We start from the raw sequence: 56,074 nt of genomic DNA, 5'->3' as shown, positions 1-56,074 counted from the left end.
TTATTTTGCCCTGTTTTTGCGGGAGTTTTGCCCGAAGTCGCCTCCGCATACGGCGGATTTATAAAAATCACTAATTTTTGCCTTTTAGATTCATCTCTCAAAATCTCTTGCAAGGATTCAGGGAGCTTTGATTTTACTAAAATCTTGCCACTTTTTTTATCGACTTTGTCAAAAAAATCATCATTCAAAAAATCAAATTGAAAAATATGATTTTCTAACAAATTTAGCGCGATAGATTTTTCATTTGTGCGCGATAGCTCTTTGATAATATCCACATCTGCGCTATCAAGCGTGGAGGCATAGATATTGCGCGGATTTTTAAGATTTGCCAAAAGATTGCCCGTCCCCGCCGCACAATCCCAAATATAATATTGCTCTTGCCAATTTTCACCCAAAGATTGCGCCAAATAATCTTGCGCTTTTTGCGTCCAAATTTGTGGCGTAAAAAACGCACCCTTGCGCTCTCGTATGTCTTCTGGCACAAGCAAATCTCTACGATTTATAAATTTATTCCAAAGTTCCTCTTTTGGCGGGCGTTCATAGGTATTCCAAAACGCCGTGTGCGCCTTTTGCGCGTCCTTAAAGCTAAAATGCGTCCAAGTGTCGATGATTTGCGCATTTATTTGAATCTTGTCTAATCGCACTTTGTAAATGTCATTTTCTAGCAAAATGCGGAGATTGTCGATGATTTCGCTTGTAGAATTATTGCGACTTAGCAAATCCGCTAAGAAAAAATCTGCGTCCATAATCGCTGGTTTCACAGCGTCCCAATCAATGCTAATGCTGGGCTTTACGGCGTTTAGCCACTTTATGTAAATATATTTTAGATTGTGCTCTTTGACTTGAATCTTATGAATGCCTAAAAATTCTTGCGTAAAATTTGCCTTTATAAATTCTCTCAAATCCGCGCTATCACGCACAAAATCAAAGCAAATATTTTTGCGCCCCAAAATCTCGCATAAAAGTTTATAAAGTTGCTTAAATTCTTTTGATTCGTGGTTGCTAGGCGTGATATTCCAATTAAAATCATTTTGGCTAAAAATGTGCGCGATTTCGCTAAACTCTACAAATGCGAATTTTTCAGCATCAAATGCGCCCAAAAAATACGGCGGGATAAGCGAATCTTGCAATTTTGCCTTGCCGATGGTTAAAATCAGCTGGATAAAAGATTCGATAATGTCGCTTTTGCCCCGTTTTGCCTCTGCCCAAAGAAAATATTGCGATTCGCGTGTGGCTTGAATCATCGGTGCAATCACAAAATCGACATTATTAAATCGCGCTGTTGCGTTAAAGTCTGCGAAAAACTCCATTGCGACTTTGTTTTTAAGCTCTTCTTCGGTGGTGGTTAAGTCAAACATTGTTGCCCTTTTTGTGCGAATTTTGCGCGAATCTTGCGTGAATCTAAAACCCGCTTTACAATCCGCGAGAATTTATAAAAAATTTTGTGATTGTAGCATAAAATTACGCGCCATTTGCGCTAATTTTCTTTGTAAATTTATTTTGCAAATCATTTAGATTCGCGCCATCTATCAGCGCAAAAAGTGCGTTTGCGACATTTTCAAACACAGGGCGCAAAGTCTTTATTTCGTAATCGCTAAAATCGCCCAGCACAAAGTCAAGCACGGCGTTTTGGCTGTCCTTTTGCGGTTTGCCAATGCCTATGCGAATCCGCAAGTAATCCGCTCCCACTAGCGCGTCAATGGATTTTAGCCCATTATGCCCCGCATCGCCCCCGCCAATCTTAAAGCGCACCGCCCCCAAATTCAAGTCCAAATCATCGTGTAGCACGGCAATATCGGCGATATCGATTTTGTAAAAATCAGCGATTTCTTTAATCGCTTCGCCGGAGGCGTTCATAAAAGTTTGCGGTTTGGCAAAAATGACATTTTCGCATTTTAAAATTTCAGCGTTAAACTTCGCACTCATCGAAAAATCTATCGCACGATTTGGCGATTTCAAATGCGAAAATGGCGTAGAATCTCGCATAAGATTTGCCAAATCTTTAAGCTGTGAGATAAAAAAATCCAACGCCATAAATCCCGCATTGTGGCGGGTTTTAGCGTATTTTGGCGTGGGATTGCCAAGTGCTACGATTAGTTTCATAGATTTGCCTTAAAGATTCGCGCATTTTGCGTAAGATTCACGAGATTCACGCAAAAAATGCGCTAGATTCGCCGAATCTCACCACGAAAACCCCGCCGAATCTCACCAAAAAAAATCCCGCCGAATCTAAAATCACTTCGCCTTAATTACGCCCACCACAGCGACATCTGGCTTATCTAAAATCTTTATATTCGGCACTTCGGGTAAGTCTCGCACGAGCACCGCATCGCCCACATCTAGCGCACTTACATCGACTTTGATATGCTCTACCAAATCCTCCGCCTTGCATTTCACGCTTATGCGCTTTTTACTAAATAGCAACACGCCCTTATTTTTCACGCCAACCGCCGAGCCTTCAAGCCTTATGGGAATTTTATACTTTGCCACAACGCCTTTTTGCGCAAGAAGCAAGTCGATATGCAGTATTTTTGAAGTGACAGGGTCGCTTTGATACTCTTGCACCACGACATTATGGACTTCGCTGCCAATTTTTACATCAAAATTTACGCCCTTTTTTGCCTTAATCGCGCGGATGAAGTCATTTTCTTTGAAAGCGCAGTGGATATTTGTCGCGCCCTTGCCGTAGATATTTGCTATTAGATAGCCATCGTTTCGTAAAGCCCTGTTTGCGGACTTTGAAATACTCTCTCTAATAATCCCTTCTAACATTTCTAATCCTTTTTTGAAAAATAAAAGTGCGAATTATAGCATAGAAAATTTAAAGTTTTATTAGATTCTGCGAATTTATGTGAAGCGCAGAATCTAGCTAAATTTTAGCGCAAAAAGTCCAAAATTCGCAGAATCTAATATATTTTCACGCCAGATTCTGCGATTTATAAAACCCCACACCAAATTCGCAGAATCTAAGCAATCATTTTACTTCTATTCACTTTACTTCTGCCCCCCCCCCGTTTTGGTTTATGAAATTATTTAACGCCGCATTTAGCGATTGATTATCCGCCTTTGCCTTTTTCAAAATCGCCTCCAAAGTCTCCAAAGTTTTGGGCGACACATATTCTAGCAAATCAATAATTTCAGCGTATTTTTCTATATCATTGCAATAAAGTTTTTGCAAAATCTTTTGACTTTTAGATTCGCTAGAAAATAGCTCTTGCTCGTAGATATTGAGTGCTTCTGCGATATATGGGAGCAAATCCGCCTTTAGCTCAATGCTACCATTTAGATAGGCGTAAATGCTTGATTCGCTAGGAATCTCGCCTGTTTTATTGGCGCGGTATCCAAGTGCGATGATGCGATTTGCAAGTTCGCGCTTTGTCATATTTTTTGCCTTTAATGTGGCATTGATTCGCTCTAAAATTGTCATAACTTTGCCTTTTTTGTGATTTGCTATAAAAGTGTGATTATAGAATCTAAAATTAGCGATTAAAGATAATTTAATTATAGTTAAAATATAATTTTGGATTAAAAATTTTCAAAAAAGGACAATTTTATGGATTTGATTGAATTTGAACGAAAGTGGATTGAAAGATTTTCGCAAATTATCCCTATTAAAACTCTTCGCTATAAGATTAAAAATAAATTTTTTAGCGCATTAGAAGTATCGCTATCATCGGCTAAAAACGACATTTTGGAGCAATACGCAGAGCTAATCACGCCTACAAATGATAGAGAAAAACAAAAGCGAATCTTAAAGCAAAGCGTGCGTTTGGTAGAGATAGAAATCGCGTCATTTTGCAATCGTAAATGCTGGTTTTGCCCTAATTCGTTTGTGGATAGAAAGTCGCAAAGTATTGAGTTGCCCGAGCAAATATATTTACAAATTATCAATAATTTAGCAGAGATTGATTATAGTGGATTGTTAAATTTTCATAGATTTAATGAGCCTTTGGCGAATAAAGATTTAATCTTAAAGCGCATAAGTCAGGCGCGAAATGCACTGCCACACGCACAACTTGGCATTTTTACAAATGGTGATTATTTGGATAGGGATTATTTGGACGCTTTGAGAAAAGCTGGAATTACACTTATAATAATGTCGTATTATTTTGACAAAAATAGCGAATTTGACGCAGAATCTATAAAATCCGCAATGCAATCAAAGGCAAAAAAATTATCGCTAAACTATAAAGTTATGCGAAACGACATTGAGCAATATGACTTGCAATTACTTTATGAAGGCATTTATTTTGTCTATCAATGCTGGAATCCACGCATAGTAGGCGGTAATCGCGCTGGGTCAATCACAGATGAGCGCATTACAAAAAAGAAGCGCGATTTTCCCTGCTATTACCCACTGCGCGAGATTTTTATCGACTACAATGGGCTTGTGATGCCCTGCTGTAATATGCGTAGCGATGTGGAGGCGCACAAAAACTTTGTGCTAGGCGATGTTAGCAAAAGCGACTTATTTGCGCTGTTTATGAATGAAAACTTTATCAAAATCCGCAAGGATTTGATGAGCAACGCGCCAAAATACGCACCTTGCGAGTATTGCCACTATAAGCCAAATATATAAGATTTTGTAATGTTTGCAAACTAATCGCAAATCAAAGCACCTTTTTTTACATAGATTCTGCGATTCGCAGAATCTTAGAATTTGCACTAAAATCATTATAGATTCTGCGAAATTTCGCCATAACGCCCTAAATCGCAGAATCTCGCAGAATCTACCTCACAAAATCTATCACATTTAAAAAAAATCAAAGCAAAATTTTTATACAATTACAATCCGTGATTTTTAAAAATTGCATAAATTCGCAGAATCTAACCGCACATTTTTAAAAATCGCGTAAATTACTTCATAAAGGACAGAAATGAGTTACATCAAAAGCACGATAAAGTTAGTTAAGGACAAGTATCCAGCGCAGGGCGAGTTTCATCAAGCGGTGCAAGAGGTGCTAGAATCGCTAGAACCGCTACTAAAAAAAGAGAAAAAATACGAGCAGCACGCCATTTTAGAGCGACTTGTAATCCCTGATAGAGAGATTCATTTTCGCGTAACTTGGGTTGATGACAAAGGCAAAGTGCAAGTTAATCGCGCTATGCGAGTGGAGTTTAACTCCGCGATTGGACCATACAAGGGCGGTTTGCGCTTTCACCCGAGCGTAACTTCGGGGACGATAAAATTTTTGGGATTTGAGCAGATTTTCAAAAATTCACTAACCACACTTGCGATGGGTGGAGGCAAGGGCGGAAGCGATTTTGACCCCAAAGGCAAGAGCAATGGCGAAGTTATGCGCTTTTGTCAAGCGTTTATGACAGAGCTTCGCAGACACATTGGCGCACACACCGATGTTCCAGCGGGAGACATTGGCGTGGGCGGACGCGAAATCGGCTATCTTTTTGGGCAATATCGCAAGTTAGAAAATCGCTTTGATGGCGTTTTGACAGGCAAAGATTTGAAATGGGGCGGTAGTTTGGTGCGCACCGAAGCCACAGGCTATGGTTGCGTATATTTTGCGCAAGAAATGCTAAAAGCGCGTAAAAAAGACTTAAAAGGCAAAGTCTGCACCGTTTCAGGCAGTGGAAATGTGGCAATTTACACCGTGGAAAAATTGCAACAATTAGGCGCAAAACCCGTAACGATAAGCGATTCACGCGGAATGATTTATGACAAAGATGGCATTGACTTAAAATTGCTAAAAGAAATCAAAGAAGTCAAACGCGCAAGTTTGGAGGAATACGCCAAAGCACGAAAAAGCGCAGAATACACGCCTGTTAGCAAATACAAAAAAGGCGAAAATCCCGTATGGCATATCCCTTGCTTTGCGGCATTTCCAAGTGCTACGCAAAATGAGCTTAATTTGGCGGACGCAAAAGCATTGCTTAAAAATGGCTGTGAGTGCGTGAGCGAGGGTGCAAATATGCCTTCGACTATGGAAGCGGTGCACGAGTTTATCAAAGCAAAAATCGCCTATGGTCCGGGCAAAGCGGCAAATGCTGGTGGCGTGGCAGTTAGCGGACTAGAAATGGCGCAAAATGCAAGTATGACGCCTTGGACTTTTGAGGTGGCTGACAAGCGATTGCACGGCATAATGGAGAGCATTTTTCACAATGCAAATGAGACTGCAAAAGAGTTTGGACTAGCGGGGAATCTCGTGGCTGGTGCGAATATCGCAGGATTCCGCAAAGTGGCAGATGCGATGATAGAGCAGGGCATTTTGTAAGAAATTGCGCTTTTAGATTCGTGGCTAGATTCGCGCAAGCGCGAATCTAGCGCGATTTCGGGTGCGAATCGCGCAAAAAAATAAAAAGGATTTAGTTTTGCGAAAGATTTTTATGACATTTGGCATTTTTGTGGCGATATTTTTTAGCGCGTGTGCTGAGGTTAGCACAAAGTCGGTGTTTGAGGACATTCGATTCAAACCAAAAATCAGCATAAATTCTGTGAAACTAAAATCCATAAATTTAGATTCGCTAGTGCTTGAATCAAATATCACAATCGACAATTTTCTCCCGCTTAGCGTGAATATCAAGGATGCGATGATAAATATTTACTATGAAGATAAAATCATAAATTCTTACAAAATCAGCGACAAAACTACGCTTAAATCACGCTCCAAAAGCAATATCAATTTGGATTCAGATATTCGCATAAATGATTTGGTAAAGATGATAAAAGACTACACCACGCGCGATTCACTGCCCTTTAAGGTGGAGGTGGCAACAATGATTTTTGTCCCAAATAATGCAAAAGTGTTAAGCGAAATCACACAAAGCGACACGCTATTTGAGTATAATCTAAAAGAGCGATTTGAGATAGAAATCCCCACCATAAACCCAAAAATCTCCCTAAAAGAGGCAAATCTCGGTATTGATGGCGCAAAAGTCGTTGTCAATGTCAAAAACAACACAAAGGCAAAATTTTCGCTAGAAAATATCTCATATAAATTGCGCCTTGCGGGATTAGACTTTAATGGCGATGCAAAAAGCACAAAGCAAAGCGATGATAGCGTGGATATTATTATGGATAATTTTAATTTTTCGCTTCCAAAAGATAGCGTAAAATCCACAGGCGTGGATATTAACGCGAATCTGCAATTAGGCGATTTGCCATATAAAATCCCGCTAAAATTGCAAAAAGATTTTAAGTAGATTTTAGATTCGTGTGGATTTGTAGCGCAAGAAAAATTCAAAAAAATTATATTTTTTTAAGGTGGCAAAAATGACAATTTCGCAATTTCAAAAGCTAAAAGGGACGCGCAAAATCTCATCGATTACTGCTTATGACGCACTTATGGGCGGGATTTTTGATGGAGAAGTGGATATGATTTTGGTAGGCGATAGTTTGTCGATGAGCTTTGGTGGCAATGATGACACGCTCCCGCTGACTTTGCGTGATATGATTTACCACACAAAAGCCGTGCGAAAAGTGGTGAAAAACTCGCTTTTAATCGCAGATATGCCTTTTGGCACTTATTCAAATGCGCAAATCGCGCTAAAAAATGCGATTCGCCTATACAAAGAAACGGGCGCAGACGCGCTAAAACTCGAAGTAGGTGCAGACAAAATCGCACTTGTAAAAGAGCTAGTGGATAATGGAATCGCCGTTATGGCGCATATCGGGCTAAAACCGCAATTTTTTCGCGCTGAGGGCTATAAAGTGAGTGGCAAAAGCGATGATGAAAAAAACGCGCTGTTAGATTTGGCGTGTGCGCTTGAAAGCGTGGGCTGTTTTGGTGTGCTGTTGGAAGGCACAAAGGCTGATATTGCCACAAAAATTTCGCATTCGCTAAAAGTCCCTACAATCGGCATTGGCAGTGGCAGTGGGGTGGATGGACAGATTCTCGTGTGGAGCGATGCTTTTGGCTTTTTTAATAAATTCACGCCAAAATTTGTCCGCAAATATATGGATGGCGAATCCTTGCTAAAAGAGGCGATTCGCCACTTTGTCGCGGATATTAAAAATGGCGATTTTCCAAACGAAAATGAAAGTTATTAGGCTTTAATAGGCGCATCTAATGGCTCAAAAAATGCGATTGAAGCATTTAGACGCGCTAAAAGGGCGCAAAAATCTACTTGCTTTTAGCGGTGGCGTGGATTCAACTGCGCTATTTTTCGCGCTAATGTGCCAAAATATCGACTTTGATTTGGCAATGGTGGATTATGGTGTCCGCAAAAGCGCGAAAGATGAGCTAAAATATGGCAAAAAACTTGCAAAAAAATATCACAAAAAAATCTACATTTTTAAGTCGCCAAAAATTAAGCGCAATTTTGAAAGTGAAGCAAGGCGCGTGAGATATGTGTTTTTTGAGCGTGTGATTTTGGCGAAAAATTATGAAAATCTCATTTTAGCCCACCAGCTAAATGATAGATTTGAGTGGCTTTTAATGCAGCTAACAAAGGGCTGTGGGCTAAATTCGCTACTTGGATTTAGTAGCAATGTCGAATCTAGATTTTTGGAGTGCGAATCACAGATAGATTCGCGATTAGATTCGCATTTGGATTCGGCACCAGATTCGCACGCAAAAAATCGTCAAAATTATCGCATTATTCGCCCGATGAGCGAGATTTCACGATGTGAGATTGTGGCATTTTTAAAAAAGCATAAAATCAAATTTTTTGTGGATAGTAGCAATGAAAATGCAAAATTTAAGCGCAATTATTTTCGCAAAAATTTTGGCAATAAACTTGTAAAAAAATTTGGGCGCGGGATTGTGAAGTCGTTTCGATATTTGAGTGCGGATTTTGTCGCGCTGTATGGTAAAGTGCAAGTTTTGCAAATAAAGCATATTTTTTTAATCCCACGCGCTGATTTTGTGCCACTGCAACTTTTGGCACAAATCGATAGCGTTGCTAAAAAATTGGGCTATGTCATTAGCAAAAATCAGCGAGATGAGATTGTAAAAAGCGATTTTTCGTGCGTGGTGGGCGATAAAATTGTGATTGATAAAAACGCGGATTTTATTTTTATGTGCGCAAATGATTTGACAAACGCCCAAAAATGCGACAAAAAGTTTAGAGAAAAAATGCGAATCGCCCAAATCCCGCCAAAGATTCGCCCCTTTGTCGATGAAACCACGCTAGATTCGCTAAAAAATGCACTTAAAAATTAAAGAGTATTTATTTATCAATACTACTCACATCAACATAGCCTTCAAAATCAGTGCCGATAAGTCTTATAAGCTTTACTAAAATATACTCTTGATAAATATCATAAGTATCCATATCTGCGCTAAAAAATCCATACCAAATATTATCTAATTTGCCGTTATTTTCACAAAAAATGCTAACACCCATATTTTGATAAGCAACCACTTTTGTGTAAATATTGCTAATAGGTGTTTGAGTGGTAGTCGTTATGGTGCGACTAGGCTTATATCCATAAGGGCTAAAATTGCCGGGAATGTAAGTGCTGTGGGTGCTTGTTTTGTATGTGGTATAACTGCCCGTGTATGTTTGCGATGAAGGGCTTGTCTTAAATGTAACTCTACACGCGGTTTTTTGGCTATCTATATTAAATCCCGCTACTTTAAAACCCTCTAATGCCATTAACTCTCCAAGCAATCGCCCTAAATTTTTCTCCGATACGGTGGGCGTTTCGCTTGTATAGATGGCGATAGGTTCTTGTTTGTTAAAATGAAATTGTGGGTCTGATTCGGTTGAATAATACGCTACAACACTGCAACCGCTACAAAATACCAAACATAAGCACAATATAGCACAATGCAACAATTTCATTTACGCGTCCTTAATGTAAGGTTTGGCGAGATTATATCAAAATTTGATTTGTTTTGATTTGCGAAAACGAACACAAAAAAGACTTTGAACAAATAAAAAATGTTTTAGTGATAATGATTTGCAGATTGTAGATATAGATGCGATTCAAGGGAAAGAATTTCCCATCACTATTGTTTTGATAACAAAATCTCTTAATAAAAACTTACTTTATGTCGCTATTACAAGAGCGCAGTATGGGCTTACTATGATAAGTTTTGAAAATGATGTTACAAATGACAATATTGCAAGGTTAATACAGAGAAATGAAATATTACTTAATCTTTGATTAAAGGTTATTTTTATGCTTTGCTTTTAAAAATACAAGATTCGCCAATTTGTCGATGAAACCACGCTAGATTCGCTAAAAAATGCGATGGATTCTGCGAAAAATTTAGATTTTACAAAGGATAATTTATGCAAATTTCGCTAGATACATTTCTTATTTCAGACACGCATTTCGGGCAAAAGTCCGTCATCTCGCGGGAGAAAATCCGCTCACAAATCGCGGCGCATTTGGGTTACAAAAATCACTTTGATTTGCTCGTGGATAATTGGAATGCGCGGATTTCGCGGGGTGATTTGGTGTTGCATTTGGGCGATGTGTATTTTGGTAACGGACTAAAATATATCAAAAAACTAAACGGCAAAAAACGCCTAATCATCGGCAATAACGACATTAAAAGATTTGAAAAACTTCGTGCGCTAGGGTGGATGGCGAAAAATAAAGTCATTTTGCAAATCCCGCAAAAAAAATTTATCCGCCAAAAAATCGCCCAAAAATACAAAAACATTGAAGGCAAAATCTACCTAAACGCCCTTGTGTGCGATGTCGCGGGGGAGCGGATAATGTTTTCGCATTTCCCCGTGTTTGACAGAAAGAAAAAAGACAGATTCTGCGCTGTGCGGGATGTTTTGGACGATTATTATCGATTTTGCGAATGCTCGCTAAATATCCACGGGCACACGCACTCGCGCATAACCTCGCAACGATTTTGCGTAAATCTCTCGTGCGAGCAAACGCTACTCGCCCCGCTCACGCTAAAAGAAGCGATAAAAATGGCAAAGTAAATCGCAGAATCTAGGGCAGATTTTGGGATGAGATTCTGCGATTTGGGGCAGATTCTGCGATTTGCGTTTGATTTGCAGAATCTCGCACGAAAAATTTGTCATTGCGAGAATTTACGAAGTAAATTCGTGGCAATCTACGCTAGATTCTGCGAATTTCGTGTGAATCGCAGAATCTAAAAATCAAAATCTCGCAGAATCTCGCACGAAAAATTTGTCATTGCGAGACTTGCGAATGCAAGTCGTGGCAATCCACATTTATTTTTAGATTCTGCGAATTTGCTTTTAAGTTTGTCATTTTAAGCGAATGAAATAAGCGAAAAATCTCAAATTTCCCCTCCCCCCTCACTTGCGTTAGGGTGGCGCAGGGGTGGGTATATTTTTCGTATTAGATTCTGCGAATCTCATAAATTGCGTAGAATGCGGGATTTGACGCAGAATCTAAATTGTCATTGCGAGATTCTGCGATTCTGCACGAAATCGCAGAATCTACCCCCGCTTCGTCATTGCGAGTCCTTGCGATAACAAGGCGAAGCAATCTATTTTAGGCGACTTTTGGATTGGGGCAAATAGTGGGTTTTATGGCGAATCTAAATGCAAATCATTTATTGATTTTCTTTTGGAATATTTATTTTATTTTTCTTTTAGATTTGTGTGATTTGGACTGCTTCGGCACTTCGCGCCTCGCAATGACGAAGTGGGGCGTTGTTATTCGTCATTGCGAGCAAGCAAAGTGAGCGTGGCAATCTATGCTAGATTCTGCGAAATTGGGGCAGATTCTGTGAAATTATGGCAGTCTGCGATTTGTGTGTGATTTGCAGAATCTTGCACGAAAAAACGCAGAATCTGCATTACTCTCCGTCATTGCGAGATTTGCCTTTGGCAAATCGTGGCAATCCACATTTATTTTTAGATTCTGCGAAATCGCAGAATCTGCGGTGGATTTTCCGTCATTGCGAGGCAGTTTTAGCGTAGCGAAAACAACGAAGCAATCCAAAAAATAAAAATCTTGTCATTGCAAGAAGTCGCATTTGGGCGACTTCGTGGCAATCCAAAGATTCTGCGAATCACAGAATCTCTTTTATTTGAAATATTTTGAGATATTTCGGCGTTTTCAAAGTCTCAATATGACAAAATTGAATGTTAGATTCTGCGGTTTTATCGTCATTGCGAGGGCTTTTGCAATGCGAATCTTATCGCTCCACTTCGTCATTGCGAGTCCTTGCGATAGCAAGGCGAAGCAATCTATTTAAGGCGACTTTTGGATTGGGGCAAATGTGGGTTTTGTGGCGAATCTAAATGCAAATTATTTATTGATTCGCTTTTGTGACATTGATTTTATTTTTCTTTTAGATTTGTGTGATTTAGATTGCTTCGTTGCACTCGCTTTGCTCGTGCGCCTCGCAATGACGAAGTGGGGCGTTATTGTCCGTCATTGCGAGATTTTGCAACGCAAAAATCGTGGCAATCCATTAGGGAAATTCTGCATTTTAGACGAATCGCTTACTTGCAACGAAACTGCATTGATTTGCTTGATTTGGATGATTGCTTCACTGTGTTCGCAAAATTTATGGATTGCTTCGGCGAATCTGCGCTTCGCCTCGCAATGACGGAGATTTTGAGATTTTTCGCTAGTTTCACTCGCTCAAAATGACAATTTTGTTTGGATGGTTGCTTCGCTTTGCTCACAAATTCTACGGATTGCCACGACTTGCCTTTGGCAAGTCTCGCAATGACAAAAAAAATTACCCACCCCCTTAATCCCCCTCCGCAAGGGAGGGGGAGACAGAAAAAGCCCCTCCCCTTGCGGGAGGGGTTTGGGGTGTGGTTCTCACGCAAGGGAGGGGGAGAAAATGAGATTCTTCGCTTCGCGCTAGTAATGACATTTTTGACTAGATTCTGCGATTTTTGACTTTTTTCGTGCTAGATTCTGCAAAATTTTGTATTTTTTTATTAGATTCTGCGATTCGCAGAATCTCAATCGAAGTAGTTGCGATTTTTGCGTTAGTGAAAATAAAAAATAACTAGCGTCCCGCGCGGAAGTATTTTTAGGCGATTTCGTGGGTTGTGCCGAAAAATTCGAGCGAAAATAGGACATAAAGTCCATTGAGTGAGAATTTTTCAAACTCCCGCGAAATCGTCAAAAAGACAATCGCGCCTTTTATAACCCTCGACAGCGATACACTAACGCTGTTATATTCACTTCATTACTCGCCTTCAAACTATCATCCAAAATAATGCTATTGCCCGATGAGCGGACGCTAAACTTATTTTGATTGGTTAAAAAGAAAATTGTATCGCCACCGAGTTGATGCGCTTTATTTTTCGTATCGTTGATTGCGCCCTCATTTAGCTCGGACTCGCTAAAAAAGCCGTTGTTTGTTTGCGTCCCATACACTTCGCCCAAATATTGGCAATCTGGCGTAGGCTCGTTTGTGGTGATGCGGACAACTCGCGCATCAGAGTTCAAAATATTTATCGTGCTACTGCAACCCGCCAAAAACGCCACGCCAATCGCTAAAATTACTCTTTTCATATTCACTCTCCATTATTTAATTTTTGAAACTTAAAGCGCAACTCATCGATATTTTCCATATTATCGGGGTCTGGGATAATCGCATCCACAGGGCACACCAAAACGCAGTTTGGCTCATCGTAATGCCCCACGCACTCCGTGCATTTATCAGGGTCAATAATATAGATTGGGTCATTATCGTCAATCGCTTCATTTGGGCACTCTTCCCTGCACGCATCACAAGCGATACATTCATCATTTATCATCAACGCCATTTTGTATCCCTTTTTTAAAATTTTAAAATTGCATTTATAGCATAAAATTTATTTGAAATCTATAATATTTTGCAAAAAAATCAAAGATTTATTTGGCGCAGAATCTGCCAAAATTTTTGGCGCGATAAAAATATTTGCTTTTAGCGCGAAATGCTCCCTTGTCCGCGCCAAAATCGCCACTTCCATACCCAAATGATAAGCATACTCTTGCAATGCCAAAAGTGAGGATTTTGGCAAAATCATAGGCGATAAAATCACGCCATCCGCGCCAAATACGAGTGCTTCCAAAATTTGATATTTGGAGATAAAAATGTCACTTTGCAAAATCAAAAATGGCGTATATTTTCTAATATCCGCCACTAGCGAAATGTCCTTTTGCAAGGCGGTATTTGCGATGATTGCGGTAGATTCTGCGTTTTTTGACAAAGATTGCGCTTCTTTTAGGGATTTTATGGATTTGATTTCTGCGTTTTTTAGAGTGCTAAAATCGCGTGGTGGCAGTTGATTTAGGCATAAAGAACGCCCAAGCACGCCGAACTCCACTTCATCCATCCGCTTCTCAACAATGCTTTTTGCCCGTGAGATGGCGGACTGCAAGTAGATTTTATGCAAAATATTACTGCAAAAAAGATTTATTTTGTCAAGCATTTTTCTATCATCTCTAAATGTGTTTTGATTTCTGCTTCGCCTTCGATGACTTCGCGCGGAATGTCATCCATCACCGCTTTTGCCTTGCTACACTCGCCATTTTTAAAGTGCCCCCACGCAAGGGAGTCTAAATACGCGGGATTTTTCGCATCCGTTTTTAGTGCGCGTTTTACATAGGAAATCCCCTGCGCTATGTCGATTTCATAATCAATTAGCAAATATCCCAAATAATTTTCAAAAATGTGATTTGATTTGTCTTTCAGCGCAAGGGCGAGATTCTGCGTCACCTGCGGAATTACGGCATTTTTATCATCCGCACTTTCAAATTTTATAATCCCCAAAATGCCTAAATAATGATTATTTTTCGTATCATCAAATGCCCTCTGTGCTATGCTTTTAGCGCGCACATAGTCCTTTTTACTCAAATAAATATCGATGGCAAAGTCCGCTTCTAGCGCGTTTTCAAGTTCTACGATTTTATCAAAGCGATTTTGCAAAAAATATAATTTTGCCAAATTTTTGGCATTTGTCTGCGAGCCTTTACGCGCATAAAAGTCCGCAAACAGCGCATCTAACTTATCTAGCGCATTTGAGTTTGCGCCAAGCTCTAATAAAACCTGCGCAAACCCCTCCCCCATCTCATCGCCAAAATGCTCCCTAAATAACGCAGAATCTACCTCTCCACCTTGCAAATCAATGCTTGTTACAAACAGCAAAATGCTTTCATTTTTTTTGTCATTATAGGCGTTTAGTAAATGCTCCCTTGCGCGCTTTGCGTCATTTTTCTGTATATATAAATTTGCAAGGGCGATATTATTTATCTCGCTATTTTCAAGTGCCACGACTTTTTGCAAAATCTCAATCGCGCAATCTGTATCATCCCTTAACAGAAATGCTTTGATTTTTAGGACTTCCAAATTATTTGGAGCGATTTTCAAAAAAGTCTCCGCAGAATCTAGCGCGTCTTTGTGCTCTTTTAGGCGCATTAGCGCGAAAATCTTTTCTTTTAAATATTCGATTTTTTGCGTATTTTTATACAAAGTCTCATAAATCTCAATCGCCCTTTTATCCTCGCCCAAATCCACCGCATCTAGCGCGTCTAAAATGTATTTATCCTCGTCAAATTTCGCGCTAGATTCTGCGAAAACTTGCGAAAAAAGTAAGATTAGTGTTAAAAAAAGTGCTTTCATTTCGCAGAATCTGCCTTTTTCGCAGAATCTAGGGCAGATTCTGCGCCCTCAACTAAAATGCGTTGCGAAAAATACGCCTTTTTACCCTCAATCTCAAACTCCACCAAAACCTTCCAATCGCCCTTTTTTAGGGATAATTCCTTTGAAACTAACTCGCCATCTTTGATTTGCAACTCGCCTAAATCCAAATTTGCACTTGAATCCGCAAAGCGAGTAATAAAAACCTTGCTATTTTGTGGGACTACGCGATTATTCGCAGAATCTAAAATCTCATACCGCAGCGCATTTGGCGCAAGAAGCGGGGGCGATTTGCGAGTGACACTGCGCGCAAGCGGGACTTTCTCCGCCCCATTTAGCGCGAAAAACTGATATTTTGCCTCTAACTCATTTTGCGCCCTTAAAATCATATTGATATTCCTATCGACTTCCTGCTTCGTGGAAAAATACGCATTGTCATAATCGGGCTTGTATTTTAGCGAAATGTAAATTGTCGCTAATATCCCGCAACACATAATCCCAAAAAATATCGCAATGCCAAGCGGATAGTAGTTTTTATCTTTCATTTTGAAGTCCTTTTAAAAAAATAAACAAAGGCAAAAAGCCCAAGTAGTGAAAATAACATTAGATACAAAATGCCCTGCGCCACGAGCTTTGCGCCCTTTTCATTTTTGGCGATATTGTGCTTTATCTCTACGCCAAAATTTTGCGCGATTAAATCCACCGCCTCCACATAGCCATTGAAAACAACGGCTGATAGCGCACCTACTTCGCTGTCCTTTTGTGGCAACAACGGCACCATATATTCCCAATAAATCTTTTTTTTGTCATCTTTTGTGAGAATGGATTCATCGCTTGTGATTATATCGATTTTTTTTTGATTTTTTATCGCTATAATCGCCACAAACGGCGTTTGCAAATCTTTCATCAAATAGCCCTTAAAATTATCATAAATTTCAAAAACTTTGCCATTTTTGCTAGGCGAATCGATTGCCACTACATAAAGATTCACATTTGTTTTGTTAAAAAGCTCTAATGAAGTTTTGTTGATAAAATCAATGGTTTTGTCATTTAAAATCGATGGTTGTAAAACAAAAGGCTGTGGCGCAGAATCTTTTGGGGTAGATTCTGCGATTTGTGAGATTTTCGCAGAATCTGCAAGTATAGATTCTGCAAAAATGATATTAAATAATAGGATTCCACGCAGAATCCACTTGCAAAAAACACCCAAATTATACCAAAAACAAAAACATATTTGGGATAAACGCAATCACAATCGAAGCGAGTGCCAAAATCACTAGCAACCCAAAAAGTGCCTTTTCTACGACATTATAATCCATTTCGCACCCCCTATTTTTGCTTGTAATGCTCTGCATTCGCAGAATCTATCATCGTTGCTTTTTGTGCGTCAATGCTGTAATAATTTGTCGCTTCCGCCTTTTGGACACCCACAGCGATAAATCCTAAAATCCCCACAATCGCCAAAAGTAGCACGACTGCGAGAAAAAATCCGCTCAATCCATTCAAACTAAAATATCCGCCATTCATCTTTCACCTCCCTAAAAATCCGACAAAATAAAGTTATTCAACGCTTTCTTTTGATGCTCGCTAAAATTCGCATAATCAAATGACGGCATTTTGCCAATCGCCCCTGCCTTGCCTCTTTTTAGCACTTCATCTAAAAATACAAAAGTCCCATAGGTTGTCAAATCAGGCGCAAATCCCTCAACCAATCCTTTGCCATCTTCGCCGTGACAAGCTACACAATGCGTAGCGTAAAGCGTTCTACCTTGCTCGATAGATTCTGCGTTTGCGGGGATTTTGGCGGTAGAGATTTCAGCCATCACAAAATCCGCGATATTTTTCGCCTCATCATCGCTCATTTCGATAGGCACCATCATCACGCCCGTGTAGTTCATACCTGCGCTACCTTCTTTGATGACTTTTAGGATTTGCTCTTTTCTGCCCCATTTATTTAAATCCGCCGCCTTGCCATTGATACCGCTTCTATCAAATCCGTGACATTGTGAGCACTGCACTTGAAAGATATTATCGCCCATTGTGATTAGCTCACTATCGCTCAAAGACGCCCATTTTGCTTGATATTTTGCATTGTAGTTTGCCACCTCGCGATTATACTCGCCGATTTGCGAATACGCATTTAGCGGGTAGCCCACGAAAATATACCACAATCCCCAAATAATAATACACAAAAATGACGCCGCCCAGCCGATAGGCAAGTCGTTTTTAAACTCTTTGATTCCATCCCAATCCTCATTAGTTAGCTCACCATCGTTGCTACTATTTTTAATTTTATTAAAATAAGTAGCCGTGATAAACGCCACCAAAACTAATATGACAAGTGCGCCAAGTAGCGCAAGTATCGTCATATTGTCGCTTAATAAATTTTGCATTATTGTTTCCTCCCTATTTCCCTAGATTCTAATGGCGTATCTGTGATATTATCATCTAACGCCAAACGAGCATATTTTTCGTAGTCCTTTGCGCCCGTGCGCTGTGCTTTATACATATAGAAAATATATGAATACAAAAACGCAACCAACGCAATAGTCGCTAAAAAATACGCCCACCCACGAAACTCAACTAACAACTCCAACATCGCCACACCTCTAATTTGCTGCTTGTGTGGTTGTGCCACCTGTGCGCCTTGCTTGGCTCAAACTCTTCATATACGCAATAAGCGCGACAATCTCTCTAACCTCGCCATTTTTATATGCGTCCTCAATGTCTTTGTTTTTCATTTCAAGGACAATCGCTTCTGCCTCGCGCATAAATTCTGCTTCGGCTTCTTTTAAAGTGCCTAATTTTGGATTATTTGGCATATCATAAGGCACACCAAATACGACTTTTTGCGTATAAGCGTCCGCATAGGCGGTTTCAAAATCTACCTTTTTAAAGAAATTATGCTGATAGTTTGGCATAATGCTTCCGGGCACGACACTCGCAGGGTCCCACATATGATTTGAATGCCAATCTGCGGCGTTTCGGCTATCCCCTACCCTATGCAAGTCAGGTCCGATTCGCTTTGAGCCCCACAAAAATGGTCTATCATAAGCATACTCGCCACTTAAACTATATGCGCCATATCTGTCTGTCTCTGCCTTAAATGGGCGGATTAGCTGTGAGTGGCAGTTGTAGCAACCCTCTTTCATATACACTTGCCTACCTGCGACTTCCAACACGCTATAAGGTTTTAGTCCCTCTAATGGGCGCGAAGTTTTCGCAAAGTTTGGCAATATCTCTACCAATCCCGCTATTGAAAACACTAGCAAAAACGCCACCGTGAAAAAGAATGGATTTCTCTCTAACCAATTAAACATATCCTTTTCCTCCCCTTAATTTTCTTGCATAGGTGTCGCAAATGCGGGTTCTTTGTCAATCTCTTTGGACGCTGTGATTGTCATAATGATATTATAAACAAACATAAAGAATCCAAGCAAATAAAGCACCCCAGCGACTGAACGAATCACATAATACAAATGCAAACTAGACACCGTGTCAATAAAGCTATAAAGCGGACTACCAAATTCATCAGTAGCACGCCACATCATACCTTGCGAAATCCCTGCAATCCACATACTTGAAAAATACAAAATGATTCCAAGCGTCATAATCCAAAATTGCATATCCATAACTTTTTTGGAGTAGATTTCGCGCTTAAAGATTCGCGGTGTGATATGATAACAAGCCGCAATGATTGTAAATCCTACCCAGCCCAAAACGCCATCGTGGACATGCCCTACAATCCAATCTGTAAAGTGCGCAAGAGCATTTACCGAGCGAATGGATTGAATCGGACCTTCAAGCGTTGATAACATATAAAAAGTCGAAGCCAACACCAAAAACTTAATGAGTGGCGATTCGCGTAATTGATGCCATTGTCCGCGCATCGTTAGAAGCATATTGATTGCTGTCCCCCAAGAGGGCAAAATCAAAATCACGCTAAACACAGAACCAAGCGTTTGCACCCAATCAGGCGTTGTGGAGTAAATAAGATGGTGTCCTCCCGCCCAAATATACACAAACATCAAACTCCAAAAGCTAAAAAGTGTCAGTTTATATGAGAAAATGGGCTGTCCAGATTCTTTTGGCAAGAAATAATACATAACGCCGATGATTGCGGAGGTAAAGACAAATGCAACCGCATTGTGTCCCCACCACCATTGCACCATAGCGTCATTTGTCCCTGCATAAAGCGATACAGAATGCCAAATACTCCCTACATTAGCCACTAGCCAAGTAGGAATCGCAAGGTTGTTAAAGATATAAAGCGCACTCACCGCCACAAAACTAGCGATAAAATACCAAAGGCTAATGTATAGCGTTTGTTCGCGCCTAACAGCCATAGAGCCAAAAAGGCTAACGCCCCAAAGCACCCACACCACGACAACAACCAAATCCAAAATCCAAGGCAACTCTGCGTATTCTTTGGATTGTGTGATGCCTAAAAGCAAGGTTACAACCGCAAGTGCGATTAAAACCAAGTAAATCCAAAAATGCAAAATCCCTATGATTTTCAAAAATGGGTGCTGATTGTAAGTGATTTTTAGCACTCTCTGCCCCAAATAATACCACGCAGCCCAAATCCCACTAAGCGTAAATCCGTAGATTACGGCATTTGTGTGGAGCGGACGCAATCGCCCAAACAATCCATACTCACCAGCGATATGATTAAGTGCTGGATATGCCATTTGAAAAGCGATGATGACGCCTACAAGCATACCAACTACGCCAAAAGCCAAAGTCGTCCAAAGAAACAGCTTTGCTATGGAATAATCATACTCTAATACATTCTCTGTATTCATATTTCCTCCTAACTTTAAAAGATAAATGCGATTATACTAAATAAATGCCTTAAATGTATATTAAAATGTCAATTTTTTGTGAATATTTTTTGCAGAATCGCAGAATCTTGCGTAGATTCTGCACTTTTTTGATATAAATTTATATTTTAGATTCTGCGTTTTTGCTAAAAATTTTTCAAAAATCGCACGAATTTTCGCAGAATCTCCCCAAATTTTCGCAGAATCTCCCCACGAAATCGCAGAATCTACTAAATTTCCGCAGAATCTCGCCCAAAAATCGCAGAATCTACTTCGTCTTTTTCGCCCTCTCTATGCCGTATCGCTTGCGTTTTTCCCACAAGCTTTTGCGCGAAATGCCTAGTTTCTTTGCCAAATCGATATCCGAGTAAATATTCTCATATTTTGAAATCACCATTTTTTCATACTCTTTGATACTCAAAATATCCCCGCCGAAATCCACGCCCGGACCGGAGCTTGTGATATCTGCGATATTATTAAACGCCAATTCTTCTTTTGAGATAAAGGACATCAAAATGCGGTGTTTGTTTAGTTTCCCCAAAAAGTCATTTCGCTCGCTTTTCCTAAGTCGCTCTAATCCCGTTAAATAAGTGATTGTGTTTTGATTGTTGCTTTTGCTTAAAAGTTCCTTGCAATCGATATCCGTGATGGTTTTAAACTCAAATTTGATTTGCTTCAATCTTGCATATCGCATCGCATAAATATCCGCACTGCGCTGTGAATTGCTGCGAATGATAAATGGGAGATTGTAAGTAAAAGGTATCGGCGTATCCAAAATACTCTCAACAAACTCAAAATAGTTTTTATAAAACACCACTTCTTGTTTTAATGAGCTGTAATGCTTGTAATGCTCGATTTTCCGCACTAGTTCATCAATCATAAATGGTTTTATAATATAGTCATAAACGCCCGCTTGAAGCATTTTTGTCGCGCTCTCATCGGCGATATAAGTTAGCATCATAATCACAACGCTATTTGGGAATAATTTTACGATATTTACGCAGTTTGTCGTGCATACATCGTAACTCATAAGCACCACATCAAAATGCGCATTTTTGTCAAATTTGAAATTCGCATCCTTTGCGATAACGCACTCATAACCCTTCTCTACGAGTTTATTGCTGATACTTTGCGCCAAATAAGTGTCATTTTCCATAATCAAAGTTTTCATTTTCGAGTTCCTTTGCGTTACAAAATTACAAGATTTGAAAAATAAAAGCGAAATATTAGCATAAAAACTTAAATCTACAACAGATTCTGCGTTTTTTTGTCATTTCAAGGCGAATCGCAGAATCTCACGTGTTTTTTTGTCATTGCGAGGCAGTTTGAGCGAAGCGAAAACAACGAAGCAATCCAAGATTCTGCAAAATCACAGAATCTAATGCAAAAATTACCCACCCCCCTAAATCCCCCTCCGCAAGGGAGGGGGAATAAAATCGCAGAATCTGCCACCACTTCGTCATTGCGAGGCAGTTTGAGCGAAGCGAAAACAACGAAGCAATCCACAAAAAATAATCATATGGATTGCCACGATTCTGCTACGCAGAATCTCGCAATGACGGGATTTTTTCGCACTAGATTCTGCGTTTCTCACACATTTCGCAGAATCTCGCGCCAAAAATTCCACAGAATCTCTACAAAACCCCTCACTGCTTTATCGTCAGCAAAGTCTCTATCATTCTATCAATCGTAGTGATAACCTTCGCATTTGCCGCATATCCGCTTTGAAATTTGATGAGATTTACCATCTCTTCATCGATACTTACTTGACTAATCGCCAAATGCTCTTTTTTCACCGCCGCAAGGACGCTTTGCTTGGTATCAAGCAGAGTGCTGACTTCATTTGTATCAGTCGCCACTTTGTCTGTTAGGAATTGAAAGTATTCAGGCACACTCATCTCTTGCTTTTTCCCACGCACGGGGTAAAACTCGCTACTTTTATATTGCAGTTCTAACATCATTGTGGCAATCTCAAAGTTCCCGCCCACAGGTGCCTTCCACTGACGAATCAAAGTCGGGTTTTTTTCATACTCCGCTTTTAGCGCGATATCATTTGCATTTCTCCCCTCCAAAAAGCGATTTATGCCAATCGCCCCGACAAAATTACTGCCCTTATCCTCGATACTTACGCTAAATCCAAGCGATGGATTTTTCGCCAAAATGCGAAACTGCCTCGCTTCATTATCATAATGCGCGGTGAAATAGTCATCAAAGTCATTTAGCGGATTATTATCGGCGTTGTCATCATCGCTGTGATTTAGCGCATCGACAATGTCCTCCATCGTGGTAATGCCATCGATTTTTACATTTTTTCGCAGAATCTCATCGCCCTTTGCGTTATAAATAATCACATCAAATCCGCCGTTTTTGATATTATAAATGGAGTTTGAAAGCACTTGATTTTTATCAATCGCTAGTTCATCGCTTAATATTTCATTTGTCGCACTTTGGGCATAAACGCCATTTGTCGCTTCGATAAATCCTTGCGCGAAAGTATCCAAAAGATTGATATAATCTTGCAATTTGCCAATTTTCCCGCCATTTTTACCATAACTCACCAAGTCAAGCAACGCACCCGCTTTTCCGCCTACGATTTTATCCGTGATATCCGTGTGCTTATGGTCAAATCCCTTAAAATAAATCGTATATAATCCATCGTCATTATCGCTATTATCCGCCACAAGCGGATGATGATGGACGCCATCTACGATATTAAATCCACCTGCGATATTTAGCGTGTATCCAAAATCAAAGTCCGCACTTTTGGAGTTTAGGCGGGATTGACTTTTTAATTTATCTTTAAAAACGCTAGAACCGATGAGTTTTGAGAGGTTGAATTCTAACTCATCTCGCCTATCGCGCAGTTCATTTGCCTGTTTTAACTCATTTGCATCTTCCATCTCTGCTAATTTGCGGTTAATCTCTGCGATTTGCTTTGCGATGGCATTTATTTCCTCAATCGTCACGCGCAACTCTTCGCTATGCTTTATTTGCAAATTAAAGAGGCGATTTCGCGTGTCTTTGACATTTGTGATAAGCGTTTGCGTTTTTTGCGCCAAAACCTGCTTTTGCGCAGAATCTGATGGATTTTTCTCCACATCTTTCCACGCATTGAAATATGCTTCGATATCGTTATAAATCCCCACACCATCGACTTCGGGGAAAAATGCACTCGCCTCACGCAACGCGCTAAATTGCGTGTCGTAGTTTTGCGCATCGCTTGCTGCCTTGCGGTAGCGCGAAAAGGTGAATTCATCGTGGATTCGCTGAATTGTCTCCACATCCACGCCCCGCCCCAAATTATATTTTTGAAAATAAAGCGGAGTTTCAGGCGAAATCACCACCCTTTGGCGCGAGTAAAACTCATCGCTAGCATTTGCGATATTATTGCCCGTCACATCCACCATTAGTTGATGTGCGTGTAATCCCGTGCTAGAAGTGTTTAGCGATGATAGAATGCCACCCATTTTATGCCTCACATCTTATAAAATCCGCGTGATTTGCGCTAATATTGCCATATTTTTGCCCGACTTGATTTGGCATAATCGCCCCCACTAGCGAGTTATAAAACTCGCTCACCGCAACGACACTTTTTGCATACGCCTTATTCAAAACTCGCAGTTCTTTTAAACTCGTCCGCATTTCATCGATGATTTTCATCGCATTTTCATCCAAAAGTTCATCAATACCCTTGTTTGGGTGCTTTGCCATCATTTCACGCATCGCAGAATCTGCCTTTGATTTGTTTATTTTAAAAGATTCAATAAGATTATTTTTGTCATCAAGGCGCGAGAAAATCGCCTCGTGCTTTGCTTTTTTAATATCATCCATATCCAAAATGCTAATTTCAATAAGTGCCACTAAATCGCTCACTGCGTTTTGCAAATATGAATGTAACATTTTCGTCCTTTTTGGATTCTGCGATTTTGGTGCAGATTCTGCGATAGATTCTGCGATTTTTGTGCGATTCGCAGAATCTGCTAAATTATCTATAAACCTTCATATCCAAAAGCAAATCTTGTGCCATTTTATCGGCGGTTTTGTTGATATCGATTTTATACGCGCCGTTTTCTACATCTTTTTTAATATTTGTAACTTTATCATTTTGCGTATCGGTGCTTTTCGCAGAATCTGCGACTTTTTCATTTTGATTATTTGGTAGATTCTGCGTTTGCATTGAGTGCGGTGCAAAAGGGGTATTCCTAACTATCATTGCTTAACTCCAAAAAAATATTTTAGATTTTATAATCGACAAAATATTTGAAGTTATTTAAACGCTTTTGAAATATCCTTTAAAAACTGCCCCACATCGTCATAACTCGCATTTCTCGCGCCATCAAACAAACTCATATCCGCATTTGTGTAATTATGCAAATGCGCGATAAGAAATGTCATCCCGTATAGAAACACCACAAATGCGACACTTGGGAATATCCAATCTTTCATTTTGCAACTCCATCTATATTTTTTAAAATTTTTATGTATAATGCCAAATTTTATTTAAAAATAAAGGGGCATTTATGGCAAAAATACTACTTTTTTTATTCACACTTACATTCGCATTTGGCGCGACTAGCACGAATAAAATTTGGGATAAAGGGCAAACTTTCTTGCAGTTTTTAGAAGCACATAATATTCCGTCATCGACATATTGGAATCTCCACGCCGAGGATAAGGAACTAACCGCAGAGATTTACGCCGGAGTGCGGTATTACACGCTAAAAAATAATGAGATTCTGCTCCAAGCACTAATCCCGCTAAATGACGAAATGCAAATCCACCTTTACCGCGATGGTGGCGAGTATAAAGTCGATTTTATCCCTGTGAAATACTTTAAATCAAGCGCGCAAATCGCCATCTCCATCCAAAAGTCCCCATATCAGGATTTATACGAACTCACAAATGACACAAATTTATCAAATGAATTTGTAAATATCTACAAAAACTCCATAAATTTCTCAAAAAGCGTTTTGAAAAATGACAAACTCGCGCTAATTTATGACTACAAATACCGCTTGGGACGCTCTTTTGGCAGTCCGGATATAAAAGCAGCGTTGATTGAGACAAATCGCAAACCAAACTTTCTTTTCGCCCACACAAATGGCAAATATTACGATGAAAAGGGCAATGAAAAGCAGGGATTTTTGCTAGGACTTCCCGTGCCGGGCGCAAGAGTCTCATCGCCATTTTCGCTAAATCGCAAACACCCCATTTTAAAAGTGCGCCGTCCGCATTATGGTATCGATTATGCTGCGCCCACAGGCACGGCAGTTCGCGCCGCTGCGGGTGGCAAAGTCGTCTATGCCGGGAATAAAAGCGGATATGGAAAAGTTGTCGAAGTGGCGCACGATAACGGATTAAAGACGCTCTATGCGCATCTAAAAACTTTTAGCGTGAAAAAAGGACAGAAAGTAAAAAGCGGACAAAAAATCGCGCAAGTCGGCAGTAGCGGGTTAAGCACGGGACCGCATTTGCATTTTGGACTTTATAAAAATAATCGCCCAATAAACCCTGCTTTGAGTATCAAAACAACAAAAAGCATTTTAAACAAAGATGAAAAAAAGGCATTTTTAGCAAACGCAAAGACGCTTGAAAACAAACTCAAAGTCGCCATTATGGAGAATTTCAGCGGAGAAGCACCAAGTTATTTCGCCAAAGTAGCGCAATGATTGATAAAAACAGCATAGAACTCCGCAAATGCGAGGATTCGCGCTATATTGAAGTCTGCGAAATGCGCTACATTGAAAACGGCGTCCCCAAACGCTGGGAGGTTGTCAAAAGTAGCGACAGCGTTGCAATTTTGATTTACAACACAGATTCTGCGAATCTTATCATCGTCCGCCAATTTCGCCCCGCCGTGTTTTTACGCAATAATGATGGCTATATGTTTGAGCTTTGCGCGGGGCTTGTGGATAAAAAGGGCAAGAGTTTAGAGCAAATCGCAAAAGAAGAGGTGCTTGAAGAGTGCGGATTTGAAGCGCAGAATCTACAAAAAATCGCAGAATTTTACTCATCTGTCGGCACAAGCGGGAGCAAACAAAGCGTTTTTTATGCCGAAGTTTGCAACGCCGATAAGCGCACAAATGGCGGTGGAATCGATGATGAGTTTATCGAAATTATCGAAATCCCGCGAGATTCCGCGCTAAAATTTTTGCAAACGCCAAATATCACGCCGTCTTTGGGATTTGCGTTTTTGTGGTTTATAAGGGAGAAGTTATGAAAAAAATACTTTTAGCGATATTTGCGCTATTTTTTAGCGCGTGTGATATCGCAGAATCTACGCCAAAAAACTACTCTTTGATAAGTTTGGGAGGCAAAAAAGTGACATTTTCTCAAAAGGAAAATTTGCTATCCGCAAACGGCAATCGCCCTTATTTGCTTCTCTTTTTAAGTTCGTGGTGTGATTATTGCTTGGGACAGGCGCAGCACATCGCAAATATTAACGCAGAATTTGGCGAGGAAATCAATGTCTATGGGATTTTTGTGGATAAAGATGAAAGCGAAGAGACGCTTAAAAAATTCGTAAATGATTCGGGCGCAAAATTTGAGTGGTTTTACAAGGGTGATATTGCCAAGCTTGTGGAAAATTACCACATTTCGACATTTCCATTTATGCTACTTTATGACAAAAATGGCAATCTCAAACAAAGCTACGATGGGCTAACGCCCGAAGAAATGATTGCATTTGACATAAAACGCATTTTGGGAGAAAAGTAATGTTTTCGTTTTTTAAGAAAATTATGGGGCGAGATTCTGCGGATTTGGCGGATTCTGCGCTAGAAATCACAAAAGATTTGCTTGAAGAGCGTTTGATTGAGTGCGACATTGAGTATGAAATCATCGAGGGCATTTTAGATTCAAGCGGGGCGAAAATCAAACGAGGCGATTTAGAGGCAAAATTGCGCGGATTTTTGGGCGAAGTGAAAGCGTTGCGTGAGATTCATACCAAACCGCTTGTGCATTTAATAATGGGCGTAAATGGCGCGGGGAAAACCACCACAATCGCAAAATTAGGGCAGATTTACAAGGCACAAGGGCAAAAAGTCATCTTTGGCGCAGGGGATACATTTCGCGCTGCCGCTGTGGAGCAACTTTGCGCGTGGGGCAAACGGCTAGAAATTCAGTGCGTTAGCTCCAAATTTGGCGCAGACCCTGCGGCTGTGGCATTTGATAGCATTAGCGCGGCAAAGTCAAGGGGCGCAGATGTCGCATTTATCGATACTGCGGGGCGATTAGAAAACAAAATCAACTTGCAAAATGAGCTTAAAAAAATCGCAAACACTTGCCAAAAAGGCATTGGCGATTTTTACAAAATCCTAATATTAGATGGCACACAAGGCACAAGCGCAATCAATCAAGCAAAAACATTCAACGAAATTTTGGCACTTGATGGCATAATCATCACAAAGATGGATGGCTCAAGCAAGGGCGGGTGCATTATTAGCATTGCAAAAAGCCTAAAATTGCCCATTTTGTTTGTCGGCACGGGCGAGGGCGCAAATGACTTAATCCCATTTGACAAAGAATGGTATGTGAAAAATATGATGGATTATGTGTTTAGCGCAGAATCGCAGAATTTAGGCGCAGATTCTGCGAAAATCTAAATAAAATGGCAAAAGTAAAAAGCATATTTGAATGTCAGCATTGTGGCGCACAAAGCACAAAATGGGCTGGCAAATGCGCTAATTGCAATTCGTGGGATAGCTTTGTAGAGATTAAGCCAAAAGATTTGGAGGTGCTAAAAAAGGGCGAATCGCAAGGCATAAGCGAATCAAAACCAATCGCTTTAAGCGAAGTGCAAATCGATAGTATTTCGCGTTTTAGCAGTGGCGAAGATGAGCTAAATATCGTGCTAGGCGGGGGAATCGTGCCGGGCGGACTTTATCTAATCGGCGGCTCACCCGGCGTTGGTAAATCAACGCTACTTTTAAAAACTTCGCTAAATCTAGCGCAAAAAAAATCTGTCCTTTATGTCAGTGGCGAGGAATCAGCTAGTCAGATTCGCCTACGCGCTGAACGACTTGGCAAAATATCCAAAAATCTTTTTTTGTTAAATGCCATTGATTTGGAGAGCATTGAGGAAAATTTGCGCTCTGGCAAATATGAAGTTTGCATCATCGATAGCATTCAAACGATGTATAGCTCTGCGATTAGCTCTGCGCCCGGTAGCGTGTCACAGGTAAAAGAATGCACTTTTTTGCTTTTGCGCCTTGCAAAAGAGTTGCAAATTAGCATTTTTATCATCGGGCATATTACAAAAGAGGGCTCTATCGCGGGACCGCGAATCTTAGAGCATATGGTGGATTGTGTGCTTTATTTTGAGGGCGACCCGAGCCGTGAGATACGAATCTTGCGGAGTTTTAAAAATCGCTTTGGGGCGACAAATGAAGTCGGTATTTTTGAGATGAATGAAAATGGCTTGGTTAGCGCGAAAAACGCTTCAAAGCTATTTTTTAGTCAGCGCGAATCTGTTGTAGGGAGCGCGATTAGCGTGGTTTTGGAGGGTAGCCGTCCTATTGTGCTTGAAATTCAGGCATTAGTTAGTGAGAGCAATTTTCCGCGCAGAAGTGCCACAGGCTTTGAGCTAAATCGCCTAAATATGCTGCTTGCGCTTTTGGAGCGCAAACTAAATGTCCCGCTTGGGCATTATGATGTGTTTGTGAATGTCGTAGGTGGTATAAAAATCTCTGAAACAAGCGTGGATTTGGCGTTAATCGCGGCGATTATTTCGTCATACAAAAATCGCCCTTTGAGCGCGAAAAGTGCCTTTATCGGCGAGGTTAGCTTGGTAGGCGACATAAGGGAGGTTAGCAATATTGATTCGCGCCTAAAAGAGCTTGAATCCTATCAATTCACAAGTGCCATTATCCCCAAAAAGCCCAAAAACGCCTACAATCTCAAACTTTTCAGCGCAAATGATGTAACCAAAATTTTAGAGTGGATGTGATGAGAATTGCGCTAATTTTGATAATGCTTGCCTTTTTAGATTCTGCGCTTTACGCAGAATCTAGCGCAGAATCTAGAAAAACTCGCACCATAAAAACCATAAACACAAAATCACTCAAAAACGCAGAATCTACCAAAAAAATCACGCCAAAATCCACAGATTCTGCGAAATCCACCAAAGCAAAGCAAACTGCGAAATCCGTCAAATCCGCAGATTCTGCAAAATCCACGAAATTAAAGCAAACTGCGAAATCCGCCAAATCCACCAAATCCGCGCAATCCAAGCAATCCGCAATCAAACAAACCACAAAGATAAAAAAATTAGGTTACCGCAACATCACCATTGACAACATCAAAAAACCCAAAAAAGACGCCATAGACTTCTTTGTGGGGGCGAGTTTTGGCATTGAGTTTGTGAATATGGAGCGCATTGTAGAGGATGGCAACCGCGCAAAAGAGGGCGCAAAGTCACTGCACGGAAGCGCGTCCTTTGGCATAAAGGGCGGGATTTTGAGCGAGGAAAAGTGGCTAGGCGGGCGATTTTACGCCGAAATGTCGTATATGAAAATCCCAAAGTTTAATGTGCTAAATGTCGGCGTGGATTTGGACTTGTTAATCAAATATTACGAAGCGAAAGAGTGGAAAATCGGCGGATTTATCGGCGCTGGGGGCGGGATGAATATGGCGTGGGTGGCAGATTCTGCACTAAATAAAAATGGCGAAAAGGCACTGATTTCGGTGGGGTGGGTGAATTTGGGACTTGCGAGATTTGTATATTACCATCGCACGGGCATTCATAGTGCCGAGCTAAATATCAAAATCACCTATGTGACGCCGACAATCTACTCTCTAAAAGACAAGGCAAGTGGCGTAACCACGAGCTACAAGGCAGGGGCGAGCAGTATGGCGTTTAGTTATGTATATCAGTTTTGATGGGTTTTTTAGCGTAGATTCTGCGAATTTAATGCGAGATTCTGCGAACGCAGAATCTTAAAAATTTCCCCCTCCCTTGCGGAGGGGGATTAAGGGGGTGGGTAAAATATTTCGTCATTGCGAGTCCTTGCCAAAGGCAAGGGCGAAGCAATCCAAAAAAAATATTGTCATATTGAGCGAATGCGAAATATCTCACAATAAAAGAGATTCTTCGCTTTCTACGAAAGCTCAGAATGACAAAAAAATTTCCCCCTCCCTTGCGAATGCGAATCCCAAATTTCCCCCTCCCTTGCGGAGGGGGATTAAGGGGGTGGGTTAGATTCACAAAAAATAGCAATGCGAAATTTTCAAATAGCGACTTTACCCACCCCCAAACCCCCTCCGCAAGGGAGGGGGCTTAAATTTGACTCAACTCCGCAAGGGAGGGGGACAAAAAGCAGTTTCTATGATTCGCCGAATCTCGCAATGACATAGAAAGGCAAATCCAACCCACGCAGATTCGCGTCATTCTATCCCAATCGCTGCGATTTTTGATTCGACTTGCAAGGATTTATGCAAGGTTTTGATTACTCGCTCAAAGTGCGCATAATCGATTGATTCGCCTTTGTGGGATTTCAAATACTTATCCAAAACAGCGTAGCCACCGATTTTATACGCCCACACTTCCGCGCTCACATTCTCAAAATACAAACTCGCATTGACAAAAAGCCGTTTAGATTCGGCATTGTAGGCGATTTTTTGTATCTTTTCATTTTTGTCGCTCAAATCGCCAAAAAGCGGTTCGCCCACAGACTCACCGCTCAAATCCACGCGCATTAGGTGCAAATCGACTAGATCACACCCAAGCGCACTCAACGCCAAAAAGTCTTTTTTGGACTTTACAAATGGCACTTTTGGGAAGTCGATTTTCAAAAAATCCACATATTTTTCTCTATAATCTTTGTGATAAAGCACCGCATAAATGTAGCCCAAAATCACTTCGGGTGCGTAGATTTGCCCATATTTTTTATCCACAAATGCGCGAAACTCAGGCGTAAAGTTTTCTACCATAGATTCCCCTCCCCTTGCGGGCGATTCGCCCTCTTGTTCCCCTCCCCTTGCGGGAGGGGGTAGGGGTGGGGTATATTTTGATTTGGTAGTTGATTTACCCACCCCCAAACCCCCTCCGCAAGGGAGGGGGCTTAAATTTGACTCAACTTCGCAAGGGAGGGGGCTTTTTGATTCGCTTTTAGGTTCGTTTTCGATTTTTAGGTAAAGTGGATAAATATAGCTCCCGCTACCTGTCAAATGCAAATCAATGACATTATTTGCCACAAAAATATTGTCAATTTGTTGCAATTTGCAACCCCTATCGCACACTAGCCCCACATTTTCATTTTGTGGATTACTCATTTGTTCCCCTCCCCTTGCGGGAGGGGCTAGGGGTGGGGTATATTTTGATTTGGTAGTGTTTTTACCCACCCCCAAACCCCCTCCGCAAGGGAGGGGGCTTAAATTTGACTCAACTTCGCAAGGGAGGGGGCTTTTTGATTCGCTTTTAGGTTCGTTTTCGATTTTTAGGTAAAGTGGATAAATATAGCTCCCGCTACCTGTCAAATGCAAATCAATGACATTATTTGCCACAAAAATATTGTCAATTTGTTGCAATTTGCAACCCCTATCGCACACTAGCCCCACATTGTCATTGCCTAAAAAATGCTTCATTACTTCATAACGCGGTCTGCCCAAAAATCCACTAGATTGTGAAGTGTAATAAGTCCAGCGAAAATCAAATGGGCGATAGTGAATCTTTATGTAATTATTTGGGTTATTGTTTGTTTTTTCTAAATCATTTTTAGCTTTTTGAATCTGCCAAACACTTTTAGAATCATCGCCCAAACCAAATTCTTTTCGTGCGGATTCGCAATCCAAATTCATAAATTTTGTAATGTTGTTTTTGAGTTCTTGTAAGGATTCTTGCGAATCTGATTTTGAAATGCAAAAACTATCTTTACCACTTGTAATGCCCACATTCGATAGCTTAAAAATATCCTTTACGCTTATGCCCTTTTCATATTCAGCGCGTAAGGATTCATTTTGCGGGATAAAGAGATAAAATGGGGCTTTTGGTGAAAGTTCGCTCCATTCGATAGATTCAAGCCCATTGCTTTGCAAAAAGGCGTATTTGTCCTTGCGTTTGCCGTATAGGTCGTAGTGGTAGATTTGGGCTAGATTAGATTCACTATCTTTTGCGTGAGAACCCCGCCCTAAATCCCTCCCGCAAGGGGAGGGACTTGCATTTTGTTCCCCCTCCCTTGCGGAGTTTGAATCAACTTGTTCCCCCTCCCTTGCGGAGGGGGTTAGGGGGTGGGTAGATTTTGTGTCAGCAAAATCAGATTCCAAAGTCTCTTTAATCACATATAAAACGCCCTCTAAATTTTCTAAAATTTCATTATTCCAAAAACGCAAAATTCTAAAATTTTGTGATTCTAAATAAAAATCTCTTTGAATGTCAGGGTGGTTTAGTGAATCTTTACCCACCCCCAAACCCCCTCCGCAAGGGATGGGGCTTAAATTTGACTCAACTTCGCAAGGGAGGGCTTTTTTGCCATTCTCTTGTTCCCCTCCCCTTGCGGGAGGGGGTAGGGGTGGGGTAGAATCTTGCAATAACAAATCAGGGATTTTTGCGTGTTGTCCGCCATCACATTCGATAATAAGCCGTTTTTCTAAACACACAAAATCTGCAATATATTTAGAATCAATCACAAATTGCCGTCTAAATCCAAAGCCTAACTTTTTATTTCGCAATTCTTGCCAAAGTTTGTTTTCTGCGTCAGTGGGATTTTTGCGCATTTGTCGGCTAAATTCTTTCATATATGGTGCAAGTTGTCGGTGGTTTGGTGTTTTTTTGGTTTTACCCACCCCCAAACCCCCTCCGCAAGGGAGGGGGCTTAAATTTCGCTCAACTTCGCAAGGGAGGGGGCTTTTGGATTCGCCACTTGCAAGGGAGGGGCTTAAATTTCGCTCAACTTCGCAAGGGGGGGTTTTTCGATTCGCCTCGCAATGACGAATCAGGGCTTTTTGATTCGCCTCGCAATGACAAAGGCAACTTCACAAACACACTTATACACACGCCTTGCATAATGTCAAAGACATTGTCATCTTTGCTGCCATCGGGCGCGACTTCTTTTTTGCGTGCGTTGCCGTGCAAATCCACAATGTAGATTTTATCAAAGGTGTTTAGCAAATGATAGCGCATACCGCGAAATGTGGGATTGTCTAAAAAGCTATTGTTGCTGATAATTGCGATAATGCCACTATCTTGGGACTCGATTTTTGACTCGGCGAATCGAATGAATTTCACATAATCATCTAAAAGCCACTTGGGCGTTTTCTCATTTTGGAGCTTACGCGCTTCGTAAATGCCCCTAAAATCCTTTTGCTTTGCTTTGTCGCTTGGGTTTGCAAAATAGGATTTTATGATGCGCTGTGCTTCGCTGTTTAGATTCGCGCTATTTGGCTCTAAACCATAGGCGATTTTGACTTCGTCCTCATATAGCCCTTTGTTTGCGCTAGCTCCGCTATATGGAGGATTGCCCGTGATGATTAAAATCTGCTGTTCTTTTAGATTTTGCGCACCTAAAAATTCAAGGGCTAGTTCATACATACCTGCAAAAAGGTTTGATTTGGTGTTTTGCTCATCTTTGGCGGATTTGGCGTAGATTGTATTTGTAAGCAAAATGTTGAGCTTTTCATTGTCATCTAATGGGGCGTTAAATTCCTCTTTGAAAGATTGTGAGATTTTAAGGTGTGCGATAGTGTATGGGGCGATAAGAAACTCAAAGCCACTGAAACGATTTAGCAAGTTTTTGGGTTTATAATGGAGCGAATTTTGCGGAGTGGATTGCAACGCTTTGCGAAAGGCTTGTAGCAAAAATGTCCCTGTGCCTGTGGCAAAATCTAAAAGCGTGATATTGTCATTATTTAGCGCGCTGCCTAGTCCTTTTGCTTCGCCAAAGTCGCTTTTAAGCGTAGAGTCAATCGCATTTATGATAAAGCTCACAACCGCAAATGGTGTATAATACACGCCACGCAACTCGCGCAAATGCGGGTCGTATTGGCTTAAAAAAGTCTCATAAAAATGCAAATATGGGTCTTTGTGTAAATAATCGCCAATCAAATCTTTATCCGCGATTTTGTTTAATTCTAGCGTAATTTGTGCGGGGTCAATGTGATTTATAATGCTTAAAATCTCTTTTATAAGCCATTTTAGCGAATCTAACTCATCTAAATTATCCAAAAATCCGCTCATAGCGCGAATCAGCGGAAAGGATTTGGGGATAAACTTTTTGGCATTGTATAAATCGATAAATTCGCCTTGCGTGGCGTTTGGCTCTATGGAGTTGTTTAGCCGTGCCAAAAAGAGCGCGTAAGTGAGCGTTTGAGCGAAACTATCGCAAAAGGATTCAAAATCCAAATCTTTGTATAAAATATCCCTAAAATTTTGATAAAGCGTGGAGATTTGGGGATTTTGCGGGTTTTCTATGAGATTGTCTTTGATAAGGCGTGTGCGCTGTGCTAGGGCGTTTGCAAATTCTAGGGCGGTGTTTATGGACTTTGGAGTTGCGCTAAAAAAGAGTGCGAAAAAATCTAAGATTTCGCTTTGTTTGGATTCTAGGGCGGATTTGTTTTTGAGAATTGCTTGAATCTCATTTAGGGCGCAAATGGTGATTTCTTGTGTGATGTGGATTTTGCCTTTGTCATCTTTGGCGATGCGTAAAAAGCGTAGATAATCTGTGAGAATGAGATTGTCGCTTAAAGTGAGATATTTGGCGATTTGGGCTTTGCTGTCTTTGTTTGCCTCATCGATTAGTCGTGCTAAATCCGCATTTACGCGCTTATTTTCAATGTAGCCTAGCGATAAGCCGTTTTGTTGAATGAGAAAATCAGGCGCACCTGCCTTGTTTTCGCTTTTGTCATTGTTTGGCTCGTGGATAATGGCAATTTTGCTAAAATCTTTGTGGCTTTGGGTGAGATTCTCCAAAATCGCCTTAAATAAATTCTCTAACGCGCTTCGGTGTGTGTGCTCTTTGTCGCCTTCGCTAATGTTTTGAATCGCGTGTAAATAATCGCTTAAAAAATCCATAGAGTGCCTTTAAGATTCGCTTTAAATTTTGCAAAAACTTTGCAAAAATAAAATGCGGATTATAGCATTTTTTGTGAATGATTTTTGAGTGAATCTGTAATGTGATAATTTTATTGATTGGCTTTTATGATATTGCGCGAATCTATCTTTTAGATTCGCGGGGTTTGGATGGTTGCTTCGCTTCGCTCGCAAATTCTATGGATTGCTTCGCCCTTGCCTTTGGCAAGGACTCGCAATGACGGAAAAACACATTAGATTCTGCGATTTTTACGCGATTCGCAGAATCTAATTGCAAAAATTACCCACCCCCTTAATCCCCCTCCGCAAGGGAGGGGGAAAAATTAGAGATTTTTCGCTTATTTCACTCCCTCAGAATGACAATTTTTTTTGGCAGATTCTGCGTTTCATACTTTTCCCAAATCCTTCAATGTCTCAAAAAATATTCGGCGATTTTTTTGCTATCATTTGTTTGTGTAAGAGATAAAGAGAGCAAAATCCGTGCTTTTTGCGGGGATAAGTCCCGCGCGGAGATGAAATCCAAATCATCCACTTTGACAAATCCGCTTTTCACCCGCGAGGCGATGACTATTTTTAGTCCCTTTTTTACGAGCAATTTTAGCGCGTTTTTATGCGCGGAGCAAATGCTCCCGGCACCGCTGCAAGCGATTATTATGCCTTTTGCGCCGTTTGCAAAAAGTGCCTTTGCGGAAATTAGCACTCCATCGCCTGCGTAACTGCAAAGCACATCGACTTTTGGCAGAGTTTTGCGCTTTGCAATATTAAATGCGGGCGATTTCGCGCGAATTCCTAAAACGCGACTAAAAATCGCCTCCCCATCCACAAAGCACCCCATTTCGCCAAACTCAAAGGCATTCACATTCATCGTGTGCGTTTTTTGCACCTCCCTTGCGCGAAAAATCCTATCATTCATCGCCACCATCACGCCACTTGCGCGTGGATTTGCCGCCAGAGCAACGGCATTATAGAGATTTCGCCCACCATCAGCACCACTTGCGCCAAATGGGCGCATTGCACCCGTTAGCACGATTGGTTTATCGCCCTTCATCACCAAATGCAAAAAATACGCGCTCTCTTCCATCGTATCCGTCCCGTGCGTGATAACCACGCCATCGGCATTTTTTAGCGCATTCTCGCAGTGCCGTGCGAGTTTTAGCAACGCCCTATCATCAATCTCACAACTATCGATATTTGCGACTTGCTTAAATGTGATTTGCGCTAAATTTTTGATTTCTTTTGTGGCATTTATTAGTGTCTCAATGCCAAGCACACCTGCTTTATATTTCGTGGTGGTGAAAATATCATCTGCTTTACCTGCTATCGTCCCGCCTGTGGCAAGAATCGCAATCTTTGCCAAATCCCTAAATGCTCCACTTTTCACATAAACTTTTGGAGAGTTCATCGCTGTTTTTAAACTGCGTTGCTTTAATAATGCTTAAAAACCCATCCACCGCGCTTTTAAAGTCATCATTGATTATCACAAAGTCAAAGTTTTCTATGCTTTTGATTTCATCGCTCGCAGTTTTCACGCGCCCACTAATCACCTCCGCAGAATCTAGCGCACGACTTTTTAGTCTCGCCTCTAATTCCGCCAAACTTGGCGTAGTGATGAAAATCGAAGTGGCATTTGGATAATGCGCCTTTATCGCCCTCTGCCCTACCACATCGATATCAAACACAATGATTTTCCCCTCTACCCTTGCCTTTGCAACCTCGCTTTTTGGCGTCCCATAATAATTATTATGCACCCTCGCCCACTCTACAAACTCGCCCTTTTCTATCCCGCACTCAAACGCCTCAACGCTAATAAAATTATAATGCACTCCGCAAATCTCGCCATCTCGCCTCTGCCTTGTGGTAGATGAAATCGAAAAGTAGAGATTTGGCATTTGCCTAAATGCTTCCTTGCAGAGCGATGACTTTCCCGCACCGCTCGGACCTGAGATGATTATCATTTTTTCGTGGGGAAAGTGATGTTGATTGTGATTTGAACGCCACTTAATAAATCGCGGAGTTTATCGATGGGGAAAGTTTTGATAATCTCTGCTAAGTCCAAATTATCGCCGATTGTGATTTGCCTATTTTGCGGGATGGATTGTGCGTTAAGATTCTGCGGATTTTGCGTGTTTTGCGGATTTGGCGTGAAATTTTGCGGTGCAGAATCTGCGAAATTTTGCGGATTTGGCGTGAAATTTTGTGCGAAAATCGCAGAATCTCCCGCATTTTGCGCGAAAATCGCAGAATCTCCCCCAAATTCTTGCACTTCGCCCTCGCCAAGTGCCTCGCTTAACGCCTCTTGCGTTAGTGATTGCAACTCGTTATTATTCATTGAAAAATTATTCGCAGAAACGCTATTTGCCGAAAAATCATTCGCCGAAAAATCAGCAGGAAAATTCGAGGTAAAATCAGCGGGGAAATCGCCACCCTGCGGAGCATTCGCATTTTGCGTCTCATCCAAAATGCCATTTATCGCATCAATCTGCTCCCTATCCAAAACCTTTGGCGACTTATCCTGCAACGCCCGCTCTTGCAGTAGCAAAAGTGCCTCATCATCGAGTTTTTCTAACTCGCTTTCACTCAAATCATTGATATCCTTTATCTCGCCACTCTCATCAATCGGCAGTCCTAGCATATTGTATTGCTCTTGCGAAAAATCATCCATTTGAAAATTCGGCGAAATGGACTGCATTTCGGCATTTATGCCTTGCGAAAAAGTGGCGTTGAAATCATCATTTATCTCCATCTCGCCTTGCTTTGGCGCAGAATCTAGCGCAGAATCCGCCTCATTTGTGAGATTTTCATCAAACGCGCTAATGTCTAAATTACTCAAAATCTCATTTGCGTTTTTTGGCGGTGTGATGGTGGTTTGCGCTTCGTTATCAATCGCGCTAATCCCGCCTAGCGCGTCCAATCCATCCAAATTTTCATCTTTTAACTCATCAAAATTAAAGTCGCTAAATTCGTCTTTTGCGCTGTTTTGTGGTGCTTCTTGTTGCGTTTCTTGTGGAGTTTCTTGCGGTTTTTCTTGTGGTGTTTCTTGCATTCCGCTTGGCAAATCTATCTCAAAATCATCGTTAGATTCTGCGTTGCTAGATTCTGCGCTAGATTCTGCGCCAAAGGATAAATCGAAATCTTCTGCGCTGTTTGCGTTATTTTCGTCATTTTTTGCTTCATCTTTTAAGTCAAATGCAAAATCATCGTTAGATTCTGCGAATTTCGCAGAATCTGCTTCTTTTTGTGGCGCAGAATCTGCTGTTGTTTCCGCAATAGATTCTGCGTTTTTCGGTGCGGGTTTTGGCGCAGAATCTGCGTTAATTTTTTGAGACCCACCCCCTAAATCCCCATCCGCACGGGAGGGGGAGTTATGATTTGTAGAATCTGCCTTTTTTGCTTTTGGCACAGAATCTGCCTCAACTTTAACGGCGGACTTTTCCGCAGAATCTTTTGCATTCGCAGAATCTTGCGTCTTTTTGGGTTCTTTTTTAGCGAAAATATCGCCACCGATTAGTCCTTTTTTGCGTTTGCTTTTTTCCTCATTCAAAATCTCATCTTGCAGTGCCATCACCGCGCTAAAATCAATGCCGTGCGTATCGTTGCTACTATTATAAAAATTCCCGCCTTTGTCGGCGAGTGCTTTGATATTATTGATTTGCGCTTCTGCTTCCTCTAAAATATCCGCAGAATCTACCGCATTTGCTTTTGGCGCAGAATCTACCGCATTTGCTTTTGGCGCAGAATCCGCAGAATCCGCGCTAGTTTTTATCGCAGAATCTACCACAATATCCGCAGAATCCACCGCAACTTCGCTAGATTCTGCGTTTTCTATCTCAATATCACTCATCGGCGGGACATCTAGCGAAATATCTAGCGGGGGAATCGCGCTATCCTTCACTCCGCTTAAAAATTCATCCTCGCTATCGCTAAATTCATTTAAATCAATATCGCTGTTTGGATTCTGCGAAATGTCCTGCGTTGCGGCGTTTGAGAGCGAAATATCGCTACTTTTTTCTTTTTTCATCACTTCATAAATATCAGTCGGCAAAAAAGGTTTGCGGATATAACTATCAAATCCGCTAACAAGCGCAGAATCTTTTGATAAAATAATGCAAAACTTCGTAGTTATCATTTTATTTCTAAAATTGCTTATATCGCCACTGCCAAGCACGCCATCATCGACAAAAATGCAGTTGTAGTCCTCTTTTAGCGGGATTTGACTTATCGCATCGATTACATCAAGTTGTATTGCCGCCTTTTTTGCGGTGATATTGAAAATCTTTCTAACGGCATTGTTAGTATTTACGAGCAAAAACTTCATTTGCGGATGTCCTTTGAAAATAAAATTTCGCATTCTATCTAAATTTATATTAGAATTTCGAAAAATTTTTATAAGGTTTTTGAGATGAAAAAGATTGTATTTTTGTTTATTTTTGGTGCGATATTTTGCGGTGCAGAATCTTTGTATTTTATGCCCTATGATGCGAAAAATGCGGTGAATGCGCTAATTAGCGAGATAAAAAATGCAAAAAGCGAAGTGAAAATCGCCATTTATAGTTTCACAAATAAAGAAATTGCAAAGGCGATTAGAGATAGCGCGAAACGGGGCGTTTCCTTTAAAATCGTCTTTGACAAAAAGCAGGGCAAGGATAATCGCTCGCAAATTGGATATCTTGGGAAGTTTAAAAATGTCGAAGTTTGCATACTGCAAGGGAAAAATAACGGCAGATACAGCGGAATTATGCACAATAAAATCGCAATAATTGATAAAAAAAGCATTGTTTTTGGTTCGGCAAATTGGAGCAAAAGTGCATTTGAGGTAAATTACGAAATGATGATAATTAGCAAAAATGCGGATTTTATCGCAAAGGGCGAGAAATATTTGGATAGATTGCTTGGCGAATGTAAGAAATTTTAGGGAGGTTGCGTTTGAAAAATAGGGCATTTTCTAGCGTATTTTTTATTATTATTTTGCTTGGAGTTTGCATTTTTATCGCAAATAAATATTTAGCGCACATCGAGACAAACGCCGCAAATCGCTATCTCTCCACGCTTCAAAGCGAACTAAACGCACACAAAATCACTCTAAATTTCGCCCCGATAAATTGCACAGGATTTATAAAGCACACTTGCGAAAGCAAGCAAATCACGCTAGATTCTGCAAATTTCGCAGAATCTAAGCAAATAATTTTGCGAAACGCAAAACTTGCAATCAAAAGTTTAGGACTTGATAATATCGTAGCAGAGGCAAAAATCGGCGATATTTCGCAGAATCTAATTTTGCTTCCCAAAAATCTCACCTACAATCTCGCGCTAAAAAAAGTCGATTCTGCGCTAGGATATGTGATGGTGGAGCGGAGATTTGACTTTACCATCGGGAATATCGCGGGGCGGGTTGATTTAGCGATTTTGGTGAGGGATAGGCGATTTGCAAATAAGAGCATTTTTTATTTGATAAAAGAGTGGTTTGACGCGGAAACGCCGAGTTTTTATGAATATAGTTTGGAGAATTTGGAGGTGGATTTGAGGGCGAAAAATGCGGTAGATTCTGCGATTTTTAAGAAAAATGAAGTGGCGATGGGGGCGATTTTTGATAGTCTTAAAAATCCGCACTTTGCCCCGCTCATCGATGCTACAAAGGCACTTATGAATAATGAGCGCAAAAATCTCCACTTTAAAATCACTCGCAAAAACGCGGATTTGAAGTTTTTCCATACGCTTTCACAGCGCGCTACGCATAAGAAATTAAGCGAGATTGGCGAGATTTTGGCGTCTGTGGATGAGAGTTATGAAGTGAATTTGCGGTAGATTCTGCGATTTTTTGTCGTCATTGCGGTAGATTCTGCGATTTATGGCGCAATTTTGCAGAATCTAGTGCGTTTTTGCCGTCATTGCGAGACTTGACGCAGTCAAGTCGTGGCAATCCATTAGATTCTGCGAAATTATCGTGTGAATGCTGTGCGAAAAACTCTCGTAGATTCTGCGATTTATGGCTCAATTTTGCAGAATCTAGTGCGTTTTTGCCGTCATTGCGAGACTTGACGCAGTCAAGTCGTGGCAATCCATTAGAATTTACTAAAAAACTTTATTTTGCGAACAAGGCGAAGCAATTATCTATATTTAACTTATGAATTGCCGCACTCGCTTCGCTCACTCGTAATGACAAATCGCGCGAATTTCGCCAAATCTCACAAAATCTCGCGCAATTTATTTGCTTCGCTCATCCACGCGCTTAATTCATCGAATCTATCGCACTCAATCATCTCTTTCGCGCTTTGTAGCTCGGACTCAAAGCTCTTTATCGCTTCTAAAATCTTGCTTTTATTTTGCCTAGCAATCGCACTCCACATCACCCCGCTACTCTTTGAAATCCGCACCATACCGCGAAATCCGCCACCGGCAACCGCCACAATATCCTGCGCCTTTTCTTGTTTTAGCACGGAGTTTGCAAGGGCATAGCTCAAAATATGCGGTGCGTGGGAGATAAACGCCGTGTGCTTATCGTGGCTTTGGGCGTCCATTTTGATGATATTGCACTCTAAATTTATGCAAATCTCACGCGCCACACTCACCTGCGCATCGCCACTTTGCTCGATATCTACAAAAATCATAATTTGATTTTTATACAAATCTTTGAAGGCGGCTTTTGGACCGAAATTCTCCGTGCCACACATCGGGTGAAGCGAAACGAAATTTTTGCGAAATTTTTTAGGGATAGAGCGCAGAATCTCGCCCTTTACGCCACCAAAATCAATGATTGTTTGGTGCGCTTTAAGCGACTTTATACCCTTAATAATCTCCACAATCGAATCCACAGGCACGCACAAAAATACAATGTCGCATTCAAAAACGCCCTGCAAATCAAGGCATTCATCAACTAGCCCAAGTGAGAGAGCCTGACGGCGGTGAATGGGGTTGCTATCTGTGCCTATAATCATTTGTGCAACGCGTTTTTCTTTTAATGCGAGTCCGAGTGAGCCGCCCATTAAACCTAATCCAATAATCCCAATTTTCATTTTGTATCCTTGTCAATTTGTTCTGGGGTAATCATTTGGATTATTTTTGCATAAAACTTCGCTCGATGGACGCCAAAGTCCTATCTCGCTTGTTTCACGCAAAAATAATCCAAAGCACTACCGCCATTACTTCGATTGTGATTTGCAAGGCAAATCAAAAAAATCGTCATTGCGAGATTCGGCGAATGCCGAATCGAAGCAATCCAAAATTCACCAAAAGACAAACGCAAAAAATCAAATTTAATATTATACCCACAATTTTTGAGTATAATTCGCATTTTAATCTTAAAATTAGGCATTTTATGAAAAGATTTTTTATATTTTTTGCGCTGTGTGCGCTATTTATCGCAGAATCTACCGCCAAATCCATTAGCGAAATCAAATACAGCGGATTGGTGCGTATGTCGCCCCTAATCGCAAATGAAATCGCCAAAATCAAAACAGGCGACAAACTCAACGCAAAAGCCGTAAATGACGCGATTTTAGCGTTTTACAAGCAGGATTATTTTGATGATGTTAGTGCGGATTTTGAGCGCGGGGTGCTTACCTTTCACTTCAAAGAAAAGCCTAGCATAAATAATATCGAAATTAAAGGCTTTGGGAGCGAGAGTGAGACGGAGGATATGAAAAAATCACTTGGCATTAAGCGCGGGGATACTTATGACATTTACAAAGAAAAACTTGCCAAAGCCGAAATCATAAACGCGCTTGAAACAAAGGGGCTTTATGGCTCTGTGGTTGAAGTGAGCGCAACGCGAATCGAAGATTCGATGAATCTGCTTTTTGATGTCAATAAAGGCGAAAAAATCATCATTCGCAAGTCCTATTATCAAGGCGCGACTTTGGATAAGGACGATTTGGAGGGATTTAGCGCAAATAGAGAGCGACATAGTTGGCTTGGGTGGTTGCCGTGGTTTCCTAGTGGCGAAGTGCGCCTAAAAGAGTTAGAATACGACAATTTGCGAATCCAAGATGTCTATATGCAGCGCGGATATTTGGACGCTAGTGTCTCTCCCGGGCTTTTAAATGCGGACTTTACGAACTTCAACGCTTCTTTGCTCTACAAAGTCGTGGAGGGCGAGAGATATAAAGTCAGCGACATTATCATCGCAAAGGCAGATGATTTTGAAAATGTCTTTGATATTGATGAACTTGAATCACTACTAAAAATCGAAAAAGATGAGTATTTCAATATCCAAACAATGCGAAATGACATTGAGATTCTAAAATCTCACATTATGGACAAAGGCTACGCATTCGCGGTGATTAGCCCTGATTTGGATAAAGACACCGAGCATAAGCAAGTCATTGTGAAATACAATATCACGATTGGCAAAGAAGTGCATATAAATGACATTACGATTACAGGCAACACCGTTAGTAGCGATAGAATCGTCAGAAGAGAGCTAATAATCGCGCCCGGGGATACTTATAGCATTACGAACATTCGCAAAAGTGAAAACGCACTACGCCGTAGTGGCTTTTTTGACAAAGTCAATATCAGCGAGATTCGTATCGATGAATCTTCGATGAATCTACTTGTCGAAGTCAGTGAGGGACGCACGGGCGAAGTTATGGCAGGAATCGGCTATGGTAGCTATGATAAATTTATGATAAATGGCTCATTGCGCGAGCGCAATCTCTTTGGCACAGGCATTGGGGTTAGTTTTCAAATAAATTGGAGCAAATACAATCAGCTTTATAATGTTGGGCTTAGCAACCCGCGAATCTTTGATAGCGAGTATAGCGCGAGTATAAATGTATTTCATAGCTATTATGAAAGCTATTACAGCAGGTATGATGGCTTGTATAGTGGCGATACGAACTATGTCGAAAATACCACAGGATTTAATATCGGCGTAGGGCGCAATCTCACAGATGAATTAAGCGCAAATCTAACCTATGGCTTTTCAGTCTCTACCTTTGGCAAAATCTCGCACAATATCGGCTATGATAAATATTATCCCAAAAATGGCATTTGGAAAAGCTATCTAACGCCCGGACTTTACTTTGACAACACCGATGACTACTATTTCCCCAAAAATGGCGCGATTATTCAAGTAAGTAGCGATTTTGTCGGGCTTGGCGGAAATGCGCGGTATGCGAAGCTTTATGGCAAAGTGGGGCTTTATTACCACTTGCGAAATTTGATAGATTTTGATGTGATTCTGCGATATAAAGCACAAATTGGCGCGATTTTTGCGTATAAAAAGAACGAAGAGCTAATGAAAAAAGACCAAGTGACAGGCGTGCCAATCACCGATAGATTTTATTTAGGCGGGATTGGCACGGTGCGTGGGTATAATAGCTCACAGGTAAGCCCATTTGAAGGCGATGTCGGCTGCTATGGTGGGAAATGCCTAATTGGCGGAAACTATATGTTTGCAAATAGCGTGGAGATTAGCTTTGGGCTAATTGAGGCGATAAATATGCGATTGGCGGGATTTTTTGACTATGGAATGGTGGGACGGCATAATTTTAATGAAATTGCCGTGATGAGCGCGGGACTTGCAATCGAGTGGATTTCGCCTATCGGACCGCTTGTATTTGTCGTGCCATTATATCCAGCCTATTCAAAAGCGTATAAAAATAATGGCAAATTTAAAGATGAAGTATCAAACTTTGAATTTACAATGGGCACGAGATTTTAGAGATGTTTGACTTAAACACGCCAGAAGAAGAGATTAAAAACAAAGTCGGGCAAGAGTTTTTTGGCGACTTTGATACAACAGAGCGCACAAATAATATTGACTTTATGGTAGCACCTAAAATTACCCACCCCCTGCGCCACCCTAACGCAAGGGAGGGGGAATCCTTGCGTAAAAATTACTACCTTTGGGCAGAAGCAAAAAAGGGCAACAAAAGCGACATTTATGCAAGTATCGTGCAACTTATCTTAACCATCGGCAAGGCAAAATTGCAAGATTCGCTTATCCCACCGCACTTTTTGGGCGCATTTGATGCGCAAAAAATCGCATTTATCGAATTTAGCGAAATCGCACATATTTTTAGCCAAAATGATTTTAATTGGAGCGTTACACCTAGCAACCACGAATCAAAAGAATTTAAACAGCTCTACAAACTCATAGTCGAAACACTTGAGTCTGAAAATTTGCTTTTTAGATTCGCCACGCAAAGCGATGAATTGCGCGAATTTATAGAGGATAATTTCGCGCTAGATTCGCAAGGGACACAAAAAATCAAAATTACAAAAAATAATTTTTTCAACATATATTTAGAGTGGCTTAAACGCGTCAAACCAACCATTAGCATAAATTGGGAGAGCGCAAAGGTGGATAATATTTTGGATAGCGATTTTTATTTGGCAGATTTGCTAAGTCGCAATAATTCCACAAAAGAGATTTATGAAAATTTGCGCGTCCTTTTGCAAAGCAATTATTACGAGGTAAAGTTAGAATCTAGTGGCAAATATTTGAATTTCACAAAATTTTCGTTCAAAGATTCACAACAAGCACATAACGATTTTTGGCGCATTTATGAGCGTCCGCCAAAAGAGGAATTTTGGGACTACATAATCGAACGGCGTGATTTGCTTGTGCCACAAGACATTAGAGAGCGCAAAGGCGCGTTTTTTACGCCTAGTGCGTGGGTAGCAAAGGCGCAGGATTATTTAGCGCAATCTTTGGGCGAATCTTGGCAAGATGAGTATTACATTTGGGATTGTTGTGCTGGGACAGGCAATCTTTTGGCAGGGCTAACAAATGCTAGAAATGTTTTTGCCTCCACGCTTGATAATGCAGATGTGGAGGTAATGCAAGAGAGACGGCTAAATGGTGCGAATCTAATGGAATCAAATATCTTTCAATTTGATTTTTTAAATGATAGTTTTTTTGATAGGGTAGATGACAAAGGCAATATTATTAAAAAATCAAAATTGCCTGAATCTTTGCAAAATATCATCAAAAACGAGCCACAAAAGCTAGTGATTTTTATAAATCCGCCGTATGCGGAGGCTACAAATCGCAAGGCTACAAGTAAAACAGGACTACACAAAGATTCTGTTGCTAGGGATAATGTAATTTGTGAAAAATATAAAAACGAGCTAGGCAAGGCAAACAACGAGCTTTTTGCGCAATTTTTTATGCGAATCTATAAAGAAATACCAAATTGCATTTTAGGTAGTTTCTCCACGCTAAAATATGTAAATTCAGCAAATTTCGTAAAATTTCGTGAGATTTTTTTGGCAAAATTTTTAAAGGGATTCATTGTCCCAGCAGATTCATTTGATAATGTCAATGGGCAGTTTTCTATCGGCTTTTTGGTATGGAATTTGGGCGATAAAAAAGAGATTAAAAAAGTCAAAGTGGATATTTTTAATATAAAAAATAAACGAATTGGCAAAAAGAATTTTTATCATAATGTAGAAGGCAAATTTATGAGCGATTGGATACGAGAATTTTATGATAAAAAAAGCGAATGTTTGGCTTATGTGATTTTATCTGGCACTGATATTTCAAGCAGTGGCGGAATTTGCATAGAAAGACAAGCAACGCCAAATAGCATTAGAAAACATATGAACGCCCAAATAACAAAATATAATCTAATCCCATTTGGCGTTTTCTTTGCTATCCGCAAATCCATTAAACGCACTTGGATAAATGATAGAGACCAATTTTTGCACCCAAAAAATAAATGGCGCAACGACAAAGAATTTCACAATGATTGTTTGACTTACACGCTATTTCACGGCAAAAATCGCATTAGCGCAAAAGATGACATAAATCACTTTATCCCATTTAGCGAAGTAGAAGTGGGCGCAAAAGGGCGATTTCAAAGCGATTTTATATTTAGATTCATCAATGGCAAAGTAAAAAACGGCGAGTTAGATGATTGCTTTATCCCAAGCGCAAAAATCGCATTTTCAGCCGAATCAGAGGCGGTTTTCAAGGCTGGATTAGAACTTTGGCGTTATTATCACAAATGCGCCAAACGGGGTGAATCTTACCTAAATGACGCGAGTCTTTATGATATAAAAGAGTTTTTTCAAGGACGCAATGAAAATGGCAAAATGAACGCAAAAAGCACCGATTCGCATTATAATGACTTAATCGCAGACTTACGAATCGCATTGCAAACTCTCGCCCAAAAAATCGAACCAAAAATTTATGAATACGAATTTTTACGCGAATAAGTGCGGATTTTGGCAAATAAGCACACTCATTTCACGCGCGGTGTTATATTTTAGCACAAGCAAACTCCATATCCACGCCATATTTTGTCATATTCACACCTTCAAGTTTTAGTAATTTTATTTTTGTCTCTATCCCGTTGGCATATCCCGTGAGTTTGCCATCTGCGCCTACAACCCTATGGCAGGGGATAATGATAGAAATAGGATTGCGCCCCACCGCGCCACCGACTGCTTGAGCCGACATACGCGCTTTGCATTGCTCTTTGGCGATGATTTTTGCCACCTCGCCGTAAGTATAGACTTTGCCATAAGGGATTTTGCAAAGTATTTTCCACACCCTTTGCCTAAAATCATTACCATTTGGAGATAGCGTAATCTCCGCAATATCTGGCTTTTTACCACCAAAATATCTATCCAGCCACTTTTTAGCTTTGGTAAAAATGCGTAGATTGTCATTTTTAATCATTTCGCCTTTAATCGTGTCGCAAAAATATTTTTGCCCCTTAAACCAAAGCCCTACGATATTTTCCCTATCATCGCAAGATAGCGTGATATTGCCAAGTGGCGAATCATAATGCGTTTTAAAATACTGCATTTTAGCTCCAAATTTTTTGGCATTATACACAAAACCGCGTAGATTATGCGTTTCGTGCTAGATTCTGCAAATCTCTAATTCACCCACTTTTCTACCACAGGTATTGCAGCTAAAATCGCGCCAAGTGCGGATAAAATGCCAATTATTCCCATTGCGATATTAAATCGCCTACTTTCTTTCTCTTTCATATCATCGCCCAAAATCTGCGCCATTTGCGCGATGATTTCTTTTAATTCATCGTGGGTTTGCGCCACTCTGTAAAATTCTGACATTTTATACCAAATATGTTGCAAAAATACATTTTGCAAAATGGGCAAATTGCGATAATATTGCAAGTCAAAATCGCATATTTCTTTATAGCATTCTCGCAATTTTTTTGAATCATTGCCATTTTCTCGCGCTATTTCTTCTAATTTTTGCATTTCGATTATGTAACTTTGGGTAAGCATAAAAATATTTAGCAAACTTAAAATACTCTCGCTATTGTCGGTTAAATCGCTATTTGTTATCCACATATTTTGCGAATCTAACTTTATATTCAAATCATTGCTTTCATAAATATCTTTGACTTTATCCGCCTTAAAATTTTCATCTTTTTGCAAATCGCTAATTTTGCGCTTTTGGATAATGCTAAAAGTGTCTATATCATTCTCGCTGTTTTGGTTATTTGATTCGTATTTTTTTACCATAAAATAACGATTTTTAAAAATCTTATAAAAAGCAAAGTCCCACGATTTTTCATCGCCACTTATTAGATTGTCATTTTCGTCATATTTTGCTAAATAGATTGTAATTTCTTTTTTGATATTTGCTGGTAGCCATTTTGCATAAGATTCCTTAAATGCAATAGATTCAAATGCTTTATTTGGCATATCTTTTTTGTCAATTTGGCTAATGATAAAATTATCAAGCTTTTTGCTATTTTTTGCGTTTGCTTCGCTAGATTCTAATGCGCTACCTTTGGTAATATTTTCTTTGTCGCAAAAGCTAGAAAATCTCCACGATTTCAAAAAATCAATTTTTAGTGATTTGGTATCGGCAAATGCTCTTTTTGCATTGCGAACTTTGCCTAGCTTTGTGCCCCACGCACTTAAATTTTGATTGAAAGATTCGGCACCATTAAATAGTCTTTGCATATAGCACACATTTGCGACATTCCAATCTTCAAGTGGCTGATTAAAGGACTTTGCACCCGCAAACATATCCTCACATTTCGTAACACTAGACATATTCCACGCATTTAGCCCACCAGCGTTAAATTTCTCTGCCCTGCGAAACATATTCCACACTAATTTAACTTTATCCATTTTCCACGATTTGCCAAAAGGCTCTCCGCCATTATTGAAATTCTTTGCTTGACAAAACATTCCAATCATTGCTTCGGCATTTTGTGTATTCCACTTTGCACCGATGGGTTGATTAAACGCCACCGCACCATAAAACATATCTCTAAATTGCCGTGCATTACTGACATTCCACGCGCTAATATCCGCATTAAAATACTCTGCTTTATAAAAGCACCACGCAAAAGAGCGCACATTGCTTGTATCCCAGCCTTCAATCCCGCTAAAATCGCGCCTTTTGCTATTGGCAAATAGACTTTTCATATTTGTGATTTTACTAGTGTCAATCTCGCCTAGATTCACTTCATCATAACGCACAAGCGATTTTAATTGCTTATCATTTGGCTGATATTTGCCATTTATCTTTTGGAGATTTTCACGGGCTAAAAATTCGCTTAAAGGCATTTGGGGCGCAGAATCTACGCTAGATTCGATAGATTCGCTTGAATCTAAATACGCAGAATCTAGCATTTCGTCATTAAAATCTAAATTTCCCATTTAGATATTCACGCCACCAATTTTTGTGATTTTGCCATTGCTATAAGTTACGCTATTTCCGCCGACTTTGTAAAGTCTCCCAGCAGAAAACTGAATGCTGTCGTTGCCGACTTTCCAAATGCGCCCTGCTGAATAGGACACGGATTTATCGCCGATTTTTGTTAGTTTGCCACCGCTATATTGCGCTCTTCCGCCGTAGTATTTTATTAACGCTTCTTCTACCATTTTTAACTCCTTAAAATTCCCATTTTTTTTGGGTTTCTTTTACTTGAATCGCCATCTAAAAACCAAAGATTTTTGCCCTTTGCGCGTGAATCTAAAACGCAAATTTTTTCAAATCATCGCTTTCTTCCCTTAAAATATTTTTTTAAGGCTCAATTTAACTTAAGCGGATTTTCTCTTATCAAAAATAAAAGTTTTTTGTATAAATTTTGATTTTTGATTTTCATATTGTATCGAAATTCTGTCTCTTTTAGATGCAAAATGAAATTATTTTTCGAAATGCCCCTAAATTTAGCCAATCTATGCTTTGCATAACCCCAGAAATTCTCGATTCCATTGATGTGATTTTTGCCTAACGCAAACTCGTTTTTGCTCACGCGATAATGCGCCTTTGCACCGAAATCTACTAATCCATCATACGCCTTCCAAGTGTCGCTATAAATGGTGCTAGATTCTAACTCCGCAAAGTTAGATAAAATAGGCAAAAGCTCGTTTGCAGAGCAGTTTTTAACGATTTGAGTATAAACGCAACCATTTCGTTTTAACACACCAAACACAGGCGTTTTTCTCCCTGCGCCACACCCTCTTTTGCCCCTTACTCGCTTTGCTCCGAAATAACTCTCATCAATCTCAATTTCGCCATTTAATTTGGATATTTTTTCGCATTCTTTTAGCATAAGAATCCTAATTTGCTTAAAGATTTTACATAGTGTAACTTCTGAAATGTGAGTGATTTTTGATATTTTTGTAGCTTCAATATCCAAGCAAAAATATAATAAAATTGAACGAAATTTCGCCTCTCTGATTCGGGAACGAACTATATACTTGTTTTTCATCGCTGACATCATAACTTAAAGCTCCTTTGTTTGAGTTTAAGTTAAAGAGAGCCTTTTTTAAAAACATATTCTAGCCCCCCCCAGTTTAAAAATCGCTTAAATTAAGATGATTTGTGTGTGAGATTCTGCGAATCAAAACTCAGATTCTGCGATTCAAGCAAAATTCGCAGAATCTAGCCCAAAATTTTGCTAAAATTTTGCCAAAATTTTAAAGGCAAACTATGAGTAGAATTAACGAATCTGAAATCTTAAAATTTATGTGCGAATCGCCCCTAAAAGAGCTAGGGCGAAAAGCGTATGATATTAAAAACGCCCTGCATAGCGACAAAATCACCACTTTTATCATCGATAGAAATATCAATTACACGAATATTTGCTGGGTGGATTGCAAGTTTTGTGCGTTTAAACGGCGCATTAGCGAAGAGGGCGGATATATTTTGAGCTTTGATGAGATTGATGCCAAAATCGATGAGCTTATCGCTATCGGCGGGACGCAGATACTTTTTCAAGGCGGTGTGCATCCCACGCTGAAATTGGAGTGGTATGAAAATTTGGTGCGACATATTCACGAAAAATATCCAAATATCACGATTCACGGGTTTAGCGCGATTGAGATTGATTATATCGCCAAAGTTTCAAAGGTAAGCGTTGATGAGGTTTTGCAGACTTTGAAAAATGCAGGGCTTAGTTCGATACCGGGCGCGGGCGCGGAGGTTTTAAGCGATAGAGTGCGGGATATTATCGCGCCAAAGAAGCTAGATTCGGCTGAATGGATAGCCATTCATCGCGCCGCGCACAAGTTGGGAATGAAAACTACCGCTACGATGATGTTTGGGAGCGTTGATGATGAGCGCGACATTGTCAATCACTTTAAGCTAATCCGCGATTTGCAAGATGAGACGGGCGGATTTCGCGCTTTTATTTTGTGGAGCTTTCAGCCTGACAATACTCCGCTAAAAGCGCAGTTTCCGCAAATGCAAAAGGCAAGTTCAAATCGCTATTTGCGCTATTTGGCTTCGGCGCGAATCTATTTGGATAATTTTAAAAATATCCAAAGCTCTTGGGTTACGCAGGGCGCGGGAGTAGGGCAACTAGCCCTTGCCTTTGGCGCAAATGATTTGGGTAGCACGATGATGGAGGAAAATGTCGTGGCGTCTGCGGGTGCGCGAAATTCGATGAATACGAATGATATGATAAAAGTGATTCGCGATGCGGGGGAGATTCCTGCGATTCGCGATACGGCGTATAATATTTTAAAAATGTGCTAAAATATCGCAATTTTTTGGCGCGAATCTTGCGTGAATTTAGTGCGAATCAAAGCGCAAATCTACCGCAAAATAGGCGCGAATCTTAAATAAAAAAGGCAAAAAAATGAAAATTTTTGTGATGATTTTTTTGGCATTAAATCTAACTTTTGGAGCGAATATGGGAGCAAAAGAAAATTTGGATTTTGTAGAAGTGAATGGCGCGAAAATCCCGCTAATCTATGAGTTATCAAACGCCCTGCCACTAGGCAATATTAGCATTATTTTTTATGGTGGCGGAAAAGTCTATGAAAACAAAGTGGCTTTGAGTGCGTTTAGCGCGGATTTGCTAAATCGTGGGAGCAAAAAGAGTGGCGAAATCGATTTTGCCGACAAACTCGAATCAAATGCCATTTCGCTAGGCGTGGCAAGTGGTTTGGAGTCGCTAACTTTTGAGCTAAGTTTTTTGAGTGAAAAGTGCGAAACTGCGCTAAATCTTTTGGGCGAACTTTTGCAAAGCCCAAATTTTACAAGCGATGCGTTTAATCAAAGCCAAATCGCGCTAAAATCTGAGCTTTTGGCAAAAGAAAATAACTTTGATTATATCGCTGGGAAAAACCTAAATGCGCTTATTTTCAAAGGCACACCGCTTGAAAATCCTGCGCTTGGCGAGATAAGCGACATTGAAAAAATAAAATTAAGCGATGTAAAATCCTTTGTGAAAAATGCACTAACGCTTGAAAACGCTGTGATTTTGGTGGGCGGGGACTTTGCGCTTGAATCGATTAAAAAAGATTTGACAACATTGCTATCCATTTTGCCAAAGGGAGAAAAAATCAAACGCGCAAAATTCGCGCCAAGCGACAAAGCGCAAACCATTACGGCAAAAAAGCCCACAAAACAGGCTTATATTTACTTCGCATCGCCTTTTAAATTCGACTCTTATGAAAAAGATTTGCATAAAATGACGCTGATGAGCTTTATAATGGGGAGTTCGGGCTTTGGTTCGCGTGTGATGGAAGAGATTCGCGTAAAGCGCGGACTTGCCTATTCTGCGTATTTTTATGCTTCTGTAAATAGCGTAACTGCGCAGAGTGCGGGATATTTGCAAACAAAGCTAGAAAACAAAGACACCGCAATTAACGCACTGCGCGAGATTATCGCTAATTTTATCAAAAAAGGCGTTACGCAAAAAGAGCTAGATGACGCAAAAAGCTACATTTTGGGTTCGCGTGTGCTTAGCAATGAGACGCTAAATCAGCGACTAAATAAGAAATTTCGCAATTTTTCGCGTGATTTGCCCCTAAACTACGATGAAATTTTGGTGCAAAAGATAAAAAATCTAACGCTTGGTGAGCTAAACGCCTATATTAAGGCGCATAGCGAGGTTAATAATCTAAGTTTTAGCGTGGTGGTGGATAAATAAGGGCTTAAATGCGTGGCGAATCGGCGTGTGTGGATAAAGAAGCACTTAACAAACTCGCCAAAATCGGTATTCACAATCTCTATGAGGCGATTTTGTATGTGCCAAAATCCTACACAAATACCTTTTTAATGCGTGATTTGGACGATTCAAGCGGGGCGATTTTCGTCCAAATCATCGACAAAAAGCGTCTATCAAAAATCCTAAAAATCCGCGCCTACGCGCCACATTTTGATTGCGACATTGACATAAATATTTTTCACCCAAAGCCCTTTCATAACACGCTTTTTGCGGTGGGTAAGGAAATGTATTTGCTAGGCGTTGTGGAGCAGTTTAATGGCACATATCAAATAAATCAGCCCAAAATCATCACGCAAATCAATCAAATTGTGGCGAATTTTCCCACCACAAAGATGAAAAATGCGAATCTAAATGAGATTTTTCGTGAGGTGATTACGCGTGAAGCGTTGGCAAGTTTGGGACTTGAATCGCAATATATCGAAGCGATTTACACCATTTTTCACCCTAGCAATTCGGGCAATTCGTCTCTTACGCAATCTTCGCGGGAGATTGAAAAAAACACAGATTCTACACCCACTTCGTCATTGCGAGGGAGCGAAGCGACCGAAGCAATCCAAGATTCTGCGAATGCAGAATCTATTTTAAATTGTCATTTTGAGCGTAGCGAAAAATCTCAAAAAAATAGAGATTCTTCGATTGCTTCGCAATCTCAGAATGACAAAATAATCGCAGAATCTAAAAATCCCTCCTCCCTTGCGGAGGGCAAACTCCAATCTCTCCCCCTCCCTTGCGGAGGGGGATTAAGGGGGTGGATAGAATCACAAAATGATACAAAATCCTCCATATATTCACACCACTTCTTGCGCGACTTCAAGCGCAATGGCGGACTTTTTGGCATTTATTTAGAAGCAATCAAATTTGTAGAAATTTTATACTACACGCGTTCATTGGCGAAAAAAAAGCGCGAATTTTTAGCCACAAATCGCCTAAATAACGCGCCTTTGCTTGAATCTTTCATTAAAAACTTGCCATTTTCGCTCACACAAGGGCAAAGCAACGCAATCGCCTTTTTACGCGCAAAATTAGACAGCAAAATCGCCACGCGTTGCGTTGTGATGGGCGATGTGGGTTGCGGCAAAACGATGGTGATTTTATCTTGCGTGGTTTTGGCATATCCCAAAAAGTCCGTGCTACTCGCGCCTACCACGATTTTAGCGCAACAACTCTACGCTGAATCAAAGAAATTTTTGCCCACACAGATTCGCACCGCACTTGTGATAAAGGACGACAAACCTGCCGAATGCGACTTTCTTATCGGCACTCACGCACTTTTGTATAAAAATTTGAGCGCGTTTGATTTGTTTATGACGGACGAACAGCACCGATTTGGCACGAATCAGCGATTAAAATTAGAAAAAATGCTTGAAGTTGATGGCAAAAAACCGCACAATATTCAATTCTCCGCAACGCCAATTCCGCGCACTATGGCGATGATTGAGGCGCAATTTATCGATTTTTGCTTTATCAAAGATTTGCCATATCCCAAAAATATAAGGACGCAAATCATCACAAGGCAGGGCTTTGGCGCACTTTTTTCGCATATCAAAGAGCAAATTGCGCAAAATAAGCAAGTCGCCATAATCTACCCGCTTGTGGAGCAAAGCGAGGGAATTGCCTATCAGTCGATTGCGGAGGGGTTGCCATTTTGGCAAAAGCACTTTGAGCGCGTTTTTGCCACGCACGGCAAGGACGCGGACAAAGAGCAGATTTTGGAAGCGTTTCGCAATACAAATGGCGCGATTTTGGTGGCAACCACGCTTTTTGAGGTGGGTATCTCACTGCCAAATCTCACAACTATCGCAATAGTGGGAGCAGAACGACTTGGATTTGCCACGCTTCACCAGCTTCGCGGACGCGTTAGTCGCAATGGAGAGCAGGGATTTTGCTATCTTTACACAAATAACGCCGATTCGGCGCGATTGAAAGAATTTAGCGAGACGGAAAATGGCTTTGAAATCGCGGAGTTAGACTTAAAATATCGCAATAGTGGCGATATTTTGCGCGGGATTCGCCAAAGTGGAGAGCAATTCCGCTACTTTGACTTTGCAGAGGACAAAGATTTAGTCGAAAAAGCAGTGAAGTTTGTGTGAATGCTAAAATGGAAAAATATAAATTAGCGTGGTGTGAAATGCGCCAAATCGTGCGAAATTTTGTCAATTCGCAGAATCTCACAAATGCCTTAATTTATGGCATTTTGCTGTATGCAATCGCGCTTTTTGCCCTAATTCGCGGGGATATTTATTATGCAGATGATTTGTATCGCGCGGTTAGCGACTATCGCGGGAATTATTATGATAGATATATAACCGAATTTATTTTGACAAATGCGCT

General features: G+C 40.5%; 66 protein-coding genes and 1 pseudogene (1 of these 67 cut by a window edge). 29 read left to right on the top strand and 38 right to left on the bottom strand.

Features of this window, described 5'->3' with window-relative positions; genetic code table 11:
* From ACWIUE_RS07270 to ACWIUE_RS07255, 4 genes are all read right to left on the bottom strand, one after another.
* Positions 1-1,358, bottom strand: partial view of a hypothetical protein gene (locus ACWIUE_RS07270; protein WP_454136057.1) — the 5' portion only. 1,240 nt of this gene lie to the left of the window's left edge; only the first 1,358 of its 2,598 coding nucleotides appear in the window; its start codon is at positions 1,356-1,358; the stop codon falls past the left edge of the window.
* A gap of 103 nt (positions 1,359-1,461) precedes the next feature.
* Positions 1,462-2,103, bottom strand: coding sequence for an aminoacyl-tRNA hydrolase (gene pth / locus ACWIUE_RS07265; protein WP_454136056.1), 642 nt, complete (start codon positions 2,101-2,103; stop codon positions 1,462-1,464).
* A 132-nt stretch (positions 2,104-2,235) separates the two neighbouring features.
* Positions 2,236-2,772, bottom strand: a complete 537-nt coding sequence (locus tag ACWIUE_RS07260) for a 50S ribosomal protein L25/general stress protein Ctc (protein WP_454136055.1) — start codon at positions 2,770-2,772, stop codon at positions 2,236-2,238.
* A 217-nt stretch (positions 2,773-2,989) separates the two neighbouring features.
* Positions 2,990-3,427 carry a helix-turn-helix domain-containing protein gene (locus tag ACWIUE_RS07255; protein WP_454136054.1) on the bottom strand — a complete coding sequence of 146 codons (438 nt, stop codon included), beginning with the start codon at positions 3,425-3,427 and terminating at the stop codon, positions 2,990-2,992.
* Between the two features lie 126 nt (positions 3,428-3,553).
* Here ACWIUE_RS07255 and ACWIUE_RS07250 point away from each other — a divergent pair, with 126 nt between their 5' ends.
* The 5 genes from ACWIUE_RS07250 (at position 3,554) to tilS (ending at position 9,119) form a co-directional block, all read left to right on the top strand.
* Positions 3,554-4,579: a radical SAM/SPASM domain-containing protein gene (locus ACWIUE_RS07250; protein ID WP_454136053.1), complete on the top strand. Its 1,026-nt coding sequence runs from the start codon at positions 3,554-3,556 to the stop codon at positions 4,577-4,579.
* A 298-nt stretch (positions 4,580-4,877) separates the two neighbouring features.
* Positions 4,878-6,230 carry an NADP-specific glutamate dehydrogenase gene (gene gdhA, locus ACWIUE_RS07245; protein WP_454136052.1) on the top strand — a complete coding sequence of 451 codons (1,353 nt, stop codon included), beginning with the start codon at positions 4,878-4,880 and terminating at the stop codon, positions 6,228-6,230.
* Between the two features lie 97 nt (positions 6,231-6,327).
* Complete coding sequence (locus ACWIUE_RS07240) at positions 6,328-7,158, top strand: hypothetical protein (protein ID WP_454136051.1); 831 nt, start codon at positions 6,328-6,330, stop codon at positions 7,156-7,158.
* A gap of 70 nt (positions 7,159-7,228) precedes the next feature.
* Positions 7,229-8,005 carry a 3-methyl-2-oxobutanoate hydroxymethyltransferase gene (panB, locus tag ACWIUE_RS07235; protein WP_454136050.1) on the top strand — a complete coding sequence of 259 codons (777 nt, stop codon included), beginning with the start codon at positions 7,229-7,231 and terminating at the stop codon, positions 8,003-8,005.
* A gap of 19 nt (positions 8,006-8,024) precedes the next feature.
* Positions 8,025-9,119, top strand: a complete 1,095-nt coding sequence (gene tilS, locus ACWIUE_RS07230; RefSeq protein ID WP_454136049.1) for a tRNA lysidine(34) synthetase TilS — start codon at positions 8,025-8,027, stop codon at positions 9,117-9,119.
* Between the two features lie 7 nt (positions 9,120-9,126).
* On the opposite strand, the gene ACWIUE_RS07225 is transcribed toward tilS, so the two are convergent.
* Positions 9,127-9,744, bottom strand: coding sequence for a hypothetical protein (locus tag ACWIUE_RS07225; protein ID WP_454136048.1), 618 nt, complete (start codon positions 9,742-9,744; stop codon positions 9,127-9,129).
* A 118-nt stretch (positions 9,745-9,862) separates the two neighbouring features.
* Between ACWIUE_RS07225 and ACWIUE_RS07220 the strand changes: the two genes are divergently transcribed.
* The 3 genes from ACWIUE_RS07220 to ACWIUE_RS07210 all read left to right on the top strand — a co-directional run bounded on the left by ACWIUE_RS07220 (position 9,863) and on the right by ACWIUE_RS07210 (position 11,028).
* Positions 9,863-10,069 (top strand): ATP-binding domain-containing protein, encoded by a 207-nt coding sequence (locus ACWIUE_RS07220; RefSeq protein ID WP_454136047.1) that lies wholly within the window; start codon positions 9,863-9,865, stop codon positions 10,067-10,069.
* 128 nt (positions 10,070-10,197) lie between these two features.
* On the top strand, positions 10,198-10,851 hold the full coding sequence (locus ACWIUE_RS07215; RefSeq protein ID WP_454136046.1) for a metallophosphoesterase family protein: 654 nt from the start codon (positions 10,198-10,200) through the stop codon (positions 10,849-10,851).
* A 27-nt stretch (positions 10,852-10,878) separates the two neighbouring features.
* Complete coding sequence (locus ACWIUE_RS07210; protein WP_454136045.1) at positions 10,879-11,028, top strand: hypothetical protein; 150 nt, start codon at positions 10,879-10,881, stop codon at positions 11,026-11,028.
* A 37-nt stretch (positions 11,029-11,065) separates the two neighbouring features.
* Here the strand turns inward: ACWIUE_RS07210 and ACWIUE_RS07205 are convergent, their stop codons facing one another.
* A complete protein-coding gene (locus tag ACWIUE_RS07205) occupies positions 11,066-11,197 on the bottom strand; it encodes a hypothetical protein (protein WP_454136044.1) in 132 nt (43 codons plus the stop codon).
* 39 nt (positions 11,198-11,236) lie between these two features.
* Complete coding sequence (locus ACWIUE_RS07200) at positions 11,237-11,386, bottom strand: hypothetical protein (protein WP_454136043.1); 150 nt, start codon at positions 11,384-11,386, stop codon at positions 11,237-11,239.
* 34 nt (positions 11,387-11,420) lie between these two features.
* Here ACWIUE_RS07200 and ACWIUE_RS07195 point away from each other — a divergent pair, with 34 nt between their 5' ends.
* Positions 11,421-11,585 carry a hypothetical protein gene (locus tag ACWIUE_RS07195; protein ID WP_454136042.1) on the top strand — a complete coding sequence of 55 codons (165 nt, stop codon included), beginning with the start codon at positions 11,421-11,423 and terminating at the stop codon, positions 11,583-11,585.
* A 50-nt stretch (positions 11,586-11,635) separates the two neighbouring features.
* Here the strand turns inward: ACWIUE_RS07195 and ACWIUE_RS07190 are convergent, their stop codons facing one another.
* Positions 11,636-11,845, bottom strand: a complete 210-nt coding sequence (locus ACWIUE_RS07190) for a hypothetical protein (RefSeq protein ID WP_454136041.1) — start codon at positions 11,843-11,845, stop codon at positions 11,636-11,638.
* 143 nt (positions 11,846-11,988) lie between these two features.
* Between ACWIUE_RS07190 and ACWIUE_RS07185 the strand changes: the two genes are divergently transcribed.
* The 3 genes from ACWIUE_RS07185 (at position 11,989) to ACWIUE_RS07175 (ending at position 12,760) form a co-directional block, all read left to right on the top strand.
* Positions 11,989-12,147 carry a hypothetical protein gene (locus ACWIUE_RS07185; RefSeq protein WP_454136040.1) on the top strand — a complete coding sequence of 53 codons (159 nt, stop codon included), beginning with the start codon at positions 11,989-11,991 and terminating at the stop codon, positions 12,145-12,147.
* Between the two features lie 70 nt (positions 12,148-12,217).
* A complete protein-coding gene (locus ACWIUE_RS07180; protein WP_454136039.1) occupies positions 12,218-12,502 on the top strand; it encodes a hypothetical protein in 285 nt (94 codons plus the stop codon).
* Between the two features lie 9 nt (positions 12,503-12,511).
* Positions 12,512-12,760, top strand: coding sequence for a hypothetical protein (locus tag ACWIUE_RS07175; RefSeq protein ID WP_454136038.1), 249 nt, complete (start codon positions 12,512-12,514; stop codon positions 12,758-12,760).
* Here ACWIUE_RS07175 and ACWIUE_RS07170 read toward each other — a convergent pair.
* From ACWIUE_RS07170 to ACWIUE_RS07110, 13 genes are all read right to left on the bottom strand, one after another.
* On the bottom strand, positions 12,722-12,973 hold the full coding sequence (locus ACWIUE_RS07170) for a hypothetical protein (protein WP_454136037.1): 252 nt from the start codon (positions 12,971-12,973) through the stop codon (positions 12,722-12,724). The two genes, ACWIUE_RS07175 and ACWIUE_RS07170, sit on opposite strands and share 39 nt — an antisense overlap.
* 36 nt (positions 12,974-13,009) lie before the next feature.
* Positions 13,010-13,384 (bottom strand): DUF4156 domain-containing protein, encoded by a 375-nt coding sequence (locus tag ACWIUE_RS07165; protein ID WP_454136036.1) that lies wholly within the window; start codon positions 13,382-13,384, stop codon positions 13,010-13,012.
* A gap of 2 nt (positions 13,385-13,386) precedes the next feature.
* A complete protein-coding gene (locus tag ACWIUE_RS07160; protein WP_454136035.1) occupies positions 13,387-13,638 on the bottom strand; it encodes a YfhL family 4Fe-4S dicluster ferredoxin in 252 nt (83 codons plus the stop codon).
* 48 nt (positions 13,639-13,686) lie between these two features.
* Complete coding sequence (locus tag ACWIUE_RS07155) at positions 13,687-14,286, bottom strand: hypothetical protein (protein ID WP_454136034.1); 600 nt, start codon at positions 14,284-14,286, stop codon at positions 13,687-13,689.
* A complete protein-coding gene (locus ACWIUE_RS07150; RefSeq protein WP_454136033.1) occupies positions 14,271-15,476 on the bottom strand; it encodes a tetratricopeptide repeat protein in 1,206 nt (401 codons plus the stop codon). The genes ACWIUE_RS07155 and ACWIUE_RS07150 overlap by 16 nt, the downstream gene beginning before the upstream one ends.
* Positions 15,473-16,039, bottom strand: a complete 567-nt coding sequence (locus tag ACWIUE_RS07145) for a hypothetical protein (RefSeq protein ID WP_454136032.1) — start codon at positions 16,037-16,039, stop codon at positions 15,473-15,475. Before ACWIUE_RS07145 ends, ACWIUE_RS07150 begins: the two co-directional genes overlap by 4 nt.
* Positions 16,036-16,704 (bottom strand): hypothetical protein, encoded by a 669-nt coding sequence (locus ACWIUE_RS07140; RefSeq protein ID WP_454136031.1) that lies wholly within the window; start codon positions 16,702-16,704, stop codon positions 16,036-16,038. Before ACWIUE_RS07140 ends, ACWIUE_RS07145 begins: the two co-directional genes overlap by 4 nt.
* A 119-nt stretch (positions 16,705-16,823) precedes the next feature.
* A complete protein-coding gene (locus ACWIUE_RS07135) occupies positions 16,824-17,021 on the bottom strand; it encodes a DUF4006 family protein (RefSeq protein WP_454136030.1) in 198 nt (65 codons plus the stop codon).
* An 11-nt stretch (positions 17,022-17,032) separates the two neighbouring features.
* Positions 17,033-17,887 (bottom strand): c-type cytochrome, encoded by an 855-nt coding sequence (locus tag ACWIUE_RS07130; protein WP_454136029.1) that lies wholly within the window; start codon positions 17,885-17,887, stop codon positions 17,033-17,035.
* Positions 17,887-18,132 carry a cytochrome c oxidase, cbb3-type, CcoQ subunit gene (locus ACWIUE_RS07125; RefSeq protein ID WP_454136028.1) on the bottom strand — a complete coding sequence of 82 codons (246 nt, stop codon included), beginning with the start codon at positions 18,130-18,132 and terminating at the stop codon, positions 17,887-17,889. Before ACWIUE_RS07125 ends, ACWIUE_RS07130 begins: the two co-directional genes overlap by 1 nt.
* The gene (gene ccoO, locus ACWIUE_RS07120) at positions 18,104-18,814 is read right to left on the bottom strand and encodes a cytochrome-c oxidase, cbb3-type subunit II (RefSeq protein ID WP_454136027.1); all 711 of its coding nucleotides are present in this window, start codon (positions 18,812-18,814) and stop codon (positions 18,104-18,106) included. Before ccoO ends, ACWIUE_RS07125 begins: the two co-directional genes overlap by 29 nt.
* A gap of 15 nt (positions 18,815-18,829) precedes the next feature.
* The gene (ccoN, locus tag ACWIUE_RS07115; protein WP_454136026.1) at positions 18,830-20,299 is read right to left on the bottom strand and encodes a cytochrome-c oxidase, cbb3-type subunit I; all 1,470 of its coding nucleotides are present in this window, start codon (positions 20,297-20,299) and stop codon (positions 18,830-18,832) included.
* A gap of 286 nt (positions 20,300-20,585) precedes the next feature.
* Positions 20,586-21,488, bottom strand: a complete 903-nt coding sequence (locus tag ACWIUE_RS07110; RefSeq protein ID WP_454136025.1) for a response regulator — start codon at positions 21,486-21,488, stop codon at positions 20,586-20,588.
* A gap of 96 nt (positions 21,489-21,584) precedes the next feature.
* On the opposite strand from ACWIUE_RS07110, the gene ACWIUE_RS07105 reads away from it, so the two are divergent.
* On the top strand, positions 21,585-22,010 hold the full coding sequence (locus tag ACWIUE_RS07105) for a hypothetical protein (RefSeq protein ID WP_454136024.1): 426 nt from the start codon (positions 21,585-21,587) through the stop codon (positions 22,008-22,010).
* Here the strand turns inward: ACWIUE_RS07105 and flgK are convergent.
* The 4 genes from flgK to ACWIUE_RS07085 all read right to left on the bottom strand — a co-directional run bounded on the left by flgK (position 21,964) and on the right by ACWIUE_RS07085 (position 24,763).
* Entirely contained in the window at positions 21,964-23,784 is a 1,821-nt protein-coding gene (gene flgK / locus ACWIUE_RS07100; protein WP_454136023.1) for a flagellar hook-associated protein FlgK, read from the bottom strand. The genes ACWIUE_RS07105 and flgK overlap by 47 nt on opposite strands.
* A gap of 1 nt (position 23,785) precedes the next feature.
* Positions 23,786-24,217 carry a hypothetical protein gene (locus ACWIUE_RS07095; RefSeq protein WP_454136022.1) on the bottom strand — a complete coding sequence of 144 codons (432 nt, stop codon included), beginning with the start codon at positions 24,215-24,217 and terminating at the stop codon, positions 23,786-23,788.
* Between the two features lie 85 nt (positions 24,218-24,302).
* Positions 24,303-24,530, bottom strand: a complete 228-nt coding sequence (locus ACWIUE_RS07090; RefSeq protein WP_454136021.1) for a flagellar biosynthesis anti-sigma factor FlgM — start codon at positions 24,528-24,530, stop codon at positions 24,303-24,305.
* A gap of 53 nt (positions 24,531-24,583) precedes the next feature.
* Complete coding sequence (locus ACWIUE_RS07085; RefSeq protein WP_454136020.1) at positions 24,584-24,763, bottom strand: hypothetical protein; 180 nt, start codon at positions 24,761-24,763, stop codon at positions 24,584-24,586.
* Between the two features lie 74 nt (positions 24,764-24,837).
* Here ACWIUE_RS07085 and ACWIUE_RS07080 point away from each other — a divergent pair, with 74 nt between their 5' ends.
* From ACWIUE_RS07080 to ACWIUE_RS07055, 6 genes are read left to right on the top strand one after another with little or no spacing between them, the layout of a single operon-like run.
* A complete protein-coding gene (locus tag ACWIUE_RS07080) occupies positions 24,838-25,986 on the top strand; it encodes a peptidoglycan DD-metalloendopeptidase family protein (RefSeq protein WP_454136019.1) in 1,149 nt (382 codons plus the stop codon).
* A complete protein-coding gene (locus ACWIUE_RS07075) occupies positions 25,983-26,537 on the top strand; it encodes an NUDIX domain-containing protein (protein WP_454136018.1) in 555 nt (184 codons plus the stop codon). Before ACWIUE_RS07080 ends, ACWIUE_RS07075 begins: the two co-directional genes overlap by 4 nt.
* Positions 26,534-27,034 carry a TlpA family protein disulfide reductase gene (locus tag ACWIUE_RS07070; protein ID WP_454136017.1) on the top strand — a complete coding sequence of 167 codons (501 nt, stop codon included), beginning with the start codon at positions 26,534-26,536 and terminating at the stop codon, positions 27,032-27,034. The genes ACWIUE_RS07075 and ACWIUE_RS07070 overlap by 4 nt, the downstream gene beginning before the upstream one ends.
* The gene (ftsY, locus tag ACWIUE_RS07065) at positions 27,034-27,921 is read left to right on the top strand and encodes a signal recognition particle-docking protein FtsY (RefSeq protein ID WP_454136016.1); all 888 of its coding nucleotides are present in this window, start codon (positions 27,034-27,036) and stop codon (positions 27,919-27,921) included. The genes ACWIUE_RS07070 and ftsY overlap by 1 nt, the downstream gene beginning before the upstream one ends.
* A gap of 5 nt (positions 27,922-27,926) precedes the next feature.
* On the top strand, positions 27,927-29,264 hold the full coding sequence (gene radA, locus ACWIUE_RS07060) for a DNA repair protein RadA (RefSeq protein ID WP_454136015.1): 1,338 nt from the start codon (positions 27,927-27,929) through the stop codon (positions 29,262-29,264).
* Positions 29,264-30,196 (top strand): hypothetical protein, encoded by a 933-nt coding sequence (locus ACWIUE_RS07055; protein ID WP_454136014.1) that lies wholly within the window; start codon positions 29,264-29,266, stop codon positions 30,194-30,196. The genes radA and ACWIUE_RS07055 overlap by 1 nt, the downstream gene beginning before the upstream one ends.
* 28 nt (positions 30,197-30,224) lie before the next feature.
* Here the strand turns inward: ACWIUE_RS07055 and ACWIUE_RS07050 are convergent, their stop codons facing one another.
* The gene (locus ACWIUE_RS07050; protein ID WP_454136013.1) at positions 30,225-30,392 is read right to left on the bottom strand and encodes a hypothetical protein; all 168 of its coding nucleotides are present in this window, start codon (positions 30,390-30,392) and stop codon (positions 30,225-30,227) included.
* A 37-nt stretch (positions 30,393-30,429) separates the two neighbouring features.
* Between ACWIUE_RS07050 and ACWIUE_RS07045 the strand changes: the two genes are divergently transcribed.
* On the top strand, positions 30,430-30,597 hold the full coding sequence (locus ACWIUE_RS07045) for a hypothetical protein (protein ID WP_454136012.1): 168 nt from the start codon (positions 30,430-30,432) through the stop codon (positions 30,595-30,597).
* 103 nt (positions 30,598-30,700) lie between these two features.
* Here ACWIUE_RS07045 and ACWIUE_RS07040 read toward each other — a convergent pair whose 3' ends face one another.
* Positions 30,701-33,097, bottom strand: a complete 2,397-nt coding sequence (locus ACWIUE_RS07040; RefSeq protein WP_454136011.1) for a type ISP restriction/modification enzyme — start codon at positions 33,095-33,097, stop codon at positions 30,701-30,703.
* Between ACWIUE_RS07040 and ACWIUE_RS07035 the strand changes: the two genes are divergently transcribed.
* Positions 33,084-33,242 (top strand): hypothetical protein, encoded by a 159-nt coding sequence (locus ACWIUE_RS07035; RefSeq protein ID WP_454136010.1) that lies wholly within the window; start codon positions 33,084-33,086, stop codon positions 33,240-33,242. The genes ACWIUE_RS07040 and ACWIUE_RS07035 overlap by 14 nt on opposite strands.
* A gap of 42 nt (positions 33,243-33,284) precedes the next feature.
* On the opposite strand, the pseudogene ACWIUE_RS07030 reads toward ACWIUE_RS07035, so the two are convergent.
* The 5 genes and pseudogenes from ACWIUE_RS07030 to ACWIUE_RS07010 all read right to left on the bottom strand — a co-directional run.
* A pseudogene (locus tag ACWIUE_RS07030) lies at positions 33,285-35,321 on the bottom strand (N-6 DNA methylase); the annotation flags it as partial.
* Positions 35,322-35,463: 142 nt separating this feature from the next.
* A complete protein-coding gene (locus tag ACWIUE_RS07025) occupies positions 35,464-35,616 on the bottom strand; it encodes a hypothetical protein (RefSeq protein WP_454136009.1) in 153 nt (50 codons plus the stop codon).
* Between the two features lie 129 nt (positions 35,617-35,745).
* Entirely contained in the window at positions 35,746-36,741 is a 996-nt protein-coding gene (locus ACWIUE_RS07020; protein ID WP_454136008.1) for an asparaginase, read from the bottom strand.
* Positions 36,701-37,294, bottom strand: a complete 594-nt coding sequence (gene gmk / locus ACWIUE_RS07015) for a guanylate kinase (protein ID WP_454136007.1) — start codon at positions 37,292-37,294, stop codon at positions 36,701-36,703. Before gmk ends, ACWIUE_RS07020 begins: the two co-directional genes overlap by 41 nt.
* Entirely contained in the window at positions 37,291-39,654 is a 2,364-nt protein-coding gene (locus tag ACWIUE_RS07010) for a hypothetical protein (protein ID WP_454136006.1), read from the bottom strand. Before ACWIUE_RS07010 ends, gmk begins: the two co-directional genes overlap by 4 nt.
* 84 nt (positions 39,655-39,738) lie before the next feature.
* Here ACWIUE_RS07010 and ACWIUE_RS07005 point away from each other — a divergent pair, with 84 nt between their 5' ends.
* Together ACWIUE_RS07005 and ACWIUE_RS07000 are read left to right on the top strand one after the other, a co-directional pair.
* Positions 39,739-40,251, top strand: a complete 513-nt coding sequence (locus tag ACWIUE_RS07005) for a phospholipase D-like domain-containing protein (protein WP_454136005.1) — start codon at positions 39,739-39,741, stop codon at positions 40,249-40,251.
* A gap of 11 nt (positions 40,252-40,262) precedes the next feature.
* Positions 40,263-41,141, top strand: coding sequence for a hypothetical protein (locus ACWIUE_RS07000; RefSeq protein WP_454136004.1), 879 nt, complete (start codon positions 40,263-40,265; stop codon positions 41,139-41,141).
* 19 nt (positions 41,142-41,160) lie between these two features.
* On the opposite strand, the gene ACWIUE_RS06995 is transcribed toward ACWIUE_RS07000, so the two are convergent.
* Positions 41,161-41,394 carry a hypothetical protein gene (locus ACWIUE_RS06995; protein ID WP_454136003.1) on the bottom strand — a complete coding sequence of 78 codons (234 nt, stop codon included), beginning with the start codon at positions 41,392-41,394 and terminating at the stop codon, positions 41,161-41,163.
* A 127-nt stretch (positions 41,395-41,521) separates the two neighbouring features.
* Entirely contained in the window at positions 41,522-42,349 is an 828-nt protein-coding gene (locus tag ACWIUE_RS06990) for a prephenate dehydrogenase (protein WP_454136002.1), read from the bottom strand.
* 35 nt (positions 42,350-42,384) lie between these two features.
* Between ACWIUE_RS06990 and bamA the strand changes: the two genes are divergently transcribed.
* Both bamA and ACWIUE_RS06980 read left to right on the top strand, forming a co-directional pair.
* Positions 42,385-45,000, top strand: a complete 2,616-nt coding sequence (bamA, locus tag ACWIUE_RS06985; protein WP_454136001.1) for an outer membrane protein assembly factor BamA — start codon at positions 42,385-42,387, stop codon at positions 44,998-45,000.
* A 2-nt stretch (positions 45,001-45,002) separates the two neighbouring features.
* Positions 45,003-47,501, top strand: a complete 2,499-nt coding sequence (locus tag ACWIUE_RS06980) for a hypothetical protein (RefSeq protein ID WP_454136000.1) — start codon at positions 45,003-45,005, stop codon at positions 47,499-47,501.
* A gap of 43 nt (positions 47,502-47,544) precedes the next feature.
* On the opposite strand, the gene ACWIUE_RS06975 is transcribed toward ACWIUE_RS06980, so the two are convergent.
* The 4 genes from ACWIUE_RS06975 to ACWIUE_RS06960 form a co-directional block, all read right to left on the bottom strand.
* Positions 47,545-48,096: a methylated-DNA--[protein]-cysteine S-methyltransferase gene (locus ACWIUE_RS06975; protein ID WP_454135999.1), complete on the bottom strand. Its 552-nt coding sequence runs from the start codon at positions 48,094-48,096 to the stop codon at positions 47,545-47,547.
* A gap of 74 nt (positions 48,097-48,170) precedes the next feature.
* Entirely contained in the window at positions 48,171-49,937 is a 1,767-nt protein-coding gene (locus tag ACWIUE_RS06970; protein WP_454135998.1) for a BspA family leucine-rich repeat surface protein, read from the bottom strand.
* Positions 49,938-50,162 carry a hypothetical protein gene (locus tag ACWIUE_RS06965; protein ID WP_454135997.1) on the bottom strand — a complete coding sequence of 75 codons (225 nt, stop codon included), beginning with the start codon at positions 50,160-50,162 and terminating at the stop codon, positions 49,938-49,940. It lies immediately after the preceding gene.
* A gap of 149 nt (positions 50,163-50,311) precedes the next feature.
* Positions 50,312-51,007 carry an IS1595 family transposase gene (locus ACWIUE_RS06960; protein ID WP_454135996.1) on the bottom strand — a complete coding sequence of 232 codons (696 nt, stop codon included), beginning with the start codon at positions 51,005-51,007 and terminating at the stop codon, positions 50,312-50,314.
* Between the two features lie 209 nt (positions 51,008-51,216).
* Between ACWIUE_RS06960 and ACWIUE_RS06955 the strand changes: the two genes are divergently transcribed.
* The 4 genes from ACWIUE_RS06955 to ACWIUE_RS06940 all read left to right on the top strand — a co-directional run.
* Positions 51,217-52,263, top strand: a complete 1,047-nt coding sequence (locus tag ACWIUE_RS06955) for a dehypoxanthine futalosine cyclase (protein ID WP_454135995.1) — start codon at positions 51,217-51,219, stop codon at positions 52,261-52,263.
* 103 nt (positions 52,264-52,366) lie between these two features.
* Complete coding sequence (locus ACWIUE_RS06950; protein ID WP_454135994.1) at positions 52,367-53,665, top strand: M16 family metallopeptidase; 1,299 nt, start codon at positions 52,367-52,369, stop codon at positions 53,663-53,665.
* An 8-nt stretch (positions 53,666-53,673) separates the two neighbouring features.
* Entirely contained in the window at positions 53,674-55,833 is a 2,160-nt protein-coding gene (gene recG / locus ACWIUE_RS06945; protein ID WP_454135993.1) for an ATP-dependent DNA helicase RecG, read from the top strand.
* A gap of 8 nt (positions 55,834-55,841) precedes the next feature.
* Positions 55,842-56,074 (top strand): hypothetical protein (locus ACWIUE_RS06940; RefSeq protein WP_454135992.1); only part of this gene is annotated, 233 nt, incomplete at its 3' end.

The organism is Helicobacter sp. 23-1045 (assembly GCF_053654655.1).
This window is presented reverse-complemented; position numbering and strand designations above follow the sequence as displayed.

What these genes read in the sequence shown, in the direction of transcription:
- ACWIUE_RS07055 (WP_454136014.1), top strand. Translation starts at nt 29,264, where the DNA reads ATGAGAATTGCGCTAATTTTGATAATGCTTGCCTTTTTAGATTCTGCG.
- ACWIUE_RS07160 (WP_454136035.1), bottom strand. Translation starts at nt 13,638, where the DNA reads ATGGCGTTGATGATAAATGATGAATGTATCGCTTGTGATGCGTGCAGG.
- ftsY (WP_454136016.1), top strand. Translation starts at nt 27,034, where the DNA reads ATGTTTTCGTTTTTTAAGAAAATTATGGGGCGAGATTCTGCGGATTTG.
- ACWIUE_RS06950 (WP_454135994.1), top strand. Translation starts at nt 52,367, where the DNA reads ATGAAAATTTTTGTGATGATTTTTTTGGCATTAAATCTAACTTTTGGA.
- ACWIUE_RS07225 (WP_454136048.1), bottom strand. Translation starts at nt 9,744, where the DNA reads ATGAAATTGTTGCATTGTGCTATATTGTGCTTATGTTTGGTATTTTGT.
- ACWIUE_RS07250 (WP_454136053.1), top strand. Translation starts at nt 3,554, where the DNA reads ATGGATTTGATTGAATTTGAACGAAAGTGGATTGAAAGATTTTCGCAA.
- ACWIUE_RS07145 (WP_454136032.1), bottom strand. Translation starts at nt 16,039, where the DNA reads ATGAAAGATAAAAACTACTATCCGCTTGGCATTGCGATATTTTTTGGG.
- ACWIUE_RS07185 (WP_454136040.1), top strand. Translation starts at nt 11,989, where the DNA reads ATGTTAGATTCTGCGGTTTTATCGTCATTGCGAGGGCTTTTGCAATGC.
- ACWIUE_RS07070 (WP_454136017.1), top strand. Translation starts at nt 26,534, where the DNA reads ATGAAAAAAATACTTTTAGCGATATTTGCGCTATTTTTTAGCGCGTGT.
- ACWIUE_RS07110 (WP_454136025.1), bottom strand. Translation starts at nt 21,488, where the DNA reads ATGAAAACTTTGATTATGGAAAATGACACTTATTTGGCGCAAAGTATC.
- gmk (WP_454136007.1), bottom strand. Translation starts at nt 37,294, where the DNA reads ATGATAATCATCTCAGGTCCGAGCGGTGCGGGAAAGTCATCGCTCTGC.
- ACWIUE_RS07215 (WP_454136046.1), top strand. Translation starts at nt 10,198, where the DNA reads ATGCAAATTTCGCTAGATACATTTCTTATTTCAGACACGCATTTCGGG.
- ACWIUE_RS07005 (WP_454136005.1), top strand. Translation starts at nt 39,739, where the DNA reads ATGAAAAAGATTGTATTTTTGTTTATTTTTGGTGCGATATTTTGCGGT.
- ACWIUE_RS07095 (WP_454136022.1), bottom strand. Translation starts at nt 24,217, where the DNA reads ATGTTACATTCATATTTGCAAAACGCAGTGAGCGATTTAGTGGCACTT.
- tilS (WP_454136049.1), top strand. Translation starts at nt 8,025, where the DNA reads ATGGCTCAAAAAATGCGATTGAAGCATTTAGACGCGCTAAAAGGGCGC.
- ACWIUE_RS07010 (WP_454136006.1), bottom strand. Translation starts at nt 39,654, where the DNA reads ATGAAGTTTTTGCTCGTAAATACTAACAATGCCGTTAGAAAGATTTTC.
- ccoN (WP_454136026.1), bottom strand. Translation starts at nt 20,299, where the DNA reads ATGAATACAGAGAATGTATTAGAGTATGATTATTCCATAGCAAAGCTG.
- ACWIUE_RS07130 (WP_454136029.1), bottom strand. Translation starts at nt 17,887, where the DNA reads ATGCAAAATTTATTAAGCGACAATATGACGATACTTGCGCTACTTGGC.
- flgK (WP_454136023.1), bottom strand. Translation starts at nt 23,784, where the DNA reads ATGGGTGGCATTCTATCATCGCTAAACACTTCTAGCACGGGATTACAC.
- gdhA (WP_454136052.1), top strand. Translation starts at nt 4,878, where the DNA reads ATGAGTTACATCAAAAGCACGATAAAGTTAGTTAAGGACAAGTATCCA.
- ACWIUE_RS07020 (WP_454136008.1), bottom strand. Translation starts at nt 36,741, where the DNA reads ATGAACTCTCCAAAAGTTTATGTGAAAAGTGGAGCATTTAGGGATTTG.
- ACWIUE_RS07075 (WP_454136018.1), top strand. Translation starts at nt 25,983, where the DNA reads ATGATTGATAAAAACAGCATAGAACTCCGCAAATGCGAGGATTCGCGC.
- ACWIUE_RS07165 (WP_454136036.1), bottom strand. Translation starts at nt 13,384, where the DNA reads ATGAAAAGAGTAATTTTAGCGATTGGCGTGGCGTTTTTGGCGGGTTGC.
- ACWIUE_RS06960 (WP_454135996.1), bottom strand. Translation starts at nt 51,007, where the DNA reads ATGATGTCAGCGATGAAAAACAAGTATATAGTTCGTTCCCGAATCAGA.
- ACWIUE_RS07150 (WP_454136033.1), bottom strand. Translation starts at nt 15,476, where the DNA reads ATGAAAGCACTTTTTTTAACACTAATCTTACTTTTTTCGCAAGTTTTC.
- ACWIUE_RS07135 (WP_454136030.1), bottom strand. Translation starts at nt 17,021, where the DNA reads ATGAATGGCGGATATTTTAGTTTGAATGGATTGAGCGGATTTTTTCTC.
- ACWIUE_RS07045 (WP_454136012.1), top strand. Translation starts at nt 30,430, where the DNA reads ATGACAAAAAAATTTCCCCCTCCCTTGCGAATGCGAATCCCAAATTTC.
- ACWIUE_RS07085 (WP_454136020.1), bottom strand. Translation starts at nt 24,763, where the DNA reads ATGAAAGATTGGATATTCCCAAGTGTCGCATTTGTGGTGTTTCTATAC.
- ACWIUE_RS07155 (WP_454136034.1), bottom strand. Translation starts at nt 14,286, where the DNA reads ATGCTTGACAAAATAAATCTTTTTTGCAGTAATATTTTGCATAAAATC.
- ACWIUE_RS06970 (WP_454135998.1), bottom strand. Translation starts at nt 49,937, where the DNA reads ATGGGAAATTTAGATTTTAATGACGAAATGCTAGATTCTGCGTATTTA.
- ACWIUE_RS06975 (WP_454135999.1), bottom strand. Translation starts at nt 48,096, where the DNA reads ATGCAGTATTTTAAAACGCATTATGATTCGCCACTTGGCAATATCACG.
- ACWIUE_RS06955 (WP_454135995.1), top strand. Translation starts at nt 51,217, where the DNA reads ATGAGTAGAATTAACGAATCTGAAATCTTAAAATTTATGTGCGAATCG.
- ACWIUE_RS07255 (WP_454136054.1), bottom strand. Translation starts at nt 3,427, where the DNA reads ATGACAATTTTAGAGCGAATCAATGCCACATTAAAGGCAAAAAATATG.
- ACWIUE_RS07260 (WP_454136055.1), bottom strand. Translation starts at nt 2,772, where the DNA reads ATGTTAGAAGGGATTATTAGAGAGAGTATTTCAAAGTCCGCAAACAGG.
- ACWIUE_RS06965 (WP_454135997.1), bottom strand. Translation starts at nt 50,162, where the DNA reads ATGGTAGAAGAAGCGTTAATAAAATACTACGGCGGAAGAGCGCAATAT.
- ACWIUE_RS07210 (WP_454136045.1), top strand. Translation starts at nt 10,879, where the DNA reads ATGAGATTCTGCGATTTGGGGCAGATTCTGCGATTTGCGTTTGATTTG.
- radA (WP_454136015.1), top strand. Translation starts at nt 27,927, where the DNA reads ATGGCAAAAGTAAAAAGCATATTTGAATGTCAGCATTGTGGCGCACAA.
- ACWIUE_RS07080 (WP_454136019.1), top strand. Translation starts at nt 24,838, where the DNA reads ATGGCAAAAATACTACTTTTTTTATTCACACTTACATTCGCATTTGGC.
- recG (WP_454135993.1), top strand. Translation starts at nt 53,674, where the DNA reads ATGCGTGGCGAATCGGCGTGTGTGGATAAAGAAGCACTTAACAAACTC.
- ACWIUE_RS07090 (WP_454136021.1), bottom strand. Translation starts at nt 24,530, where the DNA reads ATGATAGTTAGGAATACCCCTTTTGCACCGCACTCAATGCAAACGCAG.
- ACWIUE_RS06980 (WP_454136000.1), top strand. Translation starts at nt 45,003, where the DNA reads ATGTTTGACTTAAACACGCCAGAAGAAGAGATTAAAAACAAAGTCGGG.
- pth (WP_454136056.1), bottom strand. Translation starts at nt 2,103, where the DNA reads ATGAAACTAATCGTAGCACTTGGCAATCCCACGCCAAAATACGCTAAA.
- ccoO (WP_454136027.1), bottom strand. Translation starts at nt 18,814, where the DNA reads ATGTTTAATTGGTTAGAGAGAAATCCATTCTTTTTCACGGTGGCGTTT.
- panB (WP_454136050.1), top strand. Translation starts at nt 7,229, where the DNA reads ATGACAATTTCGCAATTTCAAAAGCTAAAAGGGACGCGCAAAATCTCA.
- ACWIUE_RS06990 (WP_454136002.1), bottom strand. Translation starts at nt 42,349, where the DNA reads ATGAAAATTGGGATTATTGGATTAGGTTTAATGGGCGGCTCACTCGGA.